Origin of the sequence: Actinomadura kijaniata (assembly GCF_014138665.1) — a bacterium.
GTDB classification, from domain to species: Bacteria; Actinomycetota; Actinomycetes; order Streptosporangiales; family Streptosporangiaceae; genus Spirillospora; species Spirillospora kijaniata.
On the sequence record NZ_JACJIA010000020.1, the window covers coordinates 55,618 to 112,153 of the forward strand.

Annotated in this window: 49 protein-coding genes (2 of these 49 running past the window's edge); 25 read left to right on the forward strand and 24 right to left on the reverse strand. The window is 75.0% G+C overall.

Annotated features, from left to right (window positions below; all coding sequences use genetic code 11):
- The 3 genes in view from HNR61_RS43300 to HNR61_RS43310 are tightly spaced (each overlapping or abutting the next) and all read right to left on the reverse strand, a layout consistent with a single transcriptional unit that may run on beyond the window.
- Positions 1-93, reverse strand: partial view of a nitroreductase family deazaflavin-dependent oxidoreductase gene (locus tag HNR61_RS43300; protein ID WP_182848961.1) — the 5' portion only. Its footprint begins 438 nt before the window's first position; 93 of the gene's 531 nt are visible here — the first part of the coding sequence; its start codon is at positions 91-93; its stop codon lies beyond the left edge, outside the window.
- Complete coding sequence (locus HNR61_RS43305) at positions 93-695, reverse strand: response regulator transcription factor (protein ID WP_067825652.1); 603 nt, start codon at positions 693-695, stop codon at positions 93-95. The genes HNR61_RS43300 and HNR61_RS43305 overlap by 1 nt, the downstream gene beginning before the upstream one ends.
- Positions 692-1,870 (reverse strand): sensor histidine kinase, encoded by a 1,179-nt coding sequence (locus HNR61_RS43310; RefSeq protein WP_182848962.1) that lies wholly within the window; start codon positions 1,868-1,870, stop codon positions 692-694. The genes HNR61_RS43305 and HNR61_RS43310 overlap by 4 nt, the downstream gene beginning before the upstream one ends.
- Before the next feature lie 171 nt (positions 1,871-2,041).
- Between HNR61_RS43310 and HNR61_RS43315 the strand changes: the two genes are divergently transcribed.
- The gene (locus HNR61_RS43315; protein WP_182848963.1) at positions 2,042-2,623 is read left to right on the forward strand and encodes a hypothetical protein; all 582 of its coding nucleotides are present in this window, start codon (positions 2,042-2,044) and stop codon (positions 2,621-2,623) included.
- 42 nt (positions 2,624-2,665) lie between these two features.
- Here HNR61_RS43315 and HNR61_RS43320 read toward each other — a convergent pair whose 3' ends face one another.
- Positions 2,666-3,637, reverse strand: a complete 972-nt coding sequence (locus tag HNR61_RS43320; protein WP_182848964.1) for a quinone oxidoreductase family protein — start codon at positions 3,635-3,637, stop codon at positions 2,666-2,668.
- Positions 3,634-4,602 (reverse strand): Gfo/Idh/MocA family protein, encoded by a 969-nt coding sequence (locus HNR61_RS43325; RefSeq protein ID WP_182848965.1) that lies wholly within the window; start codon positions 4,600-4,602, stop codon positions 3,634-3,636. The genes HNR61_RS43320 and HNR61_RS43325 overlap by 4 nt, the downstream gene beginning before the upstream one ends.
- Before the next feature lie 82 nt (positions 4,603-4,684).
- On the opposite strand from HNR61_RS43325, the gene HNR61_RS43330 reads away from it, so the two are divergent.
- The gene (locus tag HNR61_RS43330; protein ID WP_182848966.1) at positions 4,685-5,572 is read left to right on the forward strand and encodes a LysR family transcriptional regulator; all 888 of its coding nucleotides are present in this window, start codon (positions 4,685-4,687) and stop codon (positions 5,570-5,572) included.
- 1 nt (position 5,573) lies between these two features.
- Here HNR61_RS43330 and cobM read toward each other — a convergent pair whose 3' ends face one another.
- The 4 genes from cobM to HNR61_RS43350 form a co-directional block, all read right to left on the reverse strand.
- Positions 5,574-6,317 carry a precorrin-4 C(11)-methyltransferase gene (cobM, locus tag HNR61_RS43335; RefSeq protein ID WP_182848967.1) on the reverse strand — a complete coding sequence of 248 codons (744 nt, stop codon included), beginning with the start codon at positions 6,315-6,317 and terminating at the stop codon, positions 5,574-5,576.
- Positions 6,314-7,555, reverse strand: a complete 1,242-nt coding sequence (cbiE, locus tag HNR61_RS43340; protein WP_182848968.1) for a precorrin-6y C5,15-methyltransferase (decarboxylating) subunit CbiE — start codon at positions 7,553-7,555, stop codon at positions 6,314-6,316. Before cbiE ends, cobM begins: the two co-directional genes overlap by 4 nt.
- On the reverse strand, positions 7,548-7,958 hold the full coding sequence (locus HNR61_RS43345) for a pyridoxamine 5'-phosphate oxidase family protein (protein WP_182848969.1): 411 nt from the start codon (positions 7,956-7,958) through the stop codon (positions 7,548-7,550). Before HNR61_RS43345 ends, cbiE begins: the two co-directional genes overlap by 8 nt.
- 102 nt (positions 7,959-8,060) lie before the next feature.
- Positions 8,061-9,230, reverse strand: a complete 1,170-nt coding sequence (locus HNR61_RS43350; RefSeq protein ID WP_182848970.1) for an alkaline phosphatase PhoX — start codon at positions 9,228-9,230, stop codon at positions 8,061-8,063.
- A 541-nt stretch (positions 9,231-9,771) separates the two neighbouring features.
- On the opposite strand from HNR61_RS43350, the gene HNR61_RS43355 reads away from it, so the two are divergent.
- Together HNR61_RS43355 and HNR61_RS43365 are read left to right on the forward strand one after the other, a co-directional pair.
- Complete coding sequence (locus HNR61_RS43355; protein WP_182848971.1) at positions 9,772-10,323, forward strand: SMI1/KNR4 family protein; 552 nt, start codon at positions 9,772-9,774, stop codon at positions 10,321-10,323.
- 564 nt (positions 10,324-10,887) lie between these two features.
- Entirely contained in the window at positions 10,888-11,244 is a 357-nt protein-coding gene (locus HNR61_RS43365; protein ID WP_182848972.1) for an MmcQ/YjbR family DNA-binding protein, read from the forward strand.
- Positions 11,245-11,442: 198 nt separating this feature from the next.
- Here HNR61_RS43365 and HNR61_RS43370 read toward each other — a convergent pair whose 3' ends face one another.
- Complete coding sequence (locus HNR61_RS43370; protein WP_182848973.1) at positions 11,443-12,258, reverse strand: MerR family transcriptional regulator; 816 nt, start codon at positions 12,256-12,258, stop codon at positions 11,443-11,445.
- Positions 12,259-12,321: 63 nt separating this feature from the next.
- Between HNR61_RS43370 and HNR61_RS43375 the strand changes: the two genes are divergently transcribed.
- Together HNR61_RS43375 and HNR61_RS43380 are read left to right on the forward strand one after the other, a co-directional pair.
- On the forward strand, positions 12,322-12,765 hold the full coding sequence (locus HNR61_RS43375) for an HIT family protein (protein WP_182848974.1): 444 nt from the start codon (positions 12,322-12,324) through the stop codon (positions 12,763-12,765).
- Between the two features lie 383 nt (positions 12,766-13,148).
- The gene (locus tag HNR61_RS43380; protein WP_182848975.1) at positions 13,149-14,450 is read left to right on the forward strand and encodes an amidase; all 1,302 of its coding nucleotides are present in this window, start codon (positions 13,149-13,151) and stop codon (positions 14,448-14,450) included.
- Here the strand turns inward: HNR61_RS43380 and HNR61_RS43385 are convergent.
- The 7 genes from HNR61_RS43385 to HNR61_RS43415 all read right to left on the reverse strand — a co-directional run bounded on the left by HNR61_RS43385 (position 14,419) and on the right by HNR61_RS43415 (position 25,072).
- Positions 14,419-16,047, reverse strand: coding sequence for a toprim domain-containing protein (locus HNR61_RS43385; RefSeq protein ID WP_182848976.1), 1,629 nt, complete (start codon positions 16,045-16,047; stop codon positions 14,419-14,421). The two genes, HNR61_RS43380 and HNR61_RS43385, sit on opposite strands and share 32 nt — an antisense overlap.
- 74 nt (positions 16,048-16,121) lie before the next feature.
- Positions 16,122-18,779 (reverse strand): AAA family ATPase, encoded by a 2,658-nt coding sequence (locus tag HNR61_RS43390; RefSeq protein WP_182848977.1) that lies wholly within the window; start codon positions 18,777-18,779, stop codon positions 16,122-16,124.
- A gap of 126 nt (positions 18,780-18,905) precedes the next feature.
- Positions 18,906-19,712 (reverse strand): hypothetical protein, encoded by an 807-nt coding sequence (locus tag HNR61_RS43395; RefSeq protein WP_182848978.1) that lies wholly within the window; start codon positions 19,710-19,712, stop codon positions 18,906-18,908.
- A gap of 25 nt (positions 19,713-19,737) precedes the next feature.
- The gene (locus HNR61_RS43400; RefSeq protein WP_182848979.1) at positions 19,738-21,237 is read right to left on the reverse strand and encodes a serine/threonine-protein kinase; all 1,500 of its coding nucleotides are present in this window, start codon (positions 21,235-21,237) and stop codon (positions 19,738-19,740) included.
- Positions 21,234-22,760 carry a serine/threonine-protein kinase gene (locus HNR61_RS43405; protein ID WP_220510493.1) on the reverse strand — a complete coding sequence of 509 codons (1,527 nt, stop codon included), beginning with the start codon at positions 22,758-22,760 and terminating at the stop codon, positions 21,234-21,236. The genes HNR61_RS43400 and HNR61_RS43405 overlap by 4 nt, the downstream gene beginning before the upstream one ends.
- Positions 22,761-23,258: 498 nt before the next feature.
- A complete protein-coding gene (locus tag HNR61_RS43410) occupies positions 23,259-24,128 on the reverse strand; it encodes a serine hydrolase (RefSeq protein ID WP_182848981.1) in 870 nt (289 codons plus the stop codon).
- Positions 24,125-25,072, reverse strand: a complete 948-nt coding sequence (locus tag HNR61_RS43415; protein ID WP_182848982.1) for a LysR family transcriptional regulator — start codon at positions 25,070-25,072, stop codon at positions 24,125-24,127. Before HNR61_RS43415 ends, HNR61_RS43410 begins: the two co-directional genes overlap by 4 nt.
- A gap of 111 nt (positions 25,073-25,183) precedes the next feature.
- Here HNR61_RS43415 and HNR61_RS43420 point away from each other — a divergent pair, with 111 nt between their 5' ends.
- Entirely contained in the window at positions 25,184-26,812 is a 1,629-nt protein-coding gene (locus HNR61_RS43420) for a penicillin-binding transpeptidase domain-containing protein (protein ID WP_182848983.1), read from the forward strand.
- Between the two features lie 7 nt (positions 26,813-26,819).
- Here the strand turns inward: HNR61_RS43420 and HNR61_RS43425 are convergent, their stop codons facing one another.
- Together HNR61_RS43425 and HNR61_RS43430 are read right to left on the reverse strand one after the other, a co-directional pair.
- Entirely contained in the window at positions 26,820-28,046 is a 1,227-nt protein-coding gene (locus tag HNR61_RS43425; RefSeq protein WP_182848984.1) for an MFS transporter, read from the reverse strand.
- Positions 28,047-28,287: 241 nt separating this feature from the next.
- On the reverse strand, positions 28,288-31,236 hold the full coding sequence (locus tag HNR61_RS43430) for an AfsR/SARP family transcriptional regulator (RefSeq protein ID WP_182848985.1): 2,949 nt from the start codon (positions 31,234-31,236) through the stop codon (positions 28,288-28,290).
- Between the two features lie 44 nt (positions 31,237-31,280).
- On the opposite strand from HNR61_RS43430, the gene HNR61_RS47110 reads away from it, so the two are divergent.
- Complete coding sequence (locus HNR61_RS47110) at positions 31,281-31,613, forward strand: AfsR/SARP family transcriptional regulator (RefSeq protein ID WP_220510494.1); 333 nt, start codon at positions 31,281-31,283, stop codon at positions 31,611-31,613.
- Positions 31,514-32,824: an AfsR/SARP family transcriptional regulator gene (locus tag HNR61_RS43435; RefSeq protein ID WP_220510495.1), complete on the forward strand. Its 1,311-nt coding sequence runs from the start codon at positions 31,514-31,516 to the stop codon at positions 32,822-32,824. The genes HNR61_RS47110 and HNR61_RS43435 overlap by 100 nt, the downstream gene beginning before the upstream one ends.
- A 12-nt stretch (positions 32,825-32,836) precedes the next feature.
- Here HNR61_RS43435 and HNR61_RS43440 read toward each other — a convergent pair whose 3' ends face one another.
- Positions 32,837-33,841, reverse strand: a complete 1,005-nt coding sequence (locus HNR61_RS43440) for a LacI family DNA-binding transcriptional regulator (protein ID WP_182848986.1) — start codon at positions 33,839-33,841, stop codon at positions 32,837-32,839.
- A gap of 103 nt (positions 33,842-33,944) precedes the next feature.
- On the opposite strand from HNR61_RS43440, the gene HNR61_RS43445 reads away from it, so the two are divergent.
- The 3 genes from HNR61_RS43445 (at position 33,945) to HNR61_RS43455 (ending at position 36,238) form a co-directional block, all read left to right on the forward strand.
- Positions 33,945-35,150: an MFS transporter gene (locus tag HNR61_RS43445; RefSeq protein WP_182848987.1), complete on the forward strand. Its 1,206-nt coding sequence runs from the start codon at positions 33,945-33,947 to the stop codon at positions 35,148-35,150.
- A complete protein-coding gene (locus HNR61_RS43450) occupies positions 35,147-35,545 on the forward strand; it encodes a DUF6153 family protein (protein WP_182848988.1) in 399 nt (132 codons plus the stop codon). Before HNR61_RS43445 ends, HNR61_RS43450 begins: the two co-directional genes overlap by 4 nt.
- 84 nt (positions 35,546-35,629) lie before the next feature.
- A complete protein-coding gene (locus tag HNR61_RS43455) occupies positions 35,630-36,238 on the forward strand; it encodes a DUF305 domain-containing protein (RefSeq protein WP_182848989.1) in 609 nt (202 codons plus the stop codon).
- Between the two features lie 45 nt (positions 36,239-36,283).
- Here the strand turns inward: HNR61_RS43455 and HNR61_RS43460 are convergent, their stop codons facing one another.
- A complete protein-coding gene (locus HNR61_RS43460) occupies positions 36,284-37,912 on the reverse strand; it encodes a dolichyl-phosphate-mannose--protein mannosyltransferase (RefSeq protein ID WP_182848990.1) in 1,629 nt (542 codons plus the stop codon).
- A gap of 67 nt (positions 37,913-37,979) precedes the next feature.
- On the opposite strand from HNR61_RS43460, the gene rsmI reads away from it, so the two are divergent.
- Together rsmI and HNR61_RS43470 are read left to right on the forward strand one after the other, a co-directional pair.
- Positions 37,980-38,864, forward strand: coding sequence for a 16S rRNA (cytidine(1402)-2'-O)-methyltransferase (rsmI, locus tag HNR61_RS43465; RefSeq protein ID WP_182848991.1), 885 nt, complete (start codon positions 37,980-37,982; stop codon positions 38,862-38,864).
- A gap of 127 nt (positions 38,865-38,991) precedes the next feature.
- Complete coding sequence (locus HNR61_RS43470) at positions 38,992-39,294, forward strand: hypothetical protein (RefSeq protein ID WP_157420371.1); 303 nt, start codon at positions 38,992-38,994, stop codon at positions 39,292-39,294.
- A gap of 27 nt (positions 39,295-39,321) precedes the next feature.
- Here HNR61_RS43470 and HNR61_RS43475 read toward each other — a convergent pair whose 3' ends face one another.
- Positions 39,322-40,851 carry a glycosyltransferase family 39 protein gene (locus tag HNR61_RS43475; protein WP_312898374.1) on the reverse strand — a complete coding sequence of 510 codons (1,530 nt, stop codon included), beginning with the start codon at positions 40,849-40,851 and terminating at the stop codon, positions 39,322-39,324.
- A 323-nt stretch (positions 40,852-41,174) separates the two neighbouring features.
- Between HNR61_RS43475 and HNR61_RS43480 the strand changes: the two genes are divergently transcribed.
- Both HNR61_RS43480 and HNR61_RS43485 read left to right on the forward strand, forming a co-directional pair.
- Entirely contained in the window at positions 41,175-42,458 is a 1,284-nt protein-coding gene (locus HNR61_RS43480; RefSeq protein ID WP_312898375.1) for a glycosyltransferase family 2 protein, read from the forward strand.
- A gap of 242 nt (positions 42,459-42,700) precedes the next feature.
- Entirely contained in the window at positions 42,701-44,485 is a 1,785-nt protein-coding gene (locus tag HNR61_RS43485; protein ID WP_182848992.1) for a hypothetical protein, read from the forward strand.
- A 126-nt stretch (positions 44,486-44,611) separates the two neighbouring features.
- Here HNR61_RS43485 and HNR61_RS43490 read toward each other — a convergent pair whose 3' ends face one another.
- Complete coding sequence (locus HNR61_RS43490) at positions 44,612-46,183, reverse strand: glycosyltransferase family 39 protein (RefSeq protein ID WP_182848993.1); 1,572 nt, start codon at positions 46,181-46,183, stop codon at positions 44,612-44,614.
- A 107-nt stretch (positions 46,184-46,290) separates the two neighbouring features.
- Between HNR61_RS43490 and metG the strand changes: the two genes are divergently transcribed.
- From metG to HNR61_RS43525, 8 genes are all read left to right on the forward strand, one after another.
- A complete protein-coding gene (gene metG / locus HNR61_RS43495) occupies positions 46,291-48,087 on the forward strand; it encodes a methionine--tRNA ligase (RefSeq protein ID WP_182848994.1) in 1,797 nt (598 codons plus the stop codon).
- A 94-nt stretch (positions 48,088-48,181) separates the two neighbouring features.
- Positions 48,182-49,003 (forward strand): TatD family hydrolase, encoded by an 822-nt coding sequence (locus HNR61_RS43500; protein ID WP_182848995.1) that lies wholly within the window; start codon positions 48,182-48,184, stop codon positions 49,001-49,003.
- A gap of 122 nt (positions 49,004-49,125) precedes the next feature.
- Positions 49,126-49,920, forward strand: a complete 795-nt coding sequence (locus tag HNR61_RS43505; RefSeq protein WP_312898376.1) for a resuscitation-promoting factor — start codon at positions 49,126-49,128, stop codon at positions 49,918-49,920.
- A gap of 202 nt (positions 49,921-50,122) precedes the next feature.
- Complete coding sequence (gene rsmA / locus HNR61_RS43510; RefSeq protein WP_182848996.1) at positions 50,123-50,995, forward strand: 16S rRNA (adenine(1518)-N(6)/adenine(1519)-N(6))-dimethyltransferase RsmA; 873 nt, start codon at positions 50,123-50,125, stop codon at positions 50,993-50,995.
- An 11-nt stretch (positions 50,996-51,006) separates the two neighbouring features.
- The gene (locus HNR61_RS43515) at positions 51,007-52,092 is read left to right on the forward strand and encodes a glycoside hydrolase family 26 protein (protein ID WP_246444972.1); all 1,086 of its coding nucleotides are present in this window, start codon (positions 51,007-51,009) and stop codon (positions 52,090-52,092) included.
- Positions 52,093-52,144: 52 nt separating this feature from the next.
- Positions 52,145-53,074: a 4-(cytidine 5'-diphospho)-2-C-methyl-D-erythritol kinase gene (locus tag HNR61_RS43520; RefSeq protein WP_312898377.1), complete on the forward strand. Its 930-nt coding sequence runs from the start codon at positions 52,145-52,147 to the stop codon at positions 53,072-53,074.
- A 65-nt stretch (positions 53,075-53,139) separates the two neighbouring features.
- Positions 53,140-53,268 carry a hypothetical protein gene (locus HNR61_RS49700; RefSeq protein WP_281400735.1) on the forward strand — a complete coding sequence of 43 codons (129 nt, stop codon included), beginning with the start codon at positions 53,140-53,142 and terminating at the stop codon, positions 53,266-53,268.
- Between the two features lie 60 nt (positions 53,269-53,328).
- Positions 53,329-55,101, forward strand: a complete 1,773-nt coding sequence (locus tag HNR61_RS43525) for an ABC-F family ATP-binding cassette domain-containing protein (RefSeq protein ID WP_182848997.1) — start codon at positions 53,329-53,331, stop codon at positions 55,099-55,101.
- Positions 55,102-55,482: 381 nt separating this feature from the next.
- Here HNR61_RS43525 and HNR61_RS43530 read toward each other — a convergent pair whose 3' ends face one another.
- On the reverse strand, positions 55,483-55,956 hold the full coding sequence (locus HNR61_RS43530; RefSeq protein WP_182848998.1) for a MarR family winged helix-turn-helix transcriptional regulator: 474 nt from the start codon (positions 55,954-55,956) through the stop codon (positions 55,483-55,485).
- A 57-nt stretch (positions 55,957-56,013) separates the two neighbouring features.
- Here HNR61_RS43530 and HNR61_RS43535 point away from each other — a divergent pair, with 57 nt between their 5' ends.
- Positions 56,014-56,536, forward strand: the 5' portion of a protein-coding gene (locus tag HNR61_RS43535; protein ID WP_182848999.1) for an alpha/beta fold hydrolase. 254 nt of this gene lie beyond the right edge of the window; 523 of the gene's 777 nt are visible here — the first part of the coding sequence; its start codon is at positions 56,014-56,016; the stop codon falls past the right edge of the window.

Below are 56,536 nucleotides of genomic sequence, written 5' to 3' on the forward strand. Positions count from 1 at the left end.
CCGGTACAGGTGGATCGGGGCCCGCGCGAGCCGCCGCGTGCGCAGGGCGCGGGCGCCGAGCACGGCCGGCACGCCGCGTACCGGATCCGGCATCAGATCCATCCCTCCTGCCAGGCGTGGTGGGCGGCCGCGTGGCGGGTGGGGGCGTTGAGCTTGGCCATCGCGGAGGACAGGTAGTTGCGGACCGTGCCGGGGGCCAGGTGGACCTGGGCGGCGATCTCGTTGACGGACGCTCCGGTGCGGGTGGCGCGCAGGATGTCCAGCTCGCGGGCCGTCAGCGGGCAGGCGTCCTCGGTGAGGGCGGAGGCGGCGATGTCGGGGTCCACGTAGCGGCGGCCCGCCGCGATGTCGCGGATGATCTCGGCGAGGCGGGCGGCCGGGGTCGTCTTGGCGACGAAGCCGCTCGCGCCCGCCGCCAGGGCGCGGCGCAGGACGCCGGGGCGCGCGTGCCGGGTGACGATGACCACCTTGGTGGGCAGGTCGGCGCGGATCTCCTCGGCGGCGCGCAGGCCGTCGGCCGGGGGCATCTCCAGGTCGAGGACCGCGATGTCGGGGCGGTGCTCGCGGGCCAGGCGGACCGCGTCGGTGGAGGTGGCGGCCTCGGCGACGACCTCCAGGTCGGGTTCCAGGGCGAGCAGCGACGCCAGGGCGCTGCGCAGCAGGTCCTCGTCGTCGGCGATGAGCAGGCGGATCATGTCGGCTCCGTGGGGACAACGGCCGTCACCGTGAACCGGTCGTCGGTCCGCTCCCAGGTCAGGGTGCCCCCGGCGGCGCGGAGGCGGTCGGCGAGGGTGGTCAGGCCCGTTCCGTCCGAGGCGGTGCCCGGGGCGGCGTCCGGGGTGGGGACGCCGTCGTTGGTGATGGTCAGGCGGGCCTCGGCGGCGGTGACCGCGTAGGCGACGCGGGCGTTGCGGGCGTGGCTGTGGCGGAGGATGTTGGTGACCGTCTCCCGCATCACCAGCCCGAGCAGGTGCCGGGTCGCGGGCGGCAGGTCGCCGGGGCCCGGGTCGCCGGGGGACGGGTCGGTGCGGGCGTCGATGTCGGCGGCGGTCAGCACGCGGGTGGCGTTGGCGATCTCCTCGTCGAGGGTGGTGCGGCGGTAGCCCTGGACCAGGGCGCGGGTGTCCTGGAGCGCGGTGACGGCCAGGGTGTGGACCTCGGCCATCTCGGTGGCGGCGCGGGCCGGGTCGGCGGCGGCCAGGCGCGCGGCCAGCTCGCTCTTGAGGGCGATCACCTGGAGGTGGTGGCCCTGGATGTCGTGCAGGTCGGCGGAGAAGCGGAGGCGTTCCTCCCGGACGGCCAGCTCCGCCGACAGGCGGCGGGCCCCGTCCAGGCGGGCGGCGACGTCCCAGGCCCACAGCGGCCCGAGGACCGCCCACACGGTGAACGCCAGCAGCCCCACCGGGAACAGCGCCGCGTGGAGCGGGTCGTCGCCGCGGGCCGGGGCCACCAGGGCGCCGGGGACCGCGAAGACCGGCAGGGCGACGGCGAGCAGGACGGCGCGGCGGCGCAGCGGCAGGAACGCCGCCGCGACCGCCACCATCACCGCCGGGGCCAGCGCCCACCGCCCGTACTCCCGCGTGGACAGGGCGAGCGCCGCCAGGACGGCCGCGCCCGCGACCCCGACGGCCAGCCAGGGGACGGGCGGGCCGCTGTCGTCGCCGATCCGGTGGCCGAGCAGGACCACGCTCGCCGCCGCCGTGGCGGCCAGGGCGGCCACGGCGACGGCGCGGGGCACCGGCGGCAGGTCCGGCAGCCACAGGGCCGTGATCAGGACCAGCAGGAACGCGGTCGTCCCCGGAACGGTCCACCACGTGTAACGGCGGAAGCCCGTCCAGCCCGTTCCGCTTTCGGCCGCGCCGTCGCTCATGGGGACATTGTGGGGCAGGAAGAGGCCCCGGTCGTGGACGCGTGACGGCTGTCATCGGAGAACGTGACATCCGCACGCCGGGGGGTGGGGCTTCGGCACTACGCGCGGCGTCCGCCGGAGCGCAGGCTGAGAGCGCGAAGACACCCCACCCCCGTATGAAGGAGACCCGGGATGACGGAGACGACTGCGGCGGCGCGCGGACGCCGGATCGACGCGGTGAAGCGGCGCTGGCCCACCCTGGCGGCCTGCCTCCTCGCCCCCCTCATGGTCATGCCCGGCGGCGACCCGGACCCGGGGGGCCAGGCGCGCGCCCTCGCCGAGGCGATGCTCATGCTGCCGCTGATCTACCTGATCGTGGCGAAGCTCGACCGCAGGCGCCTGACCTGGCCGGTGCTGTTCGGGGTCGTCGGACTGTTCGTCGTGGCGAAGGCGCTGAACGTGGTCGCGCCGTCGGTCGTCCTCGGGGCGGTCGCGCTGGTCGTGCTGCTGTGGGGGATCGCCGGGGGGCGGTTGCGGCGCGGCGACGTGTTCACCACGCAGGCGGCCGGGCTGGTGGGGTTCGGGGCGCTGGTGCTGGCCGGGCTGGTCATGGACCCGGAGGTGGGGCTCTACCTGGTGGCGGCGGGCTGGTTCCTGCACGGCGTCTGGGACTTCGCGCACATCCGGCTGCGGCGGACGGTGGCGTCGTCGTTCGCCGAGTGGTGCGGGATCGTGGACGTGCTGGTCGCCGTCGGACTGATCGCGCTGCTGTAGGGACGCGGGCGGCCCGTCGCGGGAACGGGCCGCCCGGCGCCGTCACGGGCGCAGCAGGAGCTTGCCGACCGTCGCGCGGGCGCCGAGGTCGCGGTGGGCGCGGGCGGCCTCGGCCAGCGGGTACTCGCCGTGGATCCGCAGGTGGAGGCGGTCCTCGGCGATCCAGGCGAGCAGGTCGCGGTAGCGGCCGAGGTACTCGTCGCGGTCGTCGGCGAAGTGCCGCAGCGTCGGGCGCGTCAGGAACAGCGAGCCGCCCTTGGACAGCCGCATCGGATCGACCGGGGGGACCGGCCCGCTGGAGCCGCCGAACAGCACCAGCGTCCCGCGCCGCCGCACCGCGTCCAGGGACCGGTCGAACGTCGCCCGCCCCACCCCGTCGTACACCGCGTGCACGCCCCGCCCGTCGGTGAGCTCGCGGGCCCGCACGTCGAAGTCGTCGTAGCCGAGGACGTGGTCGGCCCCCGCCGCGCGCGAGATCTCCGCCTTCTCGGGCGTGGAGACCGTGGTGAGGACGGTCGCGCCGAGGATCTTGGCGATCTGGGTGAGCAGCAGCCCCGCGCCGCCCGCGCCCGCGTGGACCAGGACGGTGTCGCCGGGCCGGATCGCGTAGGAGTCGGTGGCCAGGTAGTGGGCGGTCAGGCCCTGGAGCGGGAGCGCGGCGGCCCGCGCGTCGGTCAGCGCGTCCGGAACGGGCAGCAGCCGGTCGGCCGGGGCGACCAGCCGCGCCGCGTAGGAGCCGGGGACGCCCTCCCAGGCGACCCGGTCGCCGGGCTCGACGCCGGTGACGTCCGCGCCGACCGCGACGACCCGGCCGGAGCCCTCGGCGCCCGGCACCCACGGCAGCCGCTGCGGATAGGTGCCGTCGCGGCCGTAGACGTCCATGTAGTTGACCCCGGCGTAGGCGACGTCGACGATGACCTGGCCGGGACCGGGCGCGTCGGGGACGTCGATCCCGGCGGGCGTCAGGACGTCGGGCCCGCCCGTCTCGCGGACGACGATGGCGGTGGTGTTCATCGGTGCTGCTCCCGGTTCCGAAGGTGAAGGGTCTCGATGACGCGCTGGACGCGGAGCCCGGCGGCGAAGTCGGCCAGCGTCGTGGTCTCTCCCCGGACCGCGCGGGCGAACTCGGCGAGGCGCGCGCGTTCGTCGCCGTGCGGGCCGTCGTCGACCGGCACCGGCGTCCAGCCGTGCGCCCCGGCCGTCTCCAGGCGGCTCCAGCCGGTGATCCGGTACGACCGGCGGCTGCCGTACAGCGTCCACTCGTAGCTCTCGGGGACGGCCGCGACCTGCCCGGACAGCCGGACCGGAACGTCGCCCGCCCGCAGCGTCGCGGCCGCGAAGCGCTCGGCGCCGGAGTAGTCGACCGCGGCGTCGGCCACGTCGAGCGGGCCCAGCAGGCGGTCGGTGAGGAACACGAAGTGGGAGGCGACCTCGCGCAGGAACCCGCCCTGCGCGGGTCCCGCGACCCACGCCGCGTCCCGCTGGAACGCCCGCGGCCACTCGGGGAACGCGAACCGCATCTCCACGCCGAGCACCTCCCCGGCCTCCCCGGCGCGCACGGCCGCCAGGACCTTCACGGCGGCGCGGCGGTCGGACAGGACGAAGTTCAGCGCGTTGGCGACGCCGGACGCCTCGGCCGCCGCGACCATCTCCGCGCCCTCGCCGAGGTCGACGGCCAGCGGCTTCTCGCAGAACACCGCCCGGCCCGCCTTCATCGCCCCGATCGCGTGGCGCGCGTGGGTCGCGGGCGGGGAGGCGATGTAGACGGCGTCGACGCCGTCGCCGGTCAGCGCCCTGTCGGGGGAGGCGGTGAACGCGAGGTGCGGATGCGCGGCGCGGGAACGTTCCATCGCCGCCGGGGACGGGTCGGCGGCGAGGACGACCTCGACGTCGGGGTGGTCGGCGGCCGCGTCGAGCATCGCGCGGCCCATCGCGCCCAGGCCGACGACGCCCAGGCGGATGCGCTGGTCGGTGTGCATGCGTCCAGGCTGGCGGCTCCCCAATCATCAGCACAAGCGATGATTTCTGAAGAATGGTTAAGTCAGGCTGTATCGTCGGGGTGTGCTCGACGTTCACCGGCTCATGGTGCTGCGGTCCGTGGTGGAGACCGGCTCGATCAAGGCCGCCGCCGTCCACCTCGGCTACACGCCCTCGGCCGTCAGCCAGCATGTGGCCGCGTTGCAGCGGGAGACCGGGACGGCGCTGCTGGAGCGCCACGGGCGCGGGATCCGGCCGACGGCCGCCGGGCGGCTGCTGGCCGAGCACGCGCGCAGGGTGCAGGCCGACCTCGCCGCCGCCGAGACCGCGCTGAACGACCTGCGCCGGGGCGTGTCCGAGCGGCTGGTCGTGCGGTACTTCTCCTCCGCCGGGGCCGCGCTGGTGCCGCCGGTCGTCGCGCGGTTCCGCGAGCGGTTCCCCGGCGTGCGGGTCGAGTTGCGCGTCGGGAAGGGGCTGGCGATGGCCGCCGACCCGGACGGCGCGGCCGACGCGGAGATCGTCCTGGCGGCCGACCTCGCCGGGATGCCGCCCGGGCTGCGGGCCGTTCCGTTGCTGGAGGACCCGTTCGTGGCGGTGCTGCCGCCGGACCACCCGCTGGCCGGGAACGCGACCGTGGAACTGGGCGCGCTGCGCGGCGAGCCGTGGGTGGACAACGAGTGGCCGCCCGGCAACTGCCGCGAGGCGATGCTCCGGGGGTGCGGGGCGGCGGGCTTCACCCCCGACTTCGTGGTGGAGGCGCACGACTACGCGGCGGCGGTCGCGTTCGTCGCCGCCGGGCTCGGCGTGACGCTGGTGCCCGGCCTGGCGCTGCGGGCGATCTCCACCGAGGGCGTGGTGTGCCGCCCGGTCGAGCGCCCCACGCCCACCCGCCAGGTGTACGTCGTGGTCAAGGACCAGCCGCCGCGCCCGGAGCTGGCGGCGTTCCTGGAGCTGCTGCGCGAGATGGCGTGATTCAGGAGCGGCAGCGGGCCGCCGAGTACAGGTGGCTGTTGGTGAAGTTCTCGGCGGTGAGGACCCGGCCGACGACGATCACGGCGGTGCGGACGATGCCCGCCCGCTCCACCTGGTCCGCGATGTCGGCGAGGGTGCCGCGCAGGATCACCTCGTCGGGGCGGCTGGCGAACGCGACCACGGCGGCCGGGCAGTCGGCGCCGTAGTTCGGGACCAGCTCGGCGACGACCGCCCCGATGCGCTGCACGGCCAGGTGCAGCACGATCGTCGCCCGCGACCGGCCGAGGGTGGCCAGGTCCTCGCCGGGCGGCATCGGGGTCGCGCGGGCCGAGGTGCGGGTGAGGATCACCGACTGGGCGACCTCGGGGACGGTCAGCTCGCGGTGGAGGGAGGCCGCCGCGGCGGCGAACGCGGGGACGCCCGGCACCACGTCGTAGGGGACGCCCGCGGCGTCGAGGCGGCGCATCTGCTCGGCCATCGCGGAGAACACCGACGGGTCGCCGGAGTGCAGGCGGGCGACGTCGCGGCCGCCGGCGTGGGCCGCCACCATCTCGGCGACGATGTCGTCCAGGGTCATCTTCGCGGTGTTCACCAGGCGGGCGTCCGGCGGGCACCACGCCAGCATCTCCGGCGGGACGAGGCTGCCCGCGTACAGGCACACCGGGGACGCCGCGATCAGGTCCCGGCCGCGCACCGTGATCAGGTCGGGCGCGCCGGGGCCCGCGCCGACGAAGTGGACGGTCATCGCGCCGCCTCCCCCTTCACGGCCGTCCACGTGGTGACCGGCATCATCGTCCTCCATCCTGTGAAGCCGCCGACCGGGGCGGCGCGGGACACCTGGATCCGGGTCAGGTCGCCGCCGATCCGGGCCTGCCACTCGCCGACGAGGCGTTCGGTCTCCAGGGTGACGGCGTTGACGACGAGCCGGCCGCCGGGCCGCAGGGCCCGCCAGCACGTCTCCACCATGCCGGGGACGGTCGCGCCGCCGCCGACGAAGACCGCGTCGGGGGCGGGCAGGCCGCGCAGCGCCTCGGGGGCGCGGCCCTCCACCAGGCGCAGGCCGGGGACGCCGAGGGCGGCGGCGTTGGCGGTGACGCGGGCGGCGCGTTCGGGGTGGTGCTCGACGGCGACGGCGCGGCAGGAGGGGTGGGCGCGCATCCACTCGATGCCGATGCTGCCGCTGCCCGCGCCGACGTCCCACAGCAGCGCGCCGGGCGTGGGGGCGAGGCGGGCGAGGGTGAGGGCGCGGACCTCGCGCTTGGTGAGCTGCCCGTCGTGGTCGTAGGCGTCGTCGGGCAGGCCGGGGACGAGGGGGAGCGGGTCCCCGGCGCGGCAGTGGACGGCGACGATGTTGAGCGGGTCGACGGCGTCCGCGCCGCCGGGCGGGAGGGGGCCGACGCGTTCGTCGGGGGCGCCGAGGCGTTCCAGGACGGTGAGGTCGGCGGTGTGGCCGCGTTCGGCGAGCAGCGCGGCGACGCGGGCGGGGGTGGCGGCGTCGGCGCTGAGCACGAGGACGCGGCGGCCCGGCGCGAGGACCCGGTGCAGCGTCTCCAGCGGGCGGCCCACCGCGCTGACCACCTCGGTGTCCTCCAGCGGCCAGCCGAGCCGCGCGCAGGCCAGGGAGACCGAGGAGGGGTGCGGCAGCACGCGCAGGCGCTCGGGGCCGAGCAGGCGCGCGAGGGTGCCGCCGATGCCGTGGAACATGGGGTCGCCGCTGGCCAGGACGGCGATCCGCCGCCCGGCGTGCTCGTCGAACAGGCCGGGCAGGGCGGGCAGCATGGGCGACGGCCACGGGACGCGCCGCGCGGTGACCGCGTCGGGGAGCAGCGCGAGCTGGCGCGGCCCGCCGAGGACCACCTCGGCGTCGCGCAGCGCGCGGCGGGCGTCGTCGGCCAGGCCGGTCCAGCCGTCGGCCCCGATCCCGGCCACGACGACGGGCGGTCCGTCCGGCGCGGGCCGGTCGGCGGACCCCCGGTCAGACATTGCCGAGGACCCGGGTGATCCGGATCTCCAGGACCACGCGCTCGGGGTTCTCGCGCGGGGGCTTGTAGCGCTCGGCGTAGCGGGCCTCCGCCTCGGCGACCTCCGCGGGGGCGTCGCGGACCACGGCGCGGCCCTCCAGCGTGGACCAGCGGCGGCCGTCCACCTGGCACAGCGCCACCGGCAGGCCCTCGGACCCGGCGGCGGCGACGTTGCGGGCCTTGCGGGACCCGGCCGAGGTGATCACGCGGGCGAGGCCGCGCGCGGGGTCCAGGGTCGCGCCGACCGGGGCGACGTGCGGGGTGCCGTCGGGGCGGAGCGTGGTGAGCGTGCAGATGTGGCGTTCCCGCCAGAACGCCAGCACGTCCGGATCCGTCAGGCTCCGCCGGTGCCTGGTCTGCGACATTCCGCCCCCTCTCTGGTCTGACCAGCAGGATCATCCCACAGCGGGGGACCGCCCCCGCGCCGTGCCGGGTCGCCTGCGGCGCGGGGGCGGCGGGGAGGGCGGTCAGGTGCGGAACGGTCCGGTGACGCAGTAGGTGATGCCGCCGGTCCCGAGCCGGTCGCCGCTGGTGCCGCGCTGGGAGGAGAAGTAGAGGCGGTTCCCGGCGGGGTTGAACGCCGGTCCGGTGATCTCCGAGGAGCCCTGCCCGTCGATCCGCAGGAACACCGACACCTTGTCGTCGGGGGTGATCATGCAGATCTGCATGCTGCCGCCGTCCTCGGCGACGTACAGGTCGCCCGCGGTGGAGCCGGTGACGTTGTCCACGCCCTTCAGCGGCGCGGTGCCCGGGGACACCAGGTCGTCGTCGTAGGCGAGCTCGTAGGTGCCCGAGGCCAGGTTGACCTGCCAGACGCGGTTGTCGCCCTTGGTGGTGAACCACACGGTGTCGTCGGCGTAGTAGCAGCCCTCGCCGCCGTCGAACCGCTTGGCGCCCGAGACCTGGTTGCGCGTCGCGATGGGGAACCCGTCGGGGTCGGGCACGGTCGCCCAGGTGAAGGACCCGGACGCGGCCGTTCCCGCCACCATGACCTGGAGCGTGCCGGAGGACAGGTCGCCCCAGGTGTGGGGGACGAAGCGGTAGAAGCAGCCGTCCCCCTTGTCCTCGGTGAGGTAGATCGCCCTGCGCACCGGGTCGGCGGCCGCCGCCTCGTGGGTGAAGCGCCCCATCGCGGGCCGGGCGACCGCCCTGCCGCCGAACGGGTAGGTCTCCCACACGCGTCCCAGGTCGGTCTCCTCGCAGGACAGCCAGGTGTTCCACGGGGTCTTGCCGCCCGCGCAGTTGATGTTGGTGCCTGACAGGAGGCGCGAGGCCCCCGTCACCCGACCGGCGGCGTCGAACCGGATCATCGAGGCGCCGCCGCCCAGCAGGGAGATCGTCTCGGAGTTGGACACGTAGATCCAGCCGGTGCCGTCGGCGAAGCAGGCGCCGCCGTCGGGGGCGCTGTGCCAGCGGTAGGAGGTGCCGGGGACGGTCTGCCGCGACCGCGCGACGACCTGGCTGGTGAACCCGGCGGGCAGGTGGATGCCGTTGGCGTCGGCGGGCTGGAGGGGGCCGTAGGGGCTGGGGGCGTTCTGCGCGGGAGCGGCCAGTGCGGCGCCCTGCCACAGGCTTCCGGTGAAGGCGGCGGCCGTGCCGCCCAGGACCGAGGCGCGCAGGAAGCTACGACGTTCCACGGGTGCGTCTCCTTGGGGGAATGAGACCTTCGGTTGCCGCGGCGGCGCTGTGAACGTAGGTGCCCCCAGTGAACATCCGGGTTCGTTCCCTGTGAACACCAAATGTCCGACTTTCTGCCTCGGGAGGGGGAAAGCCGGATGGCTTCGCGCGGGAGCGCCGACCGCTGACGGCGGGCGGGCCTGCGGCACGCGTCCTGACCGATGTGGTGGGATTGGCCCTTCGATCACGCTTTCGCGAGAGAAGAGGGCCGATGGGGAGTGTCGTTGTCATCGGGATGCTGATCCTGCTCGTCCTGCTGGGGATGGCCGGGGCGTTGGTGGCCGTGGTCGCGCTGGCGACGCGGCGCCGGTAGCGGGTGGTCGCGCCCGTCCTGTCCGATGTGATGGGATCGGGTATCCGATCGGGCTTTCGCGAGAGAAGAGGACCCATGGTGGGCATCGGGGTTTCCGAAGCACTGATCCTGCTCGTCGCGCTCGGAGCGGCCGCCGCGCTGGTGGTCGCGATCACGCTGGCGACGCGGCGGCGCTAGGCCGTTCCGCCATGGACACCGCCACCGGCCTCCGGGAGTTCGCGCGCCGTTTCGCCGCGGAGTGGGCGACGCCGCTCACCGCGCGGGACGGGTTCACCGAGGAGGAGCTGGACGCCGCCGAGGCGCGGCTGGGCGCCCGGCTGCCCGGGACGCTGCGGGAGGCGTACCGGCTGTTCGGGCGGCGCGCCGACCTGACGAGCAACCACGACACGCTGCTCGCCCCGTCCGAGCTGTACGTGCTCGACGGCGCGCTGGTCTTCCGGAGCGAGAACCAGGGGGCGGTGAACTGGGGCGTCCGGTCGGCCGACTCCGGGCTCGCGGACCCGGCGACGTTCGTCCGCGCGGACCTCGCCGACAAGTCCGCCGAGAGGTGGGAGCCGTGGCTCGACGGCCTCACGCGGACCGTCCAGGAGATCCTGCTGTCGGAGGCCCTGCACGCGTCCGAGGACCTGTGCGACGGCCGCGACCTGGAGGAGGACGACGTGGAACGGCTGGAGCGCGCGTTCACCGCCCGCCCCGACTCCCCGCCCCGTGGGGACGCTGGTTCACCGGCCCCGACCTGATGATCCGGGTGGAGGGCGACGACTGGCTGTCGGTCCGCGCGAGGACCGGGGAGGCGCTGGACCGCTTCCGCGACGACTTCGACGGCCACTGGGTCAACGCCTGACCGCTCAGCGGTCGGCCGCCCACGCCGCGTCCGGCGGCGGGGATCCGCGGGCGACGGCGTGCCGGACGATCCGGAACGCCTCGGCGAGCGGCACCGTGTCCGCGTCGGGGTACTCGTCGACCTGCCCGTTCTCCAGGACGAAGCCGCCGCTCCGGCCCCCGGCCCCCGGCCCCGGGCGAGGTCGCGTGCCCGCCGGGATCGCCCGGCTCGTCGACCAGCATGACCATCGCGCGTTCCGTGTTGGTCACGAACGCCAGTGCCCTCCCGGCGGAGCTGTGGAGCCACGTCTCCAGCCGCCCGTCGGCGATCCTCGCCCGGATCCCGTGGACCGCGGCGTCGGGCGTCACGGGCGCGGTGCCGTCGAAGCTCCAGGTCCCGGCCATGCCCGAGATCATCCCAGCGGCGGCCGGTTCTGTCGGTGGGCGGGGTTAGGGTCCGGTGGTGTGAGGGGGTGGTCGGCGTGGTCACCGTGGAGGACGTGCGGCGGGTGGCGGCGGCGTTGCCGCGCACCTCGGAGCACCTGATACGCGACCGGGTGAAGTTCCGCGTCGGGAGCATCGTCTACGTGGCGTTCTCGCGGGACGAGACGGTCATGGGGTTCGCGTTCCCCAAGGAGGAACGTGACGGCCTCATCGCCGAACGCCCCGGCGTCTTCCACCTGCCCCGCCCGTCCGACCAGCGCTTCAACTGGGTGAACGCCTGGACGGCCGCGCTCGACGAGGACGAGATGCGCGAGCTGGTCGTGGACGCCTGGCGCATGGTGGTGCCCAGGTTCCTGCACGACCATCCCGCGACGCTGCTCACCCGCGACGAGTGACCCGGCGGGGGAGGCGGTCAGCGGCGCGAACGCGGCGCGCGGCGCCGGGGCCGATGGCCTCCTCCGGGCGGTCAGCCCGTTGATCTGTGGTGCCGGTCGCGTCCTCCGCCCTTCGGAACGACTGGTGATCGTCGCACCGGGGGCGGGCGGCGGCGGCCGGCGCGGCGGCCCGGCGCCGGGCCGCCGCGCCGGGCCCGGTCAGGAGGCCAGGGGCTCCTGGAGTTCGGTGACCCACTCCGACATCGGGCCGCAGGCGTTCAGGTACAGCTCGCGGGACGGGCCGGCGGTGCGGCGGTCGTTGTCGGCGATCCAGCGGGCGAGGGCCTGGTGGGTGGGGGCCACGTCGTCCATGTCGCCGCGGTGGACGATCGTGGCGGCCTCGGCGACGGCGGGCAGGTCCACGACCGCGAAGTCGCGGGCGCGGCCCGGGTCGGCGTTGACCGTGGCCCCGGCGTGCACGGTGACGGTGCCGTCCTCCCGCTGGTCGTAGTAGGCGATGCTCGGCCCGGCGGGGGTGATCCCGGCCGCTTCGAGCCGCCGGAACAGCTCCTCGTACAGCGGGCGGATGACGGGGCTGATCTCCTCGGGGGCGAAGCCGCCCGCGGTGGCGGTCAGCTCCGCCACGCGGACGGCGGGCAGTGACTTGATCACGATGTCGTCGGCGGGCATGTGCCCCTCGCTCTCGATCAGTCGGAGCCGTGCCTCGACCCGGGTCAGGCGGGCGGTCTCGGCGGCCAGCCGCTGGTGCAGCTCGGCCTGGCGGAGGCGGAGCATGCCGCGCAGCTCCTCGGCGGTGACCTTGTCGTCGAGGATGTCGCGGACCTGCTCCAGCGTGAAGCCGAGGTCCTTCAGGGCGAGCACGCGGTTCAGCCGGGTCAGCTGGGCGGCCTCGTAGTACCGGTAGCCGGTGGCGGGGTCGACGCGGGCCGGGCGCAGCAGCCCGAGCGCGTCGTAGTGCCGCAGCATCCGGACCGACACCTGGCCGTGCCGGGCGAAGTCTCCGATGGTGAACATGATGGGTCCAGAGGTACGAGCTGACACCGTGTCAGGGTCAAGCGGCCGTGGCAGAGTCGGGGAATGGCGGACGACTCGACGCTACTCGGGCGGATGCGGACGGGCACGGCGGTGCTGGGGGACGTGCAGCGGCTCCCCGGCTACAGCCTGCTGATCTACGAGGAGGAGGCCGGGCAGCTCAACGACCTGCCGCAGCCGGAGCGGGTCGCGTTCCTGGCGGACCTGGCGCTGCTCGGGGAGGCGGTGGAGCGGGCCTGCTCGGCGCTCGACCCGGAGTTCTGGCGGATCAACTACAGCGTCTACGGGAACTCGTGGGAGCACCTGCACGGGCACGTGTTCGCGCGGTACCGGTGGGAGGAGGAGACGCTGCGGCGCGGGCCGGTGTGGAGGTACCCCGACCTGCGCGACGAGCGGTACGCGCTGGGGGAGCGGCACGCGGCGCTGCGGGCGGCGGTCGCGGCGGCGCTGGCCGAGGTGGTGGCCGAGGACGCGGCAGGGCCCGGATGAGAGGGCCCGGATGGGAGGACCGGGGTGAAGAGGTCACGGCGGCCGGTGCGCACCCCCCGACCGGTCCGCCGCGACCTCCTTCCCCCCGCCCGATGCGTGGGGTCGATCAGCTGGCGTCCGGGACGGCCTTGATCCGTCCCGCCCCCGATGGACCGTGCGGAACGTCCCCACAGGGTGCGATGAAGCTAACCGCGTTACCCGGCCGTAGGTTGCCCGAACGGCGGGCGGCGTCGGCGAGCGGTCGCACCGTTGCGATGAGCGGACGGTGAGGATTGATGAACGGTGCGTGATGGAGGCCGAGGGGCGCGGCGCGTCGGACATGGTCGATTCCCCGGGGCGGGTCGCACTACGGTGTGCCTGCCACTCGAAACGTTTGGGGCGATATGAACGGGTTCTTTGTCGGGCGTTCGCTGGCGGAACTGGGGGCCGGGCTGCGGTCCGGGCGGTGGTCGGCCCTGTTCCTGGCGGAACGGGCGCTGGCGTCGATCGACCCCGGGCTGAACGCGTTCTCGCACGTGGACGCCGAGGGCGCGCGGGCGGCGGCGCGGCGGGCCGACGAGGAGGCGGGGCGGGGCGCCTGGCGCGGGCCGCTGCACGGCGTCCCGGTCGCGGTGAAGGACCTGATCGACGTGGCGGGCCTGCCGTGCGGGATGGGCTCGGCGCACTTCGCCGGGAACGTTCCCGAGCGGGACGCCGCGTGCGTGCGGCTGCTCCGCGCGGCGGGCGCGGTGATCGTGGGGATGACGGTCACGCACGAGTTCGCCTACGGGTCCACCGGGGACGTCTCGGTGAACGGGCCGGTCCGCAACCCGCACGACCGTTCGCGCATGTCGGGCGGGTCGAGCGCGGGCAGCGCGGCGGCGGTGGCGTCGGGCGCGGTGCCGCTGGCGCTGGGGACCGACACCGGCGGCTCGGTGCGGATCCCGGCGGCGCTGTGCGGGGTGGCGGGGTTCAAGCCCCCGCACGGGGTCCTGCCCGTGGACGGGGTGTTCCCGCTGTCGGTGTCGCTGGACCACGTCGGGGTCCTGGCGGGGAGCGCGGAGGACTGCCGGACCGCCTACCGCGCGCTCCGCGACGCCGCCGACGCGCCGGGCGCGGGCGCCCCGGAGGGGGACGCGCCGGTCGGGGACGGCCCGCGGATGGCCTGGGTCGAGGGGGCGCCGGTGGACGCGCGGGTCGAGGGCGTGGTGCGGGCCCCGTTCAAGGGGCTGGCCGTCGAGCGTCTCGACCTGGCGGCGATGTGGCGGACGTTCGTGGCGATCCAGAGCGCCGAGGTCGCCGACGTCCACGTGGAACGGGCCGAGCGCGCCCCCGAGCTGTACCAGCCGGAGGTGCTGGGCCGCGTCCGGACGGCGGCGGAGACGCCCGCCTGGCGTTACCTGCGGGCGCTGCGGGAGCGGGAGGCGTTCGCCGCCGAGGTCGCCGCGCTGCTGGAGCGCCACGACGTGCTCGTGATGCCCGCGGCGGCGATCCCCGCGCCGCCGGTCGGGGAGCGGGAGGGGCCGTTCGGGCCGGTCCCGCCGACGCTGATCTCGTGGACCTGCCCGTGGAACCTGCTGGGCCTGCCCGCGCTGAGCGTCCCGGCCGGAACGGTGGACGGCCTGCCGGCCGGCGTCCAGTTCGTCACGCGGGCGGGCGCGGAGGAGGCGCTGTTCACCGCGGCGCGGACGGTCCGCCGGGACTGACCGCCTCGGCGAGGGCCGCGGTGACCAGGGAGGGCGGCAGGTCCAGGCGGGCCGCCAGGCGGGCCACGTGGCGGGCGTACTCCGGCGGCCGGGTCGCGGCGATCAGGGGGACGGCCGTGCGGAGCGCGGCCAGGCGCTGTTCGGGGGTGTCCGCCGGGCCGTCCAGGGCGCGGTCGATGACCAGGTCGGTGAGCGGGACCGTGCCGGCCAGCGCCGCGCGGACCGCGGGGCGGCCGTGCGCCGCCAGCACGGCCGCCGGGTCCCGGCCGGACGGCAGCAGCACCGCGTCGGCCGGGAGGTGGCGCAGGACCTCCCAGGCGCGGCGGGTGGCCGCGTGGCCCGCCGGGTCGCCGTCCAGCGCCAGCAGCACGCCCGTCGCCGCCAGGTCCGCCGCCGTCGCGTCCAGGGCCTCCACCTGGGCGCGCGTCAGGGCCAGGCCGCACGTCGCCACCGCCGCGTGGTCGCGGGAGGAGGCGTTCACCGCGATCGCGTCGAGCGGGCCCTCCACCAGGACCGGGCGGGCGCCCCGGGCCAGGCGGTCGCGGGTCTCGTGCAGGCCGTACAGCAGCTCGCCCTTGTGGAAGAGCGGGGTGTCGGGGGTGTTGAGGTACTTGGGGCCGGGGGCGCGGTCGGAGCGGCGGCCGATGAAGCCCGCGATCGTCCCGTCCGCCGCGCGGATCGCGAACATCATCCGGTCGCGGAACGCGTCGTACAGCCGTCCCGAGCGGCCCCGGCGGGCCAGGCCGGTCGCGACGAGCGCGTCCTCGGGGTGGCCCGCCGCGCGCAGGTGGTCGGTGAGGGCGCGGCCGCCGGGCGGGGCGTGGCCGATCTGCCAGCGGCGCTGCACCGTCCGGGAGAACCCCCGGTCCACCAGGTAGGACGGCACCCAGCTCGCGGCCAGGCGCGTCCGGAAGAACACGTGCGCGGCCGCCAGCACGTCGCCGGACGGGTCGGTGGCGTGGGCGTGGAGGACGCCGGTGAGGCGCAGGACGCGGTCGCCGAACGCCGCGTTCGCCCACGGCACGGCGGGCGGGAAGGCGAGGGGCGGCGGCGTCAGGCCGAGCCGGGTCATGACCAGGTGGGCGACCGAGTCGGCCTCGACCCGGCGCGGTCCGTGGCATCCCGCGCCGGGCGGGTCCAGCGGGTCGCCGCGCAGCGCGTGGACGAGCTGGTGCAGCAGCGCGGCCAGGTCGCCCGCGGGCAGGGGCGCGTGGGGGAAGCGGCGGGCGGCCAGCGCCGCCAGGCGGTCGCGGGCCCGCGCGGCGTCGGCCGGGCGGGGCGTGGGCGGCGGCAGGCCCGCGGTCTGGGACAGGTCGAACACCGAGACGGGCGTGTCGGGGGCCGCGATGATCCGCAGGCCCTTCTCGCCCCGGCGGACCTGGCGGCCCGCCGTCCGCCACTCCTCGTAGGAGCGCACGTCGGTGGCCGCCCGCCACTGCGCGGCGACCAGCAGCGTGTTGGTGAAGCCGAACCGGCCGAACCGCGCGGCCTTGTCCAGCCACCACGTCCACGGCAGCGTCCCGTCGCGCAGCCGCGCCAGCTCGTGCGCGGCGACGTCGTGCAGCACCGCCGTCTCGGTAGGGATGACACCGGGCATGCCGGACTCCTCGCCGTCGTCACGGTCGGGGAAGCCGGGACTCGCATTTCCGTCATACCCCCACAGAGGGGGTTTCAGAGGTACAGGCCGAGAAGTTCCTGGGGGAGTTCCGGGAGCGGCGGCAGGTCCTCGGCGCGCAGGGTGACCAGGTCCTTCCTCGTCACGCGGGGCTCGCGGCCCGCGCGGCGGGCGGCGCGGTCGGCGGAGGCGACGCGTTCGGACTGGTTGGCGATCGCGACGTCCAGCAGGTTGCGCATCAGGCGGCCGTTGCCGAACGACGGCCCGCGCGGCACCCGCCGCAGCATCCCCGCCAGCGCCCCGGGCAGGTTCTCGCCCAGCCCGAACCCCGCCTCGGCGGCCAGCCTGGCGAAGACCTCCAGCAGCTCCTCGTCGGTGTAGTCGGGGAAGTGCAGCTGCTTGGGGAACCGCGACTCCAGGCCCGGGTTGGCGGCCAGGAACGACGCCATCTCGCGCTGGTACCCGGCGACGATGACGATCAGGTCGTCGCGGTGGTCCTCCATCATCTTGACCAGCTCGGCGATGGCCTCGTGCCCGTAGTCGTCCTTGTGCGGGGACTGCGTGAGCGTGTACGCCTCGTCGATGAACAGGACGCCGCCGAGGGCGCGTTCCACCAGGCGGCGGGTGCGCGGCGCGGTCTGGCCGATGTACTCGCCGACCAGGTGCGCGCGGGTCGCCTCCACCAGATGGCCCGACGACAGCACGCCCAGCTTCTTGTAGATGCGGCCGACCAGGCGCGCCACCATCGTCTTGCCGGTGCCGGGGTTGCCGGTGAACACCATGTGCCGCGTCGGGACGCTCACCCGCACGCCCGCCGCCGCGCGCATCCGGTCGGCGCGGGTGCCCGCCACCAGCAGGGAGATCTCCTGCTTGACGGTGTGCAGGCCGGTGAGGTCGGCCAGCTCGGTGAGCGGGTTGCCGGGGTGCCCGGCGGTGTCGAGGGTCCCGGGGATGTCGGGCTTGCGGACCAGGTCCCCGGCGAGGCCCGCCAGCACCAGGTCGGCCAGGTGGGCGGCCAGCCGGGCGTTGCGCAGCGACTGGAGCGGCGGGGTCGCCGCCAGCAGCGCGCCCGCCGCCGCGAGGGCCTGGCGGGTCGCGCGGACGTCGCGCGCGGCCAGCTCGCGGCGGAACAGCTCGGCGTGCTCCGCGACGGTGAACGGCCGGGTGCGCGCGACCCGGAACCTGAGCGGGAGCGCCGGGTCCACCTCGCGGACGCGGGCGTCGCCGTCGGCGTCGCACAGGGCCACGACGTTGAGGCCGGGGTGGATGGAGAGGAGCTGGCGGAGCTCGCGGGCGAGGGCCTCGCCGTTGCCGGGGTCGGTGACGATCGCGTCGAGGCCCTCGATGACGAGCAAGCGCTCGGCGGCGCAGTCCCGGGCGTCGGCGTGCAGCCGGGCGACGGCGTCGGTGAGGCGCTGCCCCGCGAACAGGTTGTCGGTGACCCACAGGGGGTCGCGGGGCAGGGGGAGGGACCTGGCGAGCTCCTGGGCGGCGTCGCGTTTGCCGGTGCCGTCGGGACCGGCGACCAGCAGCCGGACCGGGCCCCGGGCGCCGGCGGCCTCCGCCAGGGCCGCGACCAGCTCCGGCTGGCCGACCAGCGAGGTCTCCAGCGCGGGCCGGAGCTCGCCGGCCTCCTTCCGGGGCTCGGGGACCCGCAGCCGCGCGGTGAGCGGGTTGACGACCCGGCGGCGCGGCGCGAACATCCGGCGCAGGTCCGTCTGGAACAGCGCGACCGGCAGGTACTCGTTCTTCGGGAACCACGGCTCGCCGGGCAGCCCCTGCACGACCGCGGTGAACCGCATTGCCATGTCCAGCCACGCCCGGCACGCGTCGGCCTCGCCCTCCAGCAGCGCCCGCAGCAGCCAGGACCGCGTCTCCTCCTGCCACGGCCCGGCCTTGAACTCGCGCCGGTCCCCCGGGAACCGCGCCGCCACCTCCCGGTAGCGCTCCTCGCCCAGCGCGACCATCAGCTCGGCCGGGACGTGCTCCATCTCGGCCTGGAGCAGCAGCCGCGACAGGTGCCGGTCGAGCGCCTCGTCGCGCGGGGCGGCGGCGGTGAGCCGTTCGCGGGCGGCGAGCAGCCCCGCGCACACCCACTCCAGGTACCCGACGGGCCCGAGCAGCTCCGGGACGGCCGCGAGGACCTCCCCGTCGGCGTGCCGGGCCCACAGCTCCAGCAGGTCGGCCTTGGGGAGGTCGACGTCACAGGGCGGGGGCTCGTCGTACAGCCGCAGCAGGGCCCGCCGCCGTCCCTCCAGCGGCTCGATGCCCTCCAGCGCGCCCAGGCAGTCACGGGCGAGCTCGATGGCGAGCTTGCGGTCGGGGGCCTCCAGCAGCCAGTCCCCGGGCGGCCGCCACCGCCCGCCCGGGGCCTCCCACATCGTCATGCGGTCGCTGAGCCGCGGCGGCTTGGCCAGATGGGGGCCGAGGAGCCGCTCCGACAGCTGGCACCGCGACCCGCCCTTGATCGCGCCGCCCCCCGGCAGGAACGCCAGGATGCCCATCACCTCGGCCAGCACGAGCGAGGCGGGCAGCCGCAGCAGCATGTGCTGCTCGGTGGTCAGCCCGGCCCCGCGCGGGTCGGCGGCCAGCGCGTCGACGCGTTCGGCGACCGTCTCCAACAGCCCGTCAGGGACCCGCCACGGTCCGTGGGCGTACACGTCCAGGACCGGTTCGTCGGTGAGCAGCAGTTCCAGATGCTCAGGCAGCCGCAACGCGTCCCCCCAAAAGCGATCAAAACAGAATGCCAAGCCTACGGTCGCCCCCGACCACCCGTGGCCCGCTCCGCCCAGCAGCGTAGGGGGTGACGATCCCGGATGCCCGATGTGCCGGGAAGGTGGTCAGGTGAGGCAGCCCCGGCAGGAGCGGAGGGCGGTGACGGCGGTCCGCAGGAGCTCGGTCGCGGGCCGGCGGGCGGCGGCGTCGGTGACGGGCCGGGCGGTCCCGGCGTCGGGCAGCCCGAGCCCGTCGAGCCGGACGGTGCGGCCGCCGTACTCGGCCTTGACGATCGCGTTGTCCAGGCGGGCCACCGCCGTCGCCGTCCCGGTGGGCCCGAGCCCCACGCCCTTGCTCAGCTCGTACCCGGTGAACGCGGCGTGGCCCACGCCGGTCAGGTCCTGGACCGGGCCGTGCTCGACCTCGGCGATCTCGAAGCGGCGGTCCGGCGCGCGGGCGCCGTCGCGCTGCTGGGCGAAGCGGCGGGTGGCCCAGACGGTGCCCGGCTCGCCGCTCTGCGGGCCCGCCAGGCTGATCTCGATCTTGGCGTCGCGGGTGGTCCGGACGGAGCCCTCGGTCCGGGTGGAGGACCACTCGCAGACCCAGCCGGAGGATTCCAGACCCGACTTGGGGGCGGCGCGCAGGGCCAGCCGCTTGGGGAGAGCGTCGGGGACCAGGGCGCAGGCGTCGTCGTCGAGGATCTTCGTGTAGGGGCCCGCCTCGGGGGAGGGGAGCTGCGCCCGGGGGACCGGCGGGCGCTCCTTTCCGCGCCGGTCCTCCCGGTCGACGCGCACGGCCGCCACCACCAGGGCCGCGCCCAGGGCCAGCAGGGTGAGGAGCGCGGCGGCCACCACGGCCGCGCGGCGGCGGCTCCGGGGGCGCTTCGGCCGTTCGTAGGCGGGGTCGCTCCAGGGCGATCGGCCCTGCTGCACGTGATCTCTCCTTGCTCGGGGGTGCTCAGCGGCTCTTGTCGAGCGCCGCCAGGATCAGGCGGGCCGCCCGCTGCGCGCCGACGCGGGACCGTTCCTCGTCCCCGGTCTCGTAGCTGACCTCGGCGATGAGGTTGCTCCGCCGGAACACCACGAACGCGATCGGGCTCGTGTCGCGCTCGTAGTGGACGAACGCCTCGTCGCCCAGCCCGTCCAGCGGACGGGCGGGATGGTGGACCGGCGCCGGCGTTATCTCCCGGTACTCCTGGAAGAACTGGTCGTGCGCGGCGGGCACGGACGAGACGACCCACAGCTCCGTCCTCAGCGTCCGCCCGCCGCCACCGCCGGGCATCCAGACGCAGGACTGGGTCCGGGGATCGTCGCGGCCCGGATGGGAGGAGGGCTCCGGCACCAGCGTGGCCACCGTCTCCGCGGTGAGCAGCGAGCACGCCCTCGGGACCGCGGTGAACGCGGGGCCGGTCCGCGGCGCCGTGGTGGCGGGCCCGGACGCGGTGGCCGGCCCCGAGGCGGTGGGCGGCCGGGAACCGCCGGCGCTCGGCCGGGGCGCCGGGGTCCCGCCGCCGGGCCACAGGACGACCGCCAGGACCGCCGCGACGGCGACCGCCGCGGCGAGCAGGAGGGGGAGGGCCCGGCCGCGGCGCCGGGGCGGCGGCGGGCCGGGGGGCAGCGGGACCGGAACGGGCGGCGGCTCAGCCCCCGCGGCCACCGCGCGCAGGGCCCCCTCCAGACCGTTCGCGTCCAGGCGCACCGCCGGATTCTTGTTGAGCAGGGCCAGGACGGCCGGGGCGAGCGGGCCCGCCCGGCGGGGCGGCTCGGGGGGCTCGGTCAGCACCGCCGTCAGCATCCCCATCACGGTCGACCGCTGGAACGGCGGCCTCCCCTCCACCAGCGCGTACAGCGTCGCGCCCAGCGACCACAGGTCCGCCGCCGGACCCATCCCCTCGTGCTTGACCTGCTCGGGGGCCATGAACGCGGGGGTCCCCACGAGCATCCCCGTCTCGGTCAGCGTCGCGTCGCCCTCCAGGGCCGCGATGCCGAAGTCGGTGAGGATCGCGCGGCCGTCGTCGTGCAGGAAGACGTTCGCGGGCTTGACGTCGCGGTGCAGCACGCCGTTCTCGTGCGCCAGGCGCAGCGCGGACAGGACCTCCAGGCCGATCCGCGCCACCCGCTCGGGCGGAAGGGGGCCCTCCTTGGCGACCCGGTCCAGGGAACGCCCCGACAGCAGGTCCATCACGATGCACGGGCGGCCCTCGTCCATCACCACGTCGTGCACGGCCACGATCGACGGGTGCCGCAGCAGGGCGGCGGCGCGGGCCTCGCGCATCGCGCGCTGCGCCGCGTTCTCGCGGGCGGCGGGGGACAGGTGGTCGGGCAGCAGGAGCTCCTTGACCGCCACCGGACGCCGCAGCTCCAGGTCCGTGGCCCGCCACACGATCCCCATGCCGCCCTGCCCCAGGCGGGCGTCGAGGCGGTAGCGGCCCGCCAGCAGGCGCGTCCCGGTGGTCATGAACGCTTCTCCACGTTCTGCGCCACCAGGCGGGCCGCCCGCACCGCGTCACCCGGCGTGGCGGTCCCGCGCGCGTAGGCCAGCTCCACTTCCAGCACGTGGATCCCCGAGCGGAACGTCACGACCGACTTGTCGAACGGCTTGCTCCCCTTGACCACGTCGTACGCGAACGCCTCCGCGCCCACGCCCGGCGCCGTCCGCGCCGCCGTCGAGGTCGCCCGGACGACCGGGGGGACGCCCATCTCCGACCAGTGCCACACCCGCGTCCCCGGCCTGGCCTGCTCCCGGCGCGCCTGGAGGAACTCCGTGTGCGCCTCCGTCGACGACCCCGGGAGGCGGTCGGGGGTGGCGCGGGCGCGGTGCGTGACGGTCAGGCCCCGCCCCCTGGCCACCCAGGAACAGGAGTCCGTGTCGCGCTCCGTACGCGGCTCTCCCGGCACCAGCCGCCCGATCTGATCTTCGGTGAGCAGCGCGCACAGGTCCAGCGGCTCGGGCTTCGGCGCCGTGGTCGGGGTCACCGACGGCGGGGAGGGCGCGGACGACGGGGGCGGCGTGCGCGGCGGGTCCGCGACGGCCTTGCGCTCCTCTCCGCCGGTCAGCGCGAACGCCGCTCCCGCCAGCACCGCGATCACCCCGGCGGACGCGACGACCGGGACCAGCACGCGGCGCCTGGACGCCGGCGGTGACACCACGGGGTCGCGCAGGCCCGAGGGGAGACCGGCGGCCACGTTGCGCAGCACCTGGCGGGCCGCGTCGGGGCGCATCCGTTCCGCCGGGTCCTTCTGGAGCAGGTGCCACAGCAGCGGCGCCAGCGAGCCCGCGTGCCGCGGCGGCGTCGGCTCCTCGGTGAGGACCGCGCCGAGCGTGGCCATCGGGGTGTCCCGCTGGAACGGCGCGCGCCCCTCGACGGCCGTGTACAGCGTCGCCCCCAGCGCCCACAGGTCGGAGGCGGGCCCGGCGGGCCGCTCGCGCAGCACCTCGGGCGCGGTGTAGCCGGGGGACCCGGTGAACTCCCCGGTGCCGGTCAGGCCCGCGTCCCCGTCGATCCCGGCGATCCCGAAGTCGGTCAGCACGACCCGGTCCCGGTCGATCAGCACGTTGCTCGGCTTGACGTCGCGGTGGACCACGCCCCGGGCGTGCGCGGCCTCCAGCGCGTCCAGCAGCTTCAACCCCAGGTGCGCGACGTGCTCGGGGCGCCGCGGCCCCCGCGTCTCGACCATCCGGGCCAGGGACTCGCCCCCGACCAGCTCCATCACGATCCAGGGCCGGTCGTCCTCCACGACCACGTCGTGCACGGTGACGACGTTGGGGTGGTCGACCAGCGAGGCGGCGCGGGCCTCGCGGCGGGCGCGCTCGACCAGGCGGCGGCGCGCCTCGGGGGCCGGCCCCTCGGGGATCCGGACCTCCTTGACCGCGACATCGCGGCGCAGCGTCTCGTCGACCGCGGCCCACACCGTCCCCATGCCGCCGTCGCCGATCCGGTCGCGCAGCCGATAGCGGCCGCCGAGCACACGCTCCGTCATTCCGTGAAGTCCCTCCAGGCGCCCACACGATACCGACGGGAAACCGGATGACGCGCCCCGGCCGCCTGAGTGATCATGCCTGAGGGCCCGACGGACGGAGCGACGCACGCGCGGCACGGCCATCCCAGCGGCGGCGGTCTGACCCGACCCGCCGCCACGCGGCGGGAGATTTCCCCCTGAGCGAGGAGTCGTGCCTTGCGTGCCCCCGGACCCGCCCGCACGGGCGGGGAGTTCGCCAAGCTCTGGACGCCTCGGCCGTCTCCAACATCGGTGACGGCGTCACCCTCGCCGCCGGGCTGGCCGTGGAGACCGTGACGCACGCCGCGCTCGCGCTCAGCACCGCCCCCTGGCAGGCGGGCGCCGTGTCCGTGGTCTTCGGGGCGAACGCGACGGTGTGGGGCGCGGTCTCCACCGGGCTCGTGCAGAGCCGCGTGCCCCACCGGACGCTGGGCCGGGTGACCGGCGTGCACCGGCTGGTCCAGATGGGCGCCCCGACGCCTAACGCCGCAGTTCCCCGACCGCGAGGCGGGCCGCGGTGCCGATCACCGCGTCCGCCTGCGGCAGGACCGCCAGCGGCAGCAGCGAACGCGTGAACACCGCCACCGCGTACCGGCCCCCGTCCGGGTACTCCACGACGCCGATCTCGTTGCGCAGGGTCGGCAGCGTGCCGGTCTTCCCGCTGACCCGCACGTCGTCGTAGGGGAACCCGGACGACAACCGGTGCGGCCACACCTGGAGCCCCATCATCCGCCGCATCTGCGCGCAGTCCTCCGGCGGGGCGGCCTCGTCGTTCCAGACCATCGCCAGCAGCCGGGCCATCTCGCGGGGCGTGCTGCGCGTGGTGCGGGCCGGGTCCAGCACCCGCAGCCGCGCCAGCATCCCCGGCTCGTCCAGGCGGCCCCACAGCTCGCCCAGGTCGGCGACGCCGCCGTCCTCCAGCAGCGTCGCGTGCAGGTCCCGCCCGTCGTAGGCGATGTGCGTGCGCGACAGGCCGAGGTCGGCCATCGCCTTGTTGACCGCGTCCAGCCCGACGCGCGCCAGCACCGCGTCGGCGGCGGCGTTGTCGCTCACCGTCATCATCAGCAGGGCCAGGTCGCGCAGCGACATCCGGACCTCGTCCAGCATCGCCGAGATCCCGGTCGGCCCGGCGGTGCGGCCGTCGGGCCGCAGCGTGACGGGGGCGGTGCGGTCCAGCAGCCCGGCGGCGGCCTGCCGGTGGAACGCCACCAGCACCGGCACCTTGTAGACCGACGCCAGCACCACCGGCTCGTCGCCGCGCACGCTCACCTCGCGGCCCGAGTCCAGGTCCACCGCGTGCAGCCAGCCCGTGACCCCGGCGCCGCGGAACGCCTCCTCCACGCGCCTCATGCCAGGAACCCGAACGCGGGGCGCGGCACGACGCGGCGCGTCGGGGACGACGCGGAGAGCGGGGTCATGTCCGCCTCCGCGCACAGGACGGCGGTCGCGGTCTCGGTGAACGCCGCGATGTCCGGCGAGTCGTCGTCGCGCCGCCACGCGCACGAGACCCGCTGGTTCAGGGGGTCCCCGGCCAGCGGGTGCCAGGTCACGCCCGGGGCCTGCACGCGGGGCGTCAGCGCCACCGCCGTCCCCGCCAGGACCAGCCCGAGCGCGAACTGCGTGTTGCGGGCCTCGTGGACGTTCGGCGGGTCGTAGCCGTGGCGCCGGCACACCGCCAGCATCTCGTCGAACGGCCCGGGGGCCTCCTCGCGCGGCGTGGTGACCAGGTCGTCGCCCGCCAGGTCGGCGACGTGCAGCGGGCCGTCGACCGGGCGGTCGGCGGGCAGCAGCGCCCCGATGCGCTGCGCCAGCATCGGCCCGAACGCCAGCGCCCGCCCGTCGCACGGGTGCCGCAGCACCCCGACGTCCAGGGTGCCGTCGGCCAGGGCCTGCGCCTGGCCGGTCGTGCCGATCTCCCGCAGGTCCAGCCGCACCTCGGGGCGGCGGTCCCGGAACGCCGAGATCAGCGCGGCCACCACGGCGCCCCCCAGGTCCGGCGGCAGCCCCGCGCGCAGGGCTCCGGTCTCGCCGAGACGGGCGCGCTCGGCCAGGGTGTGCACGCGTTCCACCCGCTCGAGGATGTCACGCGCCTCCTCCAGCAGCATCCGCCCGGCGGCGGTCAGCTCCACCCGGCGCGACGAACGGTCGAACAGCCGCACCCCCAGCTCGCGTTCCAGCCGCTGGATACGCTGGCTGAGCGGGGGCTGGGCCATGCCGAGCCGCTCCGCCGCGCGGCCGAAGTGCAGTTCCTCGGCGACCGCGACGAAGGCGTTCAGATGCCCCACCAGGTTCACGAACAGCAATGATATGCGATCTCATATCAAATCACTATCCATATCAATCTTGGACTTTCTGGGGAACGGTCTGGTGTCCTGGGGCGGGTGACCGACCGAGAGGAGAACCGAATGCGCCGAACCTGGCTGATCATCGCCGCGGTCGCGGTGATGGTCGCGGGGGCCGGAACGGTGTGGTTCCTGCGCCGCGGGGACGGACCCGAGGAGGCGGCCGAGCGCTACCTGGCGGCCTGGGGGAGGAGCGACTTCGCGGCGATGCGCGCGCTGACCGCCGACCCGCCCGCCGACTTCGAGCAGCGCCTCACCCGCATGCGCGACGACCTGGGGGCGGTCCGGCAGGGCTTCACCCTCGGGGGCGTCGACGACGACGGCGGCTCCTACCACGCGGACCTGACCCTGGCCGGAGACCGGAAATGGTCCTACACCGGCTCGTTCAAGCTGACCGAACGCGACGGCGGGTGGCGCGTCGTCTGGTCGCCCGCCGTGCTGTACCCCGGCCTGAAGGAGGGCCAGCGCGTCCAGAGCACGCGCGTCTGGCCCAAGCGCGCCACGATCCAGGCCGCCGACGGCAGCGACCTGTCGGCGTCCCCCTCGGGGTCGGTGCGGCAGATCGCCGGGCCGGTCGGCGCCGCCACCGACGAGATCGCCCGCAAGCTCGGCGCGCCCTACCGCAAGGGCGACCCCGCCGGGGTGGACGGCCTGAACCGCCAGTACGAGAAGCGCCTCGCCGGGACCCCGGCGCAGACCGTGCAGATCGTCGACGCGCAGGGCAGGACGGTGCAGAACCTCAAGGGCTTCGGCGGGCAGGAGGGACGGCCGCTGCGCACCACGCTGGACCCGAAGGCGCAGCGCGCCGCCGGACAGGCGCTGACCGACGTCGACAAACCCGCGTCGCTGGTCGCGGTCCGGCCCTCCACCGGCGAGATCCTGGCCGTCGCCAACAAGCCCGGCGGCTACAACCGCGCGCTGATGGGGCAGTATCCGCCCGGCTCGACGTTCAAGGTCGTCACGGCGGCGGCGCTGGTCGCCGACGGGCTGCGCACCACCGACCGGGTCGGCTGCCCCGCCACCACCGCCATCGGCGGGTTCACGTTCAAGAACGCCAAGTTCGAGAGCTTCGGCACGGTGCCGTTCAAGGAGGCGTTCGCCCACTCCTGCAACACCACGATGGCCGACCTGACCACCCGCCGCCTCAGCGACGAACGGCTGACCAGGGTCGCCGAGCAGTTCGGGTTCAACGCGCCGATCATCGCGGGGCTGCCCGCCGTCCGCGCGCGGTTCCCGAAGAACAAGGACGCGACGGCGCTCGCCTCGGCGTCGTTCGGCCAGGGCCAGGTGCTGACCAGCCCGCTGAACATGGCGGGCGTCGCCGCCGCCGCGGCCAACGGCACCTGGCGGTCGCCGCGCCTGGTCGACACCGCGACCGCCGCCCAGGCCCTCGACGCGGGCGGCCGCCGCCCCGAACCGCCCAAACCCCTGGAACCGGGCGTCCGGCGGGCGCTGCGGACCCTCATGCCCGCCGTGGTCAGCGAGGGCACCGCCGCCAAGGTCGACTTCCCCGCCGGAACGGCGGGCAAGACCGGCACCGCCGAGTTCGGATCGGGCGAGGACCCGCCCACGCACGCCTGGTTCATCGGCTACCGGGGCGACCTGGCGTTCGCGGTGCTCGTGGAGGACGGCGGCACCGGAGCCGGGACGGCCGCGCCCATCGCCGCGTCGTTCCTGCGCGCGGTGGACTAGCGGTGGACTAGTCGCGGGGCCCGACCTTCACCGTCTCGCCCCGGGGCGTCTCGCGGGGGACCGCGCTCTCCGCGCCGGTCCCCCGCCCCGGGAACGCGCGCGGGGCCGCCGCCGAGGCGAAGGCGATCAGCGCCAGGGCGACCAGGGCCGTCGCGGTGCCGGTCGGGCCCAGTTCGAACAGGCGGCCCACCGCGGTGCCTCCGGCGAAGGCGAGCAGGCCCGAGAAGAACGCCCGTACGCCCAGGTAAGCCCCGTAGCGTGTCGGCGGGGCGAGCCGGGCGATCGAGTGGAACACCGCCGGTTGCAGCATGCCGCCGCCGAACCCGTGCAGCACGGCCACCGCGACCAGGCCCGCCAGGTGGCCGCCCGCCCCGGTCGCCAGCAGCAGGTAGCCGGCCCCGACGAACAGCATCCCGGCGCGCAGCATGGCGGGCCGTTCGGCGCGGCTTCCCACCGCGCACCACGGCTGGAGCGCCGCCGAGACCGCCGCGAGCACGCAGGAGAACACGGTGACCGCGCCCGCGTCCGCGCCGCCGAGCGGCACCACCACCGCCGCCTGGTCCGCCATCAGCATCGTGGGCATCGACACCACCGCGAACCACATGAAGACCCGGTCCCGCAGCGCCGTGCGCACCCCGGCGACGACCCCGCCCCCGGCCGGGGCGCGCGGGACCTGCCGGACCAGCGAGAACAGGAACGCCGCGGTCGCCCACAGCCCGGCCGAGGCCGCCGCCACCAGCCAGTACCCGACGTTCAGCAGCGCCAGCCCCAGCAGCGGCGCGACCACCGCCGAGATCTGCAACGTGATCGTGTACGCGGCGTACCCGCGGGCGCGCCGCCGCTCGGCGACCCCGGCCAGCAGCGACTGCGCCGCCGGGTGGAACAGCGCCCCGCCGGTGCCCAGCAGCACCGCCGCGACGACCAGTCCGGCCGTGGAGGACACGGTGCCGAGCAGCGCGAACCCGACGGCCCGCAGCGCGCACGCCAGCACGCCCGTCCGCACCGGGTTCAGCACGTCCGCCAGCGCGCCGACCGGCAGGAACAGCGCGTACTGCACGAGGTTCCGCAGCGCCAGCACCAGGCCGATCAGCCCGGCGGCCAGCCCCAGGTCGTCCCTGAGGTGCACGACGACGTGCGCCATCGCCGCGAAGTAGCCCATCGAGGCGGCCGCCTGGACCGCGACGACCACGGCGACCGTGTGGCGGTCGCCCCGGCCCGGGACGTCGGCGCTCATGGGGCGGGCGCGCCCGGCCGGAGGCGGGGGACCCGAGGGGGAGCTGCGGTCATGCGCAGAGGACACCAGAGGGGCCCGGCGGGCGTCCAATATCGGCAGGGGCCGCGCAGCGATATCCGGTCCGGTATCGCCGCAGGACGGAAGGGTTCTTTCCGGTGGTTCTTGTGGCGGGGGAAACACCCGTGGCAGGGTCGGTGCATGCCCGCGACCGCGTTCCCGCCCATGGCAGCCGACTCCCGCGTCACGCCGTGGAAGCCGACCGCGTGACCGGCCCCTCGGGGCCGTCGTGCCCGTGGAGGAGGGTGCGGACCTCCCCGGTCTCCGGCGCGTTCAGCCGCTGGAAGATCCGCAGGGCCTCGGTCCAGCGCTCCCGCGCGGCGTCGGCGTCGCCCAGGTCGTGCAGCGCCCGGCCGAGCACGCGCAGCGCCTGCGCGTGGCCCCACGCGTAGCCGACCTCGCCGGTGACCGCCACCGCGTCGGCGGCGACCCGCGCCGCCTCGGCGGGGCTGCCGAGGGCCAGCAGCGCCGCCGCCGCCCGGACCATCGTCAGCCCCTCCCACTGCCGGTTGCGGCCGCCCCGGAACACCCGCAGCGCCTCGCCGCACCGGGCGACCGCCTCGGCGGGACGGCCGACGCCCTCCAGCACCACGGCCGACTGGTAGAGGGCGTAGCCGATGCGGCTGCCGCTGCCGAGCGCGCGGTGCAGGGACAGCCCGCGCTCGGCGGCGGCGACGGCCTCGGCGGCGCGGCCCGCGCCCAGCAGCGGGCGGCCCAGCCCGGCCCAGATGTTGGCCTCGCCGTACCGGTCGCCGATCTTCCGGAACGCCGCCAGCGCCGCCTCCTTGTGCCGCACCGCCTCCGCCGGGCGGCCCGCCATCAGCGCGCACGCGCCGAGCCGCCCCAGGGCGTCGCCGACCGTCCACACGTCGCCGGTCTCGCGGCCCCGGCGCAGCGCCGTCCGGCACACCGCGGCGGCGTCGGCGATCCGGTCGGCGTAGAAGTAGACCCAGCCGAGCTGGAGGTGCGCGCGGCCCTCCGACCGCAGGTCCCGCCGCTCCCACGCCGCGTCGATCACCGCGTAGGCGGCCTGCTCGCACTCGTGCCGGTACAGCCCCGAGTCGACCAGCGCGTCGGTCATCAGCAGCAGGTCGGCGGCCGGGGGCAGCAGCGACCGGTCGGCGTCCCGCGCCGCCTGCGCGATCGCGGCGAACAGCGTGTCGGCCTCGGTGAACAGCCAGTCGCGGGCGGCCCGCTGGTCGGCGAACCCCAGGCCCCGGCCGCGGGGCGGCAGCGTGTTGAGGGCGCGGCCGTCGCCGGGGTTGAGCGTCAGGTGCGCGTCGCGGGCGGTGGCCAGGCAGAAGTGCAGCAGGCGGCGCAGCGCGGCGGCGCGTTCGGCGGCGGGCTCGTCGGCGGCGGCGCGGCCCCGCGCGTACAGCCGGACCAGGTCGTGGTAGCGGTAGCGGCCCGCGGTGGGGGAGCGCAGCAGGCTCACGTCGACCAGCGACTCGCACAGCTCCTCGGCGTCGAACGCGTCGGTCCCCAGCAGCGCGGCGGCGGCCTCCCGGGACACCGACGGGCCGTCGGCCAGCGCCAGCAGCCGGAACGCGCGCCGCTGCCGGTCGTCGAGCTGCCGGTAGGCCAGCCGGAACACCGCCTCCACGGCTAGGTCGGCGACGCGCAGCTCGGCGAGCCGCCGGTCCTCGTCGTCGAGCCGCCGCAGCAGCGACGCCACCGTCCACGACGGCCGGGCGGCCAGCCGCGCCGCGACGATCCGCACCGCCAGCGGCAGGTGCCCGCACACCTCCAGCAGCTCGGCGGCGGCGCCGGGCTCGGCGCCGGTCCGGGCGTCGCCGACGATCCGGGTGAGCAGGGCCAGGGACTCGGCGGGCTCCATCGCGTCCAGGTCGATGAACCGGGCCGCGTCCAGCCCGCCGAGCTTGGCCCGGCTGGTGACCAGCACGGCGCAGCCGGGGTCGCCGGGCAGCAGCGGGCGGACCTGCTCGGCGTCGCGGGCGTTGTCGAGCAGGACCAGCACGCGGCGTCCGGCCAGGCGGGTGCGGTACAGCGCGGCGCGTTCGGCCAGCCCGTCGGGGACGGCGTCCCGCGCCACCCCCAGCGCCTGGAGGAACGACCCCAGCACCGTCCGGGGCTCGGCCGGGTCGCCGCCCGCGCCGTGCAGGTCGACATAGAGCTGCCCGTCGGGGTGGTCGCCGCGCACCCGGTGCGCCACGTGCAGGGCCAGCGCGGTCTTGCCGACGCCGCCCGCGCCCGCGACCGCGCAGATCGGCAGGGCGCGGCGGGGGCGGGCGCGCAGCGCCGCGCACAGGGCGCCGACCTGTTCCGCGCGGCCGGTGAAGTCGGCCACGTCGCCGGGGAGCTGCGCGGGCCGCGCCGCCGTGGGCGCGGGCGCCCCGGGGCCGCCGGGGGAGACCAGCACCCGCGCGTGGATCCCGCTGAGCTCGGGTCCGGGCTCGATGCCCAGCTCCTCGGCCAGGACGCGGCGGGCGTCGTCGTAGACGGCCAGCGCCTCGGCCTGGCGGCCCGACCGCGACAGCGCCAGCATCAGCAGCCCGCGCGGCCGTTCCCGCAGCGGGTGCTCGGCCACCAGCGCCGACAGCTCGGCGACGATCTCGGCGTGGTCCCCCAGCTCCAGGTCCAGGGCGAACCGGCGGTCCAGCGCGGTGAGCCGCCGCTCGGCCAGCCGGGCGCGCTGCGTCTCGGCGAACGGCCCCGGCACCCCGGCCAGCGGCTCGCCCCGCCACCGGCCCAGCGCCGTCCGCAGCAGCTCGCGCGCCCCCGCCGGGTCCCCCGCGGCGCGGGCGGCCTCGGCGGCGGCGAGGTCGCGTTCGAAGTCGGCGGCGTCCAGGGCGCCGTCGGGCAGCCGCAGCGCGTACCCGCCGCCGACCGTGACCAGGACCCGCGCGGCGTCGCCGGAGCCCCGGCCCGGCTCCAGCAGGCGGCGCAGCCGGGAGACGTAGGTGCGCAGCGCGCCTACCGCCCGCGCCGGGGGATCGTCACCCCACAGGGCGTCGACCAGTTCCGGCGCGGAGGCGGCCCGGCCCTCGCGCAGCAGCAGCGCGGCGAGCAGCGCGCGCTGCTGGGGCGGGCCGAGGTCGAGCTCGTCCGCGCCGCACCGGCCGCGTACCGGTCCCAGCACTGTGAACCGCAGGTCCGCTAGCCGATCGTCCATCGGTGACCACCATAAAGGTCCGTTTCATAAGGAAGAATCGCCCCGTGACGAATGCACCGTTCCTCCGCTTCGCCGTGCTCGGCCCCGTGCGCGCCTGGCGGAACGGGGAGCCGTCGCCGGAGGAACTGGCGCTGGGCGGACCCCAGCAGCGGGCGCTGCTGGCGGCGCTGCTCCTCCGTTCCGGACGCGCCGTGCCGATCGACGCGCTGGTGGCGGCGGTGTGGGGGAGGAGCCCCCGGCGCGGGCGGTCGGAACGCTACGCACCTATGTGTCCCGGTTGCGCCGGGTTCTGGAGAACGACCGGACCCGGCCAGCGGTCCTGCGGTCGGCCGGCGACGGCTACCGGCTGGACGTCCCCGACGGCGCGCTGGACCTGACCGGGTTCGACCGGCGCGTGGCCGAGGCGGCGCGGCTGACGGCGGGCGGCCGGTCGCGCGCCGACCTGGACGCGGCGCGGCTGCTGCTGACCGAGGCCCTGGAGCTGTGGAGCGGCGATCCCCTGGCCGGGCTGCCCGGCCCGTTCGCCGAGACGCAGCGCTCCCGGCTCGCCGAACGCCGCCTGGCCGCCCGGCGGTCCCGCCTGGAGATCGACCTGGAGCTGGGCCGGTATGCCGAGGCCGTCGCCGAGCTGACCGCGCTGACGGCCGAGCATCCGCTGCGCGAGGACCTGCACGGGCTGCTGATGCTGGCGCTGTCCCGCGACGGGCGGCAGGCCGAGGCGCTGGCGGCCTACGCCGCGCTGCACCGCACGCTCCGTTCCGAACTGGGCGCCGATCCCGGCCCCGAACTGCGACGGTTGCACGCCCGGCTGCTCGCGGGCGGCCCGGCCCCGGCTCCGTCCGGACCCGACCCCGACCCCGTGACGCGGCCCGCGTCGCTGCCCGCCGACCTGGCCGACTTCACCGGCCGCGCCGACCTGGTCGCCCGCCTCACCGCCCGCCTCACCGCGCCGCCCGGCGCCGCCCCCACCGTGATCGCGCTGTTTGGCGCGGGCGGCGTCGGCAAGACCGCGCTGGCCGTCCACGTGGCGCACCGGGTGCGCGGCGACCACCCCGACGGGCAGCTCTATGTCGACCTGCACGGCGCGGGCGGCGACCCGGCCGAGCCCGTCGCCGTGCTGGGCGAGTTCCTGCGGGCGCTCGGCGTGCCCGACGCCGCCCTGCCCGAGAGCGAGGCCGAACGCGCCGCGCTGTACCGCACCCGCCTGGCCGGGCGCCGCGTGCTGGTCCTGCTCGACAACGCCCGCGACGCCGAGCAGGTCCGCCCGCTGCTGCCCGGCGACCCCGGCTGCGCCGTGCTGGTCACCGGCCGCGCCCCCACCGTCGGACCGGCCGGGGCGTGGTCGGTGCCGCTGCGGGCGTTCGCGGCGGACGAGGCGTCCGCGCTGTTCACCGGCATCGTCGGGGAGGAACGCGCCGCCGCCGAGCCCGCCGCCGTCGCCGAGGTCCTGCGGCTGTGCGGGCACCTGCCGCTGGCGGTGCGGATCGTCGCCGCCCGGCTGGCCGCCCGTCCCGGCTGGACGTCGGGATCGGTCTCGGAGGGGTGGGCGCTCATGGTGGGCCCCTACCCACTGGGCGCCGACCAATGATCTTTTCGCGGGCTACCGGCCGGTGGCGCGGGTGGAGGCGCGGACGACCAGCTCGCCCGGCAGGGTGCGGGGCTCGGGGCGGGTGCCGTTCAGCAGGGTGAGCAGGGAGCGCATCCCCTCGGCGCCCAGCTCCTCGGCCGGGAGCCGGACGGTGGTCAGCTCCGGTTCCAGGGCCGTGGCCAGCAGGACGTCGTCCATCCCGGTCACCGACAGGTCCGCGGGCACCTCCAGGCCCCGGGCGCGCGCGGCCTTGTACGCCCCCGCCGCCATCAGGTCGTCGTCGCAGACCAGCGCGGTCGGGCGGGCGGCGGGGTCCGGCGCGGCGTCCAGCAGGCGTCCCGCCGCGTCCTTGGCCTCGGTGATGTCGAGGGCCCCGGCCGCGCGGGCCAGCGTGCCGCCGGCCTCGGCCACCGCGGCGGCGAGCGCGGCGTGGCGGGTGTGGAACGTCCACTGGTGCACCGTCGCGGCCACGTGCCCGAACCGGCGGTGCCCCAGCCCCGCCAGATGCGCGACCAGCGCCCGCATACCGTCGGCGACGCCGAAGTTCACGGTGGGGAACCGGCCGCCGGGGTCGCTGTCGAGCATCACCACGGGGGTGCCGTGGAAGCGTTCGACGACCTCCTCGGGCATCGACGACGCCAGGATGCCGTCGATCGCCTCGTGCGGGGTGGCGAACGGGCTGTCGGCCGGTCCCGCGTCGTCGGGCCAGGGGTAGACCACGACGCCGAGGCCGTGCCGGGCCGCCTCGCGCGCCGCGCCCGCGTAGACCGACCCGAAGAACGGGGCGGTGAGCGTGGGGACCATGAGCATCACGGTGCGGGTGGTGCCGAGGCGCAGGCTGCGGGCCGCCGGGTTGGGGCGGTAGCCGAGGCGTTCGGCGGCGGCCTGGACGGTGGCGACGGTCGCGGGCGACACCCGGCCCGCCCACTTGCCGCCGAGGACGAGGGAGACGGTGGACTGCGAGACGCCCGCCTCGTGGGCCACGTCCCGGCTGGTGGGGCGGCTGGTCGCGGTCACCCGGTGCTCTTCCTCACGGAGACAACGGTAGAACGCACCGCCCGAGAGGTGGTACGTATGACGGGAACAGTAATACGTATGACTGACTGATGGCGGGAGCGGAATGCGGACCTATGTCGAGTTCCTGAGACTGCGCCACGCCGGGCGGCTGCTCGGCGGGACGCTGCTGGGCCGGCTGCCCAACGGCATGGGGATGCTCGCCGTCATCCTCCACGTGCGGGCCGAGGGCGGCGGCTATCCGCTCGCCGGAACGCTCGGCGCGATCCTCGGCCTGGCCATGGCGGCCGGGCAGCCGGTGCTGGGCCGGGCCATGGACCGGTACGGCCAGCGGTGGGTGCTGCTGCCCTCGGCCGTGGTGTCGGGGCTCGGGTTCGCGCTGCTGGCGCTGGTCGGGTCCGGGCCGATGCCGGTCACGGTCGCGGCGGTGCTGGTCGCCGGGCTCGCCACCCCGCCGCTGGAGGCCGGGCTGCGGGCGCTGTGGCCGCTGGTGCTGCCCGGCCGGGAGCAGGTCCAGGCGGCCTACGCGCTGGACGCCGCCGCGCAGGAGATCCTGTTCACCGTCGGCCCGCTGCTGGTGGCCGCCGCCGCGCTGGTGAACACCGAGGCCGCGCTGCTGCTGACCGGCGCGCTCGGCGTCGCCGGAACGCTCGTGGTGGTCACCTCGGGGCCGTCGCGGTCCTGGCGCGGCGAGCCGAGGACGGCCGACTGGGCCGGGCCGCTGCGCTCGCCCGGCCTGTGCGCGCTGCTGCTGTCGCTGAGCCTGGCGGGCATCGCGCTGGGGGTGTACGCGGTCGCCTCGACCGCCTACGCCGAACGCCTGCACAGCGACGTCGCGCACAGCGTGCTGATGGCCGCGATGTCGGCCGGGGCCCTGGCCGGCGGCCTGGTGTACGGGGCGCGGGAGTGGCCGGGCGAGCACCACCGGCGGCTGCCGTGGCTGCTGGCCGCGCTGGCGCTGGGCTACCTGCCGCTGGTGTGGGCCCCGGCGCTGCCGGTCATGACGGTGCTGGCGTTCGTCAGCGGCGTGTTCCTGGCCCCCGTGCTGGCGTGCAGCTTCTCGCTGGTGGACCGGCTGGCCCCGGTGGGGACGGTGACCGAGGCGTTCGCGTGGGTCGTGGCGGCGATCGGCGCGGGCGGGGCGGTCGGCTCGTTCGTGTCCGGGTTCGGGCAGGAGCTGGCGGGCGTGCCCGGCGCGTTCGCCGGGGCCGGGCTCGGCGGCGTGCTGGCCCTGCTGGTCTGCCTCCTGGGCGCGCGTGCCCTCCGCCCCGGTGTCCCCGCCGCGCGGGAGGCCGCTACCGTAGGAACATGAACGGCCGGGGGGTATCGCGGAGCGCGGTCCTCCTGCTGCTCGGGTTCGGGCTGCTGCTGGGACTGCTGGCGATGCACGGGCTGTCGGCGTCGCCGTCCCCGGTCCACGTCGCCGAACCCGTCCTGGCCACCCACCACGGCCTCGGGCACCACGGCGAGCCCGTCACCCACGGGTTCGCGGCGGGCGACGGGGTGGCCGGTCACCTGACGGGCTGCGAGAGCGGCGCGGTCTGCTTCGCGCTGCTGGGCGGCGTGCTGCTGCTGGCGTTCGGCGTGCCGCGGCTCGTCGGGGTCCTGCCGGTGCCGCGCACGTCGCCGTGGAACGCGGCCCGGTGGCGCGGACCGCCGCGCTCCCGGCCCCCCGATCTGTACCGACTCTCGGTGTTGCGGCTGTGACAGGCCGGTGACCGGGCGCCATCGCGGGATGGCGCCGGTCGCCTCGGCATGCCCACACGACCGTGACGACCAGGGAGAGAACCAGTGAACGGCAAGCTCGCGGCGGTGCTGACCGCCGTTGCGATCGGCACGGCGGCCTGCGGCGGAGGGGGAGGGACGGCGCGCGACGCCCACAGCCCCTCGTCCGCCCCGGCCGCCACGCAGGCGGCGGGGAAGTACAACGCGCAGGACGTGATGTTCGCGCAGATGATGATCCCCCACCACCGGCAGGCGGTGGAGATGTCCGACATCGTGCTGAAGGGCTCGACCGATCCCGAGATCAGGAAGCTCGCCGAGCAGATCAGGAAGGCCCAGGGGCCCGAGATCGAGACGATGACGGGCTGGCTGCGCGAGTGGGGCGCGCCCCTCCCCGACGACAGGGCCCCGGCGACCGGCCACGGAGGGCACGAGGGCCACGGCGGGATGGCCGGGATGATGACGGCCGCGCAGATGGCGGAGTTCCGCCGCCTCAAGGGGCGGGAGCTGGACCGGCGCTTCCTCACGATGATGATCGAGCACCACGAGGGCGCGGTCACCATGGCGAAGGACGAGCAGGCCAAGGGCTCCCACCCGGCCGCGAAGACGATGGCCGGTGAGATCGTCCGCACCCAGCAGCAGGAGATCACCGAGATGCGGGGACTGCTGAAGAGGTAGGGGCCGCGCGGGCCCCGTCCGGCTCCGGGCGGGGCCCGCCGTCCGCTAGATCCAGGAGGACAGCCAGATGCGGGCGTTCCACTCCTCGTAGGTCATCACCTTGGCGGCCAGCACCGGGTAGAAGTAGGCGAAGTTCGCCAGCACCACGAGGAGGTACGCGCCCGCGATGGACGCGCCGACCAGGCGGCGCGGGGCGGCGTTCGGCAGCGCGGAGGGCAGGGGGCGCCCCGCCTCGCCGGTCCGCAGTGCCAGGTGCGCGGGCGCGTGCGCCCGCGCCGGTCCGATCAGGTAGCCCAGCACCAGCACCACCGCCATCGCCATGAACGGGATCAGCGGCGTGGCGTAGAACAGGAACATCGTCCGGTCGGCGAACGCCGACGGGAACCAGCTCAGCCAGCCCGCCGCGAACCCCAGCAGGATCGCGCCGGCCCGCCAGTCCCGCACCAGCAGCCAGATCAGCGCGCAGACCACCAGCGCGACCAGCGCGCCCCACCACAGCGCGGGCGTGCCGATCCCCAGGATCTCGCGGGAGCAGCGGGCCGCGCCGCACTCGCCCTTGGGCTCGTTGTAGAAGAACGCCACCGGCCGCCGCAGCACCGGCCAGTCCCACGGCCACGACTGGTAGTCGTGCTTGGCGTCCAGACCGTTGTGGAACTTCAGCATCTCGGAGTGGTAGCGCCACAGCCGGGGCAGCGCCTCGAACGGCCGCCACAGCGGGTTCGAGGAGGCCTCGCCGCGCCCCCAGCCGCCCGGCCGGAAGATCCAGCCCCACCAGGTCGCCAGGTAGGTGACGACCCCGACGATCACGAGCTGCGCGAACGCCAGCGGCGACTCCAGCGCCAGCGTCCCGGCCAGCGGCCGGCGGACCCCGGCGGCGCGCCGCGCCCCGAAGTCCCAGAACACGGTTATCAGCCCGAACGCCGCCACATAGAAGATCCCGGTCCACTTGGTGGCGCACGCCATCCCCAGGCAGACCCCGGCGGCGATCCGCCACCAGTGCGGCAGGAACGGCCCGTAGGACGACCCGCCGTCCGCCAGCCGGTCGGCGAGCTGCCCCCGCGACCGGTCCCGGTCGGCGACCAGGCACGCGAAACCCGCCAGCACCCAGAACATCACGAAGACGTCCAGCAGAGCGGTCCGGCTGGTCACGAACGCCAGCCCGTCCACCGCCAGCAGCAGGCCCGCCGCGCAGCCCAGCAGCGTCGAGCCGGTCATCCGGCGGGCGACCCGGCACAGGATCAGCACCGCCAGCGTCCCGGCGAGCGCGGGCATGAACCGCCAGCCGAACGGCGTCGCCCCGAACATCCACTCCCCGACGGCGATCATCCACTTGCCCGCCGGGGGATGTGCGACGAACGAGGCCCCGTCCCCCCAGATGTCGGCCTTCGGATCGTTGATGAGGACCTTGTCGGCGTTCTTGACGGTGTTGTGCTCCCAGCCGAACTTCAGCAGGGCCCAGGCGTCCTTGGCGTAGTAGGTCTCGTCGAAGACCACGGCGTGTGGATTGGCCAGCCGGTCGAACCGCAGCACCCCGGCGAACAGGGTGACCAGCAGCGGTCCGAGCCATCCCCACAGGGGGTTGCCCGGGATCGGCGGGGCGAGCCACTCGCGCGGGGTCGGCGGCCGCGACCGCCGGCCGAGATCGTGGTCCGGCGCGAAATCCGTCATCGCCATCCCGCCATCGTAAGGCCGGAGCGGGGCGGTGGCCGGACGCGGGCGGGCCGGGCGGGACAATGGAGGGGTGACGGGGAACTCTGCGGACACCAAGGAAACCGGCGGGCCCACCGGGACGCTGCTGCTGGGCGCGGCGCCGATCGGGCGGGTCGACGACGCCTCGCCGCGCCTGCGGGCGGCGCTGGCGGCGGCCCCGGTCATCGCGGCCGAGGACACCCGGCGGCTGCGGCGGCTGGCCGGCGACCTGGGCGTCGAGCTCACCGGCCGGATCGTGTCCTACCACGACCAGAACGAGAAGGCGCGCTCGGCGGAGCTGCTGGAGGAGCTGCTGGCGGGCCGCGACGTCCTGGTGGTGACCGACGCGGGCATGCCGGGGGTGTCCGACCCCGGGTACCGGCTGGTGGTGGCCGCCGTGGCGGAGGACGTCCCGGTGCGGGTGCTGCCGGGCCCGTCCGCCGTGACCACCGCGTTGATCATGTCGGGGCTGCCCACCGACCGGTTCTGCTTCGAGGGCTTCCCGCCCCGCAAGCCCGGCGAGCGCGCCCGCCGCCTGGCCGAGCTGGCGGGCGAGCCCCGCACGATGGTGTTCTTCGAGTCGCCGCGCCGCCTGGCCGCGACGCTGGCGGCGATGGCCGAGGCGTTCGGCGGCGACCGGCCCGCCGCCGTGTGCCGCGAGCTCACCAAGACCTACGAGGAGGTCCGCCGGGGGCCGCTGGCCGGGCTGGCCGAGTGGGCCGCGCCCGGCGTCCTCGGCGAGATCACGCTGGTGGTCGGCGGCGCGCCCGCCCGCGCGGGCCTGACCGACCCCGCCGACCTGGCCGCCGCCGTCGCCGCCCGCGAGGGCGCCGGAACGCCCCGCAAGCAGGCCATCAGCGAGATCGCCAAGGAGAACGGCGTCCCCAAGCGGACCGTCTACGACGCCGTGGTGGCGGCGCGGGGGGACTCCCGGTAAGGGAGCGGGCCGCAACCGGCCGGGCGTCGGCAGCGCGTTCGGGTGCCGTCGGCGGACTGTCGGAACGGCGCCCGCCGGAGCACACTGGAAGGGAACGCGATGAGGCGTTCCCGAGGAGGTGGGGGCTGTGCGAAACGCATGGTCAGACCACGAGGTGTGGATCTACGAGTGCCTGCGCTGCGGCGCCACCTGGGAAGAGGGGTTCGACGTCCGGCACGTCGACGACGGGCACGGCGGCGAGGCCGTGGCCTACGCCCACGGCGGGCACCCGTGCACGACGCCCTGGACCGACCACCCGTGCTGCGAGTGCCACAGCGGCAACGTCAAGGCGTTCTCGGCGCCGTGGCGCAAGAGCGGGCGGGTGCCGGAGCAGCGGCCCGACAGCGGCCTGGAGACGGTGATCCACCTGAGGCGCATCCACGCCTGGTAGACCGCCGTCCCCGGCCGCCGCGCGGGGTCAGCCCGCCGAGCCGGCCGCGGGGGCGGGGACCTTCGGATCGGCGACGACGTCCTCCAGGGAGGGCACCGGCGTCGCCTCCGGCGCTGCCCTGCCCCCGCGGCGGAGCGCCGCGAAGCGGGCCCGCGCCTCCGGGCCGAACGCGATCGCCGCCGCCAGGCAGGCCAGCGGCACGGCCGGCAGCACGTAGCGGTAGTCGAACTCCGCCGTCGCCGCCGGGGCCAGCAGTAGGCCCGTCGCCAGGGACCACGGCAGGAACGCCAGGCCGCCGAGGCGCCGCCACATCGCCACCATGCCCGCCAGCCCGACCAGCAGGATGAGGCCGAGCAGGGAGCCGCGCAGGTACACGTGGTCCTGGTAGACGCGGATGACACCGGCGAACGGCTGGTTGAGCTTGGTGCGGGCGTCGCCGTCCTCGTAGAGGTTGGCCTCCTGGCGGGCGGTGCCGCCGCCCATCTGCCACTCCGGCAGCGGCGCGGACCGGCGGCCGAACTCGTACTGCGAGTAGGTCGCCGGGTCCGGGAACACCGTGCGCTTCCACTGGAAGACGCGGAGGAAGTCGTGCGCGACGACCTTCAGGAAGTCGCCGGGCTGGGAGAGGATCGCGCGCCGGGCGAAGTCGTTGGCGATCTTGTTCTTCTCGGGGCTGAACCGCTGGCCGGTATAGCGGTTGAGGGGGGAGGCGGCGTTCCAGATGCCGTCCTGGGAGTTGGGCTGGCGGCTGCCGCCGACCGCCTCGGTGCACAGCGGCATCTCCTGGACGGGGATGTCCTTCATCTTGTGGCAGTCGGCGAACTTGTAGGTCCGGGCGTACAGGAAGATCCCGTTGCTCTCGGTGATCGCGAACTTGCCGCGCTCGGCCTTGTACCAGCCCATGTAGCCCACCACCGGCAGCAGGCTGGCGGCCAGCAGCACCGCCAGGACGCGCCAGTCGGTGCGGCGGATCAGCAGGAACACCAGCACGCCGAGCAGCACCGGCAGGCCCACCGAGCGGGTCAGCCAGGCGAACCCGATCAGCAGGCCCACCGCGGCGCCGACCTTCCAGGTGGTCCGCTCGTGCCACAGCAGCACCGTGACGGCCGTCACCGCCAGGAACGTGAACATGGTGTCCGACAGCACCAGGTGCTCCAGCTGGATCTGGTAGCCGTCCAGCAGGACCGGGGCCGCCGCCAGCGTCGCGCCCCAGCCGGGGAGCCCGAACCGGTGGCGCAGCAGGGCGTAGATCATCACGCCCATCGCCAGGCCCATGAGGTGCTGGACGAACGCCACCAGCGCGAAGCTGTGGAGCGGCTCCAGCGCCTGCAACAGGAACGAGTAGCCGTTCGGGCGCAGCTGGTGGGGCTGCGGCTTCACCGCGACGTGCAGGTAGTCGAAGCTGTCGTTGAAGAACATGACGGGCGCGTAGCCCACCATCGCCACGAGCCGCAGCAGCGCGGCTATGGCCAGGATCACAGTGAAGGCCGGATTGCGGCGTATCAGCGGCCCCAGCGCGGACACGCGGACACGTCCGCGCAGCCCTGACACAGCCACGATTCCCCCTCTGGTCACTCGCGCCACTCTGTTCTTCCGGTCAAGACGTACGGGATGGCCCGCCGTTTCCACGGCCGGCTGCGCGTCCGCCGGCCCCTGCGTGGGCTCACTCTGCTCGGCGCACGTCACAGCAGAACCACCCCTTCCAGGCTGAGGTGCCCGTATGCTAGACGTCCTAGCCTGCCGCCCGTGACCCTGGCGGAGGGGGACAATGCGTTGCAAGTGCGCAACATGACACGCTTCCCGCGCATGCGGGACCGGTCCCACGATGAGATGAGTCGAAAATACCGCAGACGGTCACCAGCGGTAACGAAGGAGATCGCGTGGAACTCTCCGTAGTGATGCCATGCCTGAACGAGGCCGAGACGGTCGCGACATGCGTCCAGAAGACGGTTCGGTTTCTTGAGGAGAACGGCATCGACGGCGAGGTCGTCATCGCCGACAACGGCAGCACCGACGGCAGCCAGCAGCTCGCCCGCGAGGCGGGCGCGCGGGTGGTGCCGGTTGCCGACAAGGGGTACGGCAACGCCCTGATGGGCGGCATCCGCGCCGCCCGCGGCAAGTACGTGGCGATGGGCGACTGCGACGACTCCTATGACTTCGCCACGCTCGGCCCGTTCCTGGAGGACCTGCGGGACGGCGCCGACCTGGTGATGGGCAACCGCTTCAAGGGCGGCATCGCCCCCGGCGCCATGCCGGCGCTGCACCGCTACCTGGGCAACCCGGTGCTGTCGTTCGTCGGGCGGCTGTTCTTCGGCAGCAAGATCGGCGACTTCCACTGCGGGCTGCGCGCCTTCAACAAGGAGTCGATCCTGCGGCTGGGCCTCCAGACCGGGGGCATGGAGTTCGCCTCCGAGATGGTGGTGAAGGCCACGCTCGCCAAGTACGACATCCGCGAGCGGCCGACCACGCTGTCGCCCGACGGCCGGTCCCGGCCGCCGCACCTGAACACCTGGCGTGACGGCTGGCGTCATCTGCGCTTCCTCATGCTCTACAGCCCCCGCTGGCTGTTCTTCATCCCCGGTCTGATCTTTATGACGCTCGGACTGGTCGCCGGGATCGCGCTGTCGTTCGGTCCGGTCCGCATCGGCGAGGTCGCGTTCGACGTCGACACCCTGGTGGGCGCCGGCGCGGCGCTGGTGATCGGCTTCCAGGCGGTGCTGTTCGCGCTGCTCACCAAGGTCTACGCCATGCACGAGGGCTTCCTGCCACCCGACAGCCGGGTCAAGAAGCTGGTCGAGTGGTGGAGCCTGGAGCGCGGTCTGGTGCTCGGCGGCCTGCTGGCCCTGGCGGGCCTGGCCGGGCTGGTCGCCTCGCTGATGCACTGGCGCGTCAACAGCTTCGGCGAGCTGGACCCGCGGCACTCGCTGCGCATGGTCGTCCCGGCCGCCGTCGCGCTGATGATGAGCTTCCAGGCGATCTTCGCCTCGCTGTTCGTGTCGATCCTGGGCATCCGCCGCCGCCAGCACCCGCCGATGGTGGACGCCGCCGACGAGGCCGCCAACGTGGTGGACGCCGCCGCGGAGAAGGTCGCGGTGGAGCGGCAGGCCGCCGGTAGGACCGCTGAGGCCGCGGCCGAGAAGGCCGAGACCAGGACCGAGGGCTGATCGTCCCCTCGTTCCACGTCCGGAGCCCTCCGCCCTCGCCGGGCGGGGGGCTTCGTGGTGCCCGCCGTCCATCACGGCGATCATCTCACGGGGCGTGACGCCTCCGTTCCACGGCGTTGCGCCACCTGAGAAGTTACTGACTCTTTCCTCCCCGGTTTCGTCCCGCCGGGTGGGCTGTGACACGCTGAGGTGGCGATGAGAATCCCGTTCACGGTGATCGGCCAGGGCACCCCCCAGCACCGATGACGACGCATCCACCCCTGCGCCCGGACACGCGTGCGGAGCGTCGGGCGACCCCCGGACCCGACGTCGCCGCCCCCCCGAGACGACGGCGGACGCTGCTGGTCCTGCTGGCCTACCTGGCGCAGGTCGCGGTCCGGCTGGTCGCCTCCGCCGGGCAGACCATGCCGGTGGCCACCCCCGACGAGACCGGCTACCTGTTCGCCGCCCGCGTGCTGAGCGGCGGCCCCGCCGCGGACCTGTCCTACGGGACGGTCTACCGGGGCGGCTACCCGCTGCTGCTGACGCCCGCCCACTGGCTGTCGGACGACCCGCAGACGGTCTACCGCCTCATCCAGGCCGAGAACGCGCTGATCAGCGCGTTGATGCTGCCGCTGGCGCTGGTGCTGCTGCGCCGCTGCGGGCTGGACCGGCGGGCGGCGTTCCTGGTCGGGAACGCCACCGCGCTGCTGACCGGCGTGGTGTTCTTCGCCGAGTTCGCCCTCACCGACGCGGTGCTGCCGGTCGTGGTGCTGGGCTGGCTGCTGCTGGTCCACTCGTGGCTGACGGCCGGCGCGCGGGCCACCGCGTCGCCCGCGCGGGTGGCGCTGTACGGGGCGGGCGCGTCGGCGCTGGCGGCCTACTCCTATGTCTGCCACACGCGCGGCGTGATCCTGCTGGTGGTCCAGGCGGCGCTGGTGCTGACGGCGGCGGTGGCCCGCTGGCGGAGCCGGGGCGAGGCGGCGTCGGCGGCGGCGGTGCTGGCGGGCGTCGCGCTCGCCGGGACGCGCCTGAACCACTCGCTGCTGCCCGTGATGTACCCCAACGGCGACAACGACCTCGGCGGCAACCTGCTGCAACGGCTGACCTCCCTGGACGGCTGGGGCTGGACGCTGTCGCTGGCGACCGGCCAGGTCTGGTACCAGCTCGCCGCGACCGGCGGGCTCGCCGGGATCGGGCTGGTCGCGCTGGCGATGCTGGCGCTGCGCCGGGACGCGCCCGGACGGCTGCGGGCCCTGGCGCTGGCGGTGGTCGCGGTGGTCGCGGGCATCGCGCTGGCGACCTCGGCGGCCCTGCCCGACGAGCAGCGCGTCGGCAACTACGCCTACGGCCGCTACCTGGCGTGCGTGACGCCCGTGCTGTTCGCGGTGGGCTGCGCGGTGCTGCTGCGGCTTCCCCGCCGGGCGGCGGCGTGGGCGGCGGCGCTGTCGGCGGCCCTGCTGGCAGGGTCGGCGGTCGTGGTGGGCTGGCACGCCGGGGACCGGCTGGCCCGCTACACCTTCACGCCCTACGACTTCCCGGAGATCTCGTTCCTGACCTGGGACTGGACGGCGTTCCGGCTGGAGCGGGCGACGCTGGCGGGCCTGGTGCTGCTGGGGCTGGCGATGCTGGCGTCCCGGCTGCGGGGGCTGGCCACGGTGACGTTGACGGCCCTGTGCGCGCTGGTCAGCACCGGCATGATCGCGACGGCCAACGAGCGCGTCGGCGCGCCCCTGGTCCGCGAGTACACCGCCGCCACCGACGTCCGTTCCATCGCCGGCCCCGCCACCACGCCGGTCGTCGCGGTGGACGGCGACATCTCCTGGCGGCTGAGGCTGCCGCTGTACTACTGGCTCAACTGGACCGCCACGATCGGCTTCGACGGCGACCACGCCCCGCCCCGCGAGGCCGACCTGGTGCTGGTCTACTGGAACGGCAAGACCCCCGCCGAGTCCACCTGGAAGGGCGGCGCGCCCCCCGGATGGCGGATCGTGGACCGCCGCACGTCCCCCAACGACGGCTGGGTCGCCTGGCGGCGCTCGGGCTGAGCTGTGTTTCAAAAGCCCTGGCCTTCGGCTTCGGGCCCGCGGGTCAGGTCACGCGCTCGCGTGCGTGGCTGAGGCCACTGTGCAACAGGCCCGGCCCCGACCGGGGCCTGGTTCACGGGGTCCGGTTCAGCCGCGGGCGGGCGGGTCCCAGAGGCCGAGGACGCCGTCGGAGGACTCCCAGCGCAGCCGCCATCCCGCCGCCTCGGGGCTCCAGCCGAACAGGACCTGCGACTCCTGGCCGCGCCAGCGGGTGTAGAGCATCGGGCCGTCGGACTTCGGGACCGTCGTGGTGGTGTCGTGCGCGAAGTCGTTGATCCGGCCGTTCCACACCGGCTCGCCCCACGGGGTGCGGACGTAGAAGGTGAGGGTCTGCGCGAGCCGCCGGTCGGCGACGATCTCGCGGATGTCGTCGCCGTTCCCGGCCGCCAGCCAGCCGCGCAGCTCGCTCCAGGCGGAGTCGCGGGCCAGCCCGGGAACGGACCGGACCGACGCCACGGTGTACGCGGCGCCCGCGACCAGGGTCGCCGCGGCCAGCACGGCCGTCGCCGCCGGCATCCACCGGCGCGCCAGCAGGATCACCGCGCCGAACCCGCCCGCCAGCAGCGCCGGGAACACCGCGAACCAGTACCGCGGCAGCCAGCCGCGCAGCGAGATGTCGTTGGGGTCCAGCACCCCGGAGAACAGCGTCAGCGGCACCGCCAGCGCCGCGAACCACACCAGGCACAGCGCCAGCCGCCGGTCGCGGGTCACCAGCCAGCCCACCACGGTCAGCGCCAGCAGCCCCACGAAGACCCAGCCGAGCGGATGCCAGTCGCCCATGGCCCGCAGGAACGACCGCGCCGCCAGCCCGCGCGTGACGTAGTCGCGGGACTTGCCGCCGTGCTCGGCCGCCGACACTATCCCGGCCAGCGGCGTCCCCCACACGATCGTGTTGTGGACGAGGCTGACGGCCAGGACGCCCAGCATGGGCAGGCCGACGGTGACGTTGCGCCGCCACGGCACGCCGAGGATCGCCAGGTAGGCGGGGATCACCAGGAACAGGAACGCCAGGAACTCCCGCACCAGGAACGCCGACGCCAGCAGCAGCCCGGCGGTCACCAGCCAGCGGGTCTGGGCCCGGCCCTCCCGCCGCGACGCCACCACCAGCGCCGCCATCCCGAACGCGAACAGCCCCGCGCCCGGCATGTCCGGCAGCATCACCCCGGCCGACCAGGTGATCTCCTTCTCGAACGGGTTGGTCAGCGTGAAGAACGGGTGGACGATCAGCAGCAGCGCCGCCAGCACGCCGGCCACGTCCCCGAACAGCGACCGCACCACCAGGTAGCAGCCCACGAAGAACAGGCATCCGCCGGCCGCCGCGACGGTGAAGTAGGCGATCTGCCCGTCGCCCAGCACCTCCTGCGCCAGCCGGGCGGGCAGCACCAGCCCGATCCGGGTGACCTGGTGCGGCACCTCCACGAACGGCCACGCGTCCAGCGGGATGTGCGGCCAGTCGCGGGCGGCCAGCCACACGTAGTAGGGGTCGAAGTACAGCGGCGGCACCATGGTGATCCACTGCGCGAGCACCGCGCACGCCCCGACCAGGGCCGACAGCAGCGCCACGCGGCGGCGCCGGGCCGCCGCGCGGGGGCGCGCGGGGGCGTCGGGACGCCGGAGGACCCGCGGCCCGTTCCGGACCGTCTCCGCGCCGTGCACCATTCCCGCTCCGCTCCCTGCCCCGCCCGAACGACCGCCGCTGAGCAGGTTATCCACAACGGGGGCCTTCGGGTGCATGAGGTGGCCTCGATCCCTCTACTCTTGACTGCATGTCCTCGTCAAGCCGTCACATCCTGACCGCGCCCGCCTGGCCGTACGCCAACGGGCCCCGCCACATCGGGCACGTCTCCGGTTTCGCTCTGCCCAGCGACATGTTCAGCCGGTACCAGCGGATGGCGGGCAACCAGGTCCTGATGGTCAGCGGCACCGACGAGCACGGCACCCCCATCCAGGTCCAGGCCGACAAGGAGGGCGTGACGGCCCGCGAGCTGGCCGACCGCTACAACCGCGTGATCGCCGAGGACCTGCTGGGCCTCGGCATGTCCTACGACCTGTTCACCCGCACCACCACCCGCAACCACTACGCGGTGGTGCAGGAGCTCTTCAAGGGCCTGTACGACAACGGCTACGTCTTCCCGAAGACCACGATGGGCGCGATCTCGCCGTCCACCGGCCGCACGCTGCCCGACCGCTACATCGAGGGCACCTGCCCGATCTGCGGCTACGACGGCGCGCGCGGCGACCAGTGTGACAACTGCGGCAACCAGCTCGACCCGGTCGACCTGATCAACCCGGTCTCGCGGATCAACGGCGAGACGCCGAAGTTCGTCGAGACCGAGCACTTCATGCTGGACCTGCCCGCGTTCACCGACGTGCTGGCGACCTGGCTGAAGTCCAAGCAGGGCCAGTGGCGGCCCAACGTGCTGAAGTTCGCCCTCAACCTGCTCGACGACATGCAGCCGCGCGCGATCTCCCGCGACCTGGACTGGGGCGTGCCGATCCCGCTGGACGGCTGGCGCGACAACCCCGCCAAGAAGCTGTACGTGTGGTTCGACGCGGTGATCGGGTACTTCTCGGCGTCGGTGGAGTGGGCGCGGCGCTCGGGCGACCCGGAGGCCTGGCGCGCCTGGTGGCAGGACCCCAAGGCCCTGGCCTACTACTTCATGGGCAAGGACAACATCGTCTTCCACGCCGAGATCTGGCCCGCGATGCTGCTGGGCTACAACGGCAGGGGCGACCGGGGCGGCGAGGCGGGCTCGCTCGGCGAGCTGAACCTGCCGACCGAGGTCGTGTCCTCGGAGTTCCTGACGATGGAGGGCCGCAAGTTCTCCTCCTCGCGCCAGGTCGTGATCTACGTCAAGGACTTCCTGGAGCGCTACGACGTCGACGCGCTGCGCTACTACATCGCGATCGCCGGCCCGGAGAACAACGACACCGACTTCACCTGGGCCGAGTTCGTCCGCCGCAACAACGACGAGCTGGTCGCCGCCTGGGGCAACCTGGTCAACCGCTCGATCAACATGGCCGCCAAGAACTTCGGCGCCATCCCCGAGCCGGGCGAGCTGACCGACGCCGACCGGGCGCTGCTGGAGCGCAGCCGGAACGCGTTCGGGGCGGTGGGGGCCGAGCTGGAGCGCTCGCGCTTCAAGAACGGCATCACCGAGGCCCTGGACGTGGTCCGTGACGCCAACCGCTACCTGTCGGACCAGGCCCCCTGGAAGCTCAAGGACGACCCCGGGCGCGTCCAGTCGATCCTGTACACGGCCCTGCAGGTGGTGGACGACGCCAAGTCGCTGCTGACGCCGTTCCTGCCGAACTCCTCGCAGAAGGTCTACGAGATGCTCGGCGGCGAGGGCGAGTGGAGCGGCATGCCGCGCCTGGAGGTCGTGTCGGAGGAGGGCGGCCCGGACTACCCGGTGCTGACCGGCGACTACGCCACCGCCGCCCGCTGGGAGTCCACCCCGATCAAGCCGGGCGTCCCGCTGGCCAAGCCGACCCCGCTGTTCAAGAAGCTGGACCCCTCGGTCGTCGACGAGGAACTGGCCCGCCTGGAGGGCGACAAGTGAGCGAGTCGGAGGGACGCGGCGCCCTCTGGACTGAGGAGCCTGCGACGAGGGAAGAGGGCGCCTTGAGGCGTCCCGTAGGTGAGCGGGAGGCGCTGTGAGCGAACCCGAGGGGGCCGCGCCGCGGCTGTTCCCGCCGCTGCCCGAGGAGCGGCTGCCGGTCGAGGTGTTCGACAGCCACTGCCATCTCGACCTGGTGGAGCTTCCGGTCGCCGAGCAGCTGGCGTCGGCGCGGTCGGTCGGCATCACCAGGATCATCACGATCGGCGTGGACCTGCCGTCCTCCCGGCTGTGCGCGGAGACCGCCGCCGAGTTCGACGACGTGTACGCGGGCGTGGCGATCCACCCCAACGACACCACCGACGTCACCGACGCGGCCCTGGAGGGCATCGCCGAGCTGGCCGGGCGGCCGGAGGTCGTGGCGATCGGCGAGACGGGCCTGGACTACTACCGGGACTGGGCCCCCAAGGAGGACCAGCACCGCTCGTTCCGCGCCCACATCGAGATCGCCAAGCGGACGGGCAAGGCCCTGGTGATCCACGACCGGGACGCCCACGACGACGTCCTGCGCGTCCTGGAGGAGGAGGGGGCCCCCGACAAGGTGGTGTTCCACTGCTTCTCCGGGGACGCGGGGATGGCCGGGGTCTGCGCGGAGCGGGGCTATGTGATGAGCTTCGCGGGCAACGTGACGTTCAAGAACGCCCAGCCGCTCCGCGACGCCCTGAAGATCGCCCCGCTGGAGCTGGTCCTGGTGGAGACCGACGCGCCGTTCCTGACGCCGATCCCGCACCGGGGCAAGCCGAACGCCTCCTACCTGATCCCGCACACGGTGCGGTTCATGGCGGAGGTGAAGGGCGTGGAGGTCGCCGAGCTCTGCGAGGCGATCGCCGCGACGGGCCGCCGGATCTTCGGCATCTGAGCCCCGGCGGCCGGCCCCGGCGCGGCGCACTTGCGCCGTCGGGGTGGCGGGGGAAGGGGTCGGGACTCTAGGGTCTGGCGGGTCGAAGGGCAATCCCCCCTGCCCGCCAGAAGGAGCTTACGGTGCGTCGTTCCCCCGCGATGTCGCTTGTCGTGCTGCCCCTGTTGCTCGCCGCCGCGTGCGGCGGGTCCGAGGCCACCGGGCAGAAGAAGTCCGCCGCCCCGCTCGCCGACGCGCCGCGGGCCACCACGCCCGCGCCGCGCGAGGTCACCGTGGTGCTGGACGGCAGGAAGCGCAGGATCTCCACCACGAGCGCGACGGTCCAGGAGGCGCTGTCCCAGGCCGGGATCACGCTCGGCGAGCACGATCTGGTGACCCCGCCGCGCACGGCCCCCCTCACGGACGTGATCAAGGTGGTGCGGCTGCTGTCGGCCCCGAGGACCAAGGTCGTGAAGCTGCCGCCGCAGACGGTCCGCCGCAAGGACGCCAAGCTGCCGCCCTTCACCGAGAAGGAGGTCCGCAAGGGGCGTCCCGGCGTGAAGATCCTCCAGGTCGCGTGGGTGCGGCGGGGCGGCAAGAAGGTGCAGACCGTCCTCTCCCAGAAGATCAAGAGCAGGCCGGTCGCGCGGATCGTCGCGGTCGGGCCGCAGGGCGCGTCGGTGGGGTCGGTCGCCAACCTCAACTGGAACGGCCTGGCCAAGTGCGAGTCGGGCAACAACCCCCGGGCCGTGAACCCCGCCGGGTACTACGGGCTGTACCAGTTCTCGCTGCCGTCCTGGCAGAGCGTCGGCGGGTCGGGCAAGCCCTCCGAGGCCAGCCCCGCCGAGCAGACCTACCGGGCGCAGATGCTCTACAAGAAGGTGAACGGCCGCTGGCAGGGCCAGTGGCCGCACTGCGGGAAGTTCCTGTTCTCCTGACACCCGCCCCGGCGCGTCCTCATGATCGCGGACCGCGTCCCCCGGCGGTGATGCCGGTCTCCTGGGCGGCGCGCTCGCCCCGACGCGTCAGGCGGCGCGGTCGCGGGGCGGGAGCGGGACGGAGGTGGCCGTCGCCGCCGCGGGGCCCCGCCAGGGGAGGCGGGGCGCCTCCGGCGCTCCCGGCAGCTGCCACACTGGACGGGTGGGGGACACGCAAGCACTGCTCGGACCGGCCGACGTCCGCGAGCTCGCCGCGGCGCTGAACATCCGGCCGACCAAGACGCTCGGCCAGAACTTCGTCATCGACGCCAACACGGTGCGCCGCATCGTGCGGGTCGCCGACGTCGGCCCGGATGACGTGGTCGTGGAGGTCGGGCCGGGGCTCGGTTCGCTGACGCTGGCGCTGCTGCCGGAGGTCCGGCAGGTCACGGCCGTGGAGATCGACCCGCCGCTGGCGGCGGCGCTGCCGGTGACCGTGGCGGCGCGCGCGCCGGAGCTGGCCGACCGCCTGACGGTCGTCCGCGACGACGCGATGCGCGTGGCCGGGCTGCCGGGGCCCGCGCCGACGGCGCTGGTGGCGAACCTGCCCTACAACGTGGCGGTGCCGGTGGTGCTGCACCTGCTGGCGACGTTCCCGTCCCTCACCAAGGCCCTGGTGATGGTGCAGGCGGAGGTCGCCGACCGGATGACCGCGGCCCCCGGCGGCAAGATCTACGGGGTGCCGTCGGTGAAGCTGGCCTGGTACGGCGACGCCCGGCGGGCCGGGCCGGTCGGCCGCGCGGTGTTCTGGCCTGTCCCGAACGTTGATTCCGGCCTGGTCGCGTTCCGCAGGGGCGTGCCGCCGGAGACGACCGCCTCCCGCGAGGAGGTGTTCGCGGTGGTGGACGCGGCGTTCGCCCAGCGCCGCAAGACCCTGCGGGCCGCGCTGGCGGGCTGGGCGGGATCGGCGGCGGCGGCCGAGGAGGCGCTGCGCGCGGCCGGGGTGGACCCGAAGATGCGGGGCGAAGCGCTCGACGTGGCCGCCTTCGCCAGGATCGCCCAGTATCGTCCTGGGGGCGCGACTGAATCCGAGTGAGGCGGAGGACCATGGTGCACGGGGGATCCCGGACGGCGGCGCTGTCCCTACGGACGGCCGGGGCGGCACTGGCCGCGCTGACGGCGGCCGGATGCGGCGGCGGAGCGGTCGCCACACCGAAGATCACCACCACGGTCAAGGCCGGGGTCGCGCCCGTGCCGCCCGCCAAGGGCGCCTACTTCGGGGCCTGGGCGCCGACCGTCGAGGACGGCGGGGCCTCCTACCCCAGGCCGTCGGCGTCGCCGCCGGCCGGTGGCGTCCCCGGCCAGAAGCCCGAGAAGGCCGGGACCGAGGGGATGGCCTCCGTGCTCGGGTTCGAACGCCAGCTCGGCCGCAAGCTCGACATCGCCCAGACCTACCACTCCTGGAAGTCGGAGTTCCCCGACGCGACCGACAAGGAGATCCTGGCGGGCGACCGGTACCTGCTGCTGACCTGGGCGGGCGCCGACACCAAGGAGATCGTCTCCGGTAAGCACGACGCGCTGCTGCGCGAGCGCGCCCGCGCCGTCCGGGCCACCGGCAAACCGGTGTTCCTGCGCTGGCAGCGCGGCATGGACACCACCGGCAGGCAGGCCAAGGTCCACTCGCCCGCCGACTTCATCGCCGCCTGGAAGCACGTCCGCGCGGTCTTCGCCGGGGAGCGGGCCGACAACGTCGCCTGGGTGTGGTGCCCCACGGCGGGCGGGTTCAGCCCCGGCACGGCCCAGTCGTTCTACCCCGGCGACGACCAGGTCGACTGGCTCTGCGCCGACGCCCAGCCGGGCTCCACCTACGAGTACCGCGACATCTCCCAGACGCTGGAGATGTTCCTGGAGTGGGCCCGCCAGCGCCCCCGCCCCATCATGATCGCCGAGTTCGGGGTGCCGCAGTCCTACGGCGAACGCCGCGCCGAGTGGCTCCGCAAGGCCGCCCGGACCCTCCAGGACCCGCAGGTCAAGGCCGTCGTCTACTTCAACTCCGACGAGCAGGCCGAGGACCGCCGCGACAAGCGCCGCAGCTACACCGTCAACGGCGACAAGCGCGCGGTGTCGGCGCTGCGGGAGCTGGCGACCGTCCCCTACTTCAACCCCCGCAACCTGCCGGTGACCAGCGGCTAGCCCGGGGCCGCCGATTCGGGGTCGGGACACGGTTTCCCGTACGCTTCACCGCGTGACCGCAGTGACCGTCCGTGTGCCCGCGAAGGTCAACCTCCAGCTCGGCGTGGGACCGCTCCGCGACGACGGATACCACGACCTCGTGAACGTCTTCCACGCCGTCTCCCTCTTCGACGAGGTGACGGCGGTCCCCGCCGACCGCCTGTCGGTCACGGTCGAGGCCGCGCCGGACGCGCGGGTGGCGATCGAGGCCGTGCCGACCACCGGCGACAACCTCGCCGCCCGCGCCGCCCGCCTGGTCGCCGAACGCCTGGGCGTGGAGCCGCTGGTCGGGCTGCGGATCCGCAAGGCCATCCCGGTCGCGGGCGGCATGGCCGGGGGCAGCGCCGACGCCGCCGCCGCGCTGGTCGCCTGCGCCCGCCTATGGGACGACCCGGACACGCCCCGCCTGTCCCGCGACGACCTGATGGAGATGGGCGGGGCCATCGGCAGCGACGTGCCGTTCGCGCTGCTGGGCGGCACCGCGATCGGCGTGGGCCGGGGCGAGCGGCTGACGCCCGTCCCGGCGAGCGGGACGTTCCACTGGGTGTTCGCGACGGCCGACGGCGGCCTGTCCACGCCCGCCGTCTACGCCGAGTGCGACCGCCTCCGCGAGGAGCGGGGCGAGCGGGCGCCGTGGCCGCGCGCGTCCGAGGAGCTCATGGCGGCCCTGGCCGACGGCGACGCCAAGGCCCTGGGCGCGGCCCTGCACAACGACCTCCAGCCCGCCGCGCTGACGCTGCGCCCGTCGCTGCGCGACACCCTGGCGGCGGGCCGCGACCGGGGCGCGCTCGGCGCGCTGGTGTCGGGCTCCGGTCCCACCTGCGCGTTCCTGGCCGAGTCCGGGAACCACGCGGCCGACCTGGCGGCGGCGCTGAACGGCGCGGACGTGGCCGAGCAGGCGTTCGCGGCCCACGGCCCGGTCCCCGGCGCGACGCTCCTCTGAACCCGGGCGGAAACCGGCACGGCGCCCGGCGCGTCGAATGGTCTCCGAGCGGAAGGGGACCGGAGATGCCGATCATGATCTCGCAGGCCGTCACCGGCGGCGTCGCCGCGTGCCTGGTCGTCCTGATGGCGCTGGGCCCGACCTCCCTCCGCGGCAACCGGAGCGGCGGCAGCGGCTTCGGCGGCGGCGACTGACCCGGAAGCGGCGGTCGCGGGGACGTACGGCTCCCGGCGGGCACTAGCCTTGAAGGTGCCGTGAACCTGATCAATCTTGAGAACGTCAGCAAGGCCTACGGGCCCAAGCCGCTGCTCGACGCGGTCTCCCTCGGGCTGGACGACGACGACCGGATCGGCGTCGTCGGCCGCAACGGAGGCGGCAAGAGCACCCTGGTCGCGATCGTCGCCCGCGAGGTCGAGCCCGACGACGGCCGCGTCACCCACTCCCGCGGACTGCGCCTGGGCTACCTGACCCAGCGCGACGAGTTCGCCGAGGGAACGACCGTGCGTTCGGCCGTGCTCGGCGACCGCCCCGAGCACGAGTGGGCGGGCGACACGCGCGTCCGCGACATCCTGACCGGCCTGCTGGCCGATCTGGACCTGGACGCGCCGGTCGCCGGGATGTCGGGCGGGGAACGCCGCCGCGTCGCGCTCGCCCGGCTGCTGGTCCCCGAGTCGGACCTGCTGGTCCTGGACGAGCCCACCAACCACCTCGACATCGAGGCCATCGCCTGGCTGGCCGCCCACCTGCGCGACCGGAAGGTCGCGCTGCTGGTCGTCACGCACGACCGCTGGTTCCTGGACGAGGTGACCACCCGCACCTGGGAGGTCGTGGACGGGCGGGTCGAGCGGTACGAGGGCGGCTACTCGGCGTTCGTGCTGGCCAAGGCCGAACGCGCGCGGATCGCCGCCGCCACCGAGGCCAAGCGGCAGAACCTGCTGCGCAAGGAGCTGGCGTGGCTGCGGCGCGGCCCGCAGGCCCGCACCTCCAAGCCCAAGTTCCGGGTGGACGCGGCCCAGGCGCTGATCGCCGACGAGCCGCCGCCGCGCGACACGGTGGAGCTGACCCGGTTCGCCACGGCCCGCCTCGGCAAGACCGTGATCGACCTTGAGGACGTCACGCTGCGGCTGGGCGACCGCGACATCTTCTCGCACGTCACCTGGCAGCTCGGGCCCGGCGACCGGATCGGCCTGGTCGGCGTGAACGGCAGCGGCAAGTCCACCCTGCTGCGCCTGCTCGACGGCATGGCCACGCCCACCTCCGGCACGGTGGTCCGGGGGCGGACCGTCCAGCTCGCGCACCTGTCGCAGGACCTGGAGGAGCTGGACCCGACCCGCCGCGTCCTGGAGTCGGTCGAGGAGATCCGCCGCCGCATCACCGTCGGCAAGCGCGAGTGGACCGCCAGCCAGCTGCTGGAACGCCTCGGCTTCGCCGGGGACCGCCAGTGGACCCCGGTCGCCGACCTGTCGGGCGGGGAGCGCCGCCGTCTCCAGGTGCTGCGCCTGCTGATGGGCGAGCCGAACGTCCTGCTGCTGGACGAGCCCACCAACGACCTGGACATCGAGACCCTCACCGAGCTGGAGGACATCCTCGACGGCTGGCCGGGCACGCTGGTGGTGGTCAGCCACGACCGCTACTTCCTGGAGCGCATCACCGACCGGGTGGCGGCGCTGCTGGGCGACGGCAAGGTGAAGATGCTGCCGGGCGGCGTGGACGAGTACCTGGAGCGCCGCGCCGGCGGCCAGGCGACCACCCACCGCGCGGCCTCGGCGGCGCAGGCGGCCCCGGCGCCCGCCCCCGCCAAGCCGAAGGCCGGCGGCAACGACTGGAAGGCCCGCAAGGAGCTCGACAAGCTGGAACGCCGCCTGGAGAAGCTCGCCAAGCAGCAGGCCGAGCTGCACGAGCAGCTCGCGGCCCACGCCACCGACTACGCCAGGCTCCAGGAGCTGGACGCCCGGCTCCGCGCCCTCCAGGAGGAGGCGGCGCAGGTGGAGGAGGAGTGGCTGATGCTGGCCGAGGACGTCGGCTAGCGTCCGCGCCGAGCGAGGCCCGTCCCGTCAGGGGCGGGCCTTTCGCCTTCCAGCGCCCGGCGCCCGCCCGGCCCCGGAACCGCCCGCCCGGCCCCCGGAACCGCCCGCCTGGCCCCCGGAACCGCCCGCCTGGGCAGCTCCGAAGCAGGCCCATCCATGCCAGCGAGCGCGCTACCTGGCCCGAGCCGGAGCTTGGGGACACAGCTAGGGCCTGCTTCGAAGCAGGCCTCGGCCACGCACGCGAGCGCGTTACCTGACCTGCGGGCCGAAGGAGGCGAGGGTCCGCAGCTCAGATCGCGCAGAGATATCCCGCTCGCCAAGGCCTGGTGAGGTGCGAGCCCTCCCGGGTGAGCGCCGTAGGCCAGGGCTTGGCAACGCCTCCTAGTCCACCTCGACGTCGTCGAGGTGGACTAGGAGGCGTGAGAGCACCCGGAGGCAGGCGGTGACCTCGGCCTCGGTCAGGTCGTCGCCGACCGGGCGCAGCATCGCGCGTTCGCGTTCGACCACGGCGGTGACGGCGGCGCGCCCCTCGTCGGTCAGCCGGATGAGCGAGGAGCGTTTGTGCGCCGGGTTGGGGACGGACTCGACCAGGTTCCGCGCGGCCGCGTCGTTGACCATGCGCTGCACGAACTGGCGGCTCAGCGCCTGGGTCCGCCCCATCTGCGGGACGGTCAGGGGTCCGTGCTCGCGCAGCAGGGTGAGCACGGCGCGCACGCCCACCGACAGGCCCGCGAGGGCGGTGTCCTGCTCCACCTTGCGGTGGGCCTTGCGGTACAGCGGGCCCACCAGGTCGAACACCTCGGAGAGCCGGTCGGGCAGGGCCCCGGCGGCCGGGTTCGGGTCCGTTTCGCTCATGCCCCTATCATGACACCTCGGTTGTCATTCTGGCGAAAAGATGACAACTTGGTTGTCATGAATGATCTGTTCTGGCTCGACACCGGCACCGGACGCCCCCTCGTGCTGCTGCACGGCGGCTTCCTCGACCACCACATGTGGGACGACCAGATCCCGGTCTTCGCCCGGCACCACCGCGTCATCGCGCCCGACGCCCGCGGCCACGGCCGTTCCGCCAACGCCACCGCGCCGTTCCGCCACACCGACGACCTCGCCGCGCTGCTGCGCCACCTGGACACCGGCCCCGCGGTCCTCGTCGGGGTGTCCATGGGGGCCGCGACCGCGGTCGACACCGCCCTGGAGCACCCGGACCTGGTCGCCGCGATCGTCGTCACCGGCGCCGGGACCAGCGAGCCCTACTTCACCGACCCCTGGACCACCCGGAACTGGGCCGACTGGCATGCCGCGATGGCGGCCGGCGACCTGGACGCCTCGGTCGAGGCGTTCACCCGCTTCGCCTCGGGTCCGCACCGCTCCCTCGACGACCTCGACCCCGCCGTGGTGGGCCGCCTGCGCGAGATGACCCGCCGCACCATGGCCA

What these genes read in the sequence shown, in the direction of transcription:
- HNR61_RS43305 (WP_067825652.1), bottom strand. Translation starts at nt 695, where the DNA reads ATGATCCGCCTGCTCATCGCCGACGACGAGGACCTGCTGCGCAGCGCC.
- HNR61_RS43310 (WP_182848962.1), bottom strand. Translation starts at nt 1,870, where the DNA reads ATGAGCGACGGCGCGGCCGAAAGCGGAACGGGCTGGACGGGCTTCCGC.
- HNR61_RS43315 (WP_182848963.1), top strand. Translation starts at nt 2,042, where the DNA reads ATGACGGAGACGACTGCGGCGGCGCGCGGACGCCGGATCGACGCGGTG.
- HNR61_RS43320 (WP_182848964.1), bottom strand. Translation starts at nt 3,637, where the DNA reads ATGAACACCACCGCCATCGTCGTCCGCGAGACGGGCGGGCCCGACGTC.
- HNR61_RS43325 (WP_182848965.1), bottom strand. Translation starts at nt 4,602, where the DNA reads ATGCACACCGACCAGCGCATCCGCCTGGGCGTCGTCGGCCTGGGCGCG.
- cobM (WP_182848967.1), bottom strand. Translation starts at nt 6,317, where the DNA reads ATGACCGTCCACTTCGTCGGCGCGGGCCCCGGCGCGCCCGACCTGATC.
- cbiE (WP_182848968.1), bottom strand. Translation starts at nt 7,555, where the DNA reads ATGTCTGACCGGGGGTCCGCCGACCGGCCCGCGCCGGACGGACCGCCC.
- HNR61_RS43345 (WP_182848969.1), bottom strand. Translation starts at nt 7,958, where the DNA reads ATGTCGCAGACCAGGCACCGGCGGAGCCTGACGGATCCGGACGTGCTG.
- HNR61_RS43355 (WP_182848971.1), top strand. Translation starts at nt 9,772, where the DNA reads ATGGACACCGCCACCGGCCTCCGGGAGTTCGCGCGCCGTTTCGCCGCG.
- HNR61_RS43370 (WP_182848973.1), bottom strand. Translation starts at nt 12,258, where the DNA reads ATGTTCACCATCGGAGACTTCGCCCGGCACGGCCAGGTGTCGGTCCGG.
- HNR61_RS43375 (WP_182848974.1), top strand. Translation starts at nt 12,322, where the DNA reads ATGGCGGACGACTCGACGCTACTCGGGCGGATGCGGACGGGCACGGCG.
- HNR61_RS43380 (WP_182848975.1), top strand. Translation starts at nt 13,149, where the DNA reads ATGAACGGGTTCTTTGTCGGGCGTTCGCTGGCGGAACTGGGGGCCGGG.
- HNR61_RS43385 (WP_182848976.1), bottom strand. Translation starts at nt 16,047, where the DNA reads ATGCCCGGTGTCATCCCTACCGAGACGGCGGTGCTGCACGACGTCGCC.
- HNR61_RS43400 (WP_182848979.1), bottom strand. Translation starts at nt 21,237, where the DNA reads ATGACCACCGGGACGCGCCTGCTGGCGGGCCGCTACCGCCTCGACGCC.
- HNR61_RS43405 (WP_220510493.1), bottom strand. Translation starts at nt 22,760, where the DNA reads ATGACGGAGCGTGTGCTCGGCGGCCGCTATCGGCTGCGCGACCGGATC.
- HNR61_RS43410 (WP_182848981.1), bottom strand. Translation starts at nt 24,128, where the DNA reads ATGAGGCGCGTGGAGGAGGCGTTCCGCGGCGCCGGGGTCACGGGCTGG.
- HNR61_RS43420 (WP_182848983.1), top strand. Translation starts at nt 25,184, where the DNA reads ATGCGCCGAACCTGGCTGATCATCGCCGCGGTCGCGGTGATGGTCGCG.
- HNR61_RS43425 (WP_182848984.1), bottom strand. Translation starts at nt 28,046, where the DNA reads ATGAGCGCCGACGTCCCGGGCCGGGGCGACCGCCACACGGTCGCCGTG.
- HNR61_RS43430 (WP_182848985.1), bottom strand. Translation starts at nt 31,236, where the DNA reads ATGGACGATCGGCTAGCGGACCTGCGGTTCACAGTGCTGGGACCGGTA.
- HNR61_RS43445 (WP_182848987.1), top strand. Translation starts at nt 33,945, where the DNA reads ATGCGGACCTATGTCGAGTTCCTGAGACTGCGCCACGCCGGGCGGCTG.
- HNR61_RS43450 (WP_182848988.1), top strand. Translation starts at nt 35,147, where the DNA reads ATGAACGGCCGGGGGGTATCGCGGAGCGCGGTCCTCCTGCTGCTCGGG.
- HNR61_RS43460 (WP_182848990.1), bottom strand. Translation starts at nt 37,912, where the DNA reads ATGGCGATGACGGATTTCGCGCCGGACCACGATCTCGGCCGGCGGTCG.
- HNR61_RS43485 (WP_182848992.1), top strand. Translation starts at nt 42,701, where the DNA reads ATGACGACGCATCCACCCCTGCGCCCGGACACGCGTGCGGAGCGTCGG.
- HNR61_RS43490 (WP_182848993.1), bottom strand. Translation starts at nt 46,183, where the DNA reads ATGGTGCACGGCGCGGAGACGGTCCGGAACGGGCCGCGGGTCCTCCGG.
- metG (WP_182848994.1), top strand. Translation starts at nt 46,291, where the DNA reads ATGTCCTCGTCAAGCCGTCACATCCTGACCGCGCCCGCCTGGCCGTAC.
- HNR61_RS43515 (WP_246444972.1), top strand. Translation starts at nt 51,007, where the DNA reads ATGGTGCACGGGGGATCCCGGACGGCGGCGCTGTCCCTACGGACGGCC.
- HNR61_RS49700 (WP_281400735.1), top strand. Translation starts at nt 53,140, where the DNA reads ATGCCGATCATGATCTCGCAGGCCGTCACCGGCGGCGTCGCCGCGTGC.
- HNR61_RS43530 (WP_182848998.1), bottom strand. Translation starts at nt 55,956, where the DNA reads ATGAGCGAAACGGACCCGAACCCGGCCGCCGGGGCCCTGCCCGACCGG.